Annotated in this window: 58 protein-coding genes, 2 tRNA genes and 1 other annotated feature (1 of these 61 running past the window's edge); of the genes, 23 read left to right on the top strand and 37 right to left on the bottom strand. The window is 32.9% G+C overall.

The window, feature by feature from the left end; all coding sequences use genetic code 11:
• From HT586_RS00310 to HT586_RS12355, 3 genes are all read right to left on the bottom strand, one after another.
• Positions 1-335 (bottom strand): IS3 family transposase gene (locus HT586_RS00310; protein ID WP_203545942.1). Its coding sequence is split into 2 segments (ribosomal slippage): positions 1-134 and positions 134-335, totalling 1,086 coding nucleotides (it extends 750 nt beyond the left edge of the window); the frame shifts between segments, so codons are not numbered across the junction.
• A 57-nt stretch (positions 336-392) separates the two neighbouring features.
• Positions 393-617 (bottom strand): hypothetical protein, encoded by a 225-nt coding sequence (locus tag HT586_RS12360; protein WP_238999261.1) that lies wholly within the window; start codon positions 615-617, stop codon positions 393-395.
• A 337-nt stretch (positions 618-954) separates the two neighbouring features.
• Positions 955-1,692: an SEFIR domain-containing protein gene (locus tag HT586_RS12355; RefSeq protein ID WP_238999259.1), complete on the bottom strand. Its 738-nt coding sequence runs from the start codon at positions 1,690-1,692 to the stop codon at positions 955-957.
• A gap of 709 nt (positions 1,693-2,401) precedes the next feature.
• Between HT586_RS12355 and HT586_RS00285 the strand changes: the two genes are divergently transcribed.
• From HT586_RS00285 to HT586_RS00250, 8 genes are all read left to right on the top strand, one after another.
• On the top strand, positions 2,402-3,919 hold the full coding sequence (locus tag HT586_RS00285; RefSeq protein WP_203545941.1) for a hypothetical protein: 1,518 nt from the start codon (positions 2,402-2,404) through the stop codon (positions 3,917-3,919).
• Between the two features lie 261 nt (positions 3,920-4,180).
• Positions 4,181-4,426, top strand: a complete 246-nt coding sequence (ssb, locus tag HT586_RS00280) for a cassette chromosome ssDNA-binding protein (RefSeq protein ID WP_203545940.1) — start codon at positions 4,181-4,183, stop codon at positions 4,424-4,426.
• Between the two features lie 512 nt (positions 4,427-4,938).
• Entirely contained in the window at positions 4,939-5,301 is a 363-nt protein-coding gene (locus HT586_RS00275) for a hypothetical protein (RefSeq protein ID WP_203545939.1), read from the top strand.
• Positions 5,302-5,328: 27 nt separating this feature from the next.
• Entirely contained in the window at positions 5,329-6,576 is a 1,248-nt protein-coding gene (locus HT586_RS00270) for a DNA polymerase (RefSeq protein ID WP_203545938.1), read from the top strand.
• The gene (locus tag HT586_RS00265) at positions 6,563-7,186 is read left to right on the top strand and encodes a hypothetical protein (RefSeq protein WP_203545937.1); all 624 of its coding nucleotides are present in this window, start codon (positions 6,563-6,565) and stop codon (positions 7,184-7,186) included. The genes HT586_RS00270 and HT586_RS00265 overlap by 14 nt, the downstream gene beginning before the upstream one ends.
• A gap of 12 nt (positions 7,187-7,198) precedes the next feature.
• Positions 7,199-8,746 carry a DNA primase family protein gene (locus tag HT586_RS00260; protein WP_203545936.1) on the top strand — a complete coding sequence of 516 codons (1,548 nt, stop codon included), beginning with the start codon at positions 7,199-7,201 and terminating at the stop codon, positions 8,744-8,746.
• Positions 8,747-8,959: 213 nt separating this feature from the next.
• The gene (locus HT586_RS00255) at positions 8,960-10,327 is read left to right on the top strand and encodes a recombinase family protein (RefSeq protein WP_203545935.1); all 1,368 of its coding nucleotides are present in this window, start codon (positions 8,960-8,962) and stop codon (positions 10,325-10,327) included.
• 2 nt (positions 10,328-10,329) lie between these two features.
• Entirely contained in the window at positions 10,330-11,955 is a 1,626-nt protein-coding gene (locus tag HT586_RS00250; protein WP_203545934.1) for a recombinase family protein, read from the top strand.
• 116 nt (positions 11,956-12,071) lie between these two features.
• On the opposite strand, the gene HT586_RS00245 is transcribed toward HT586_RS00250, so the two are convergent.
• The gene (locus HT586_RS00245; protein ID WP_203545933.1) at positions 12,072-12,266 is read right to left on the bottom strand and encodes a hypothetical protein; all 195 of its coding nucleotides are present in this window, start codon (positions 12,264-12,266) and stop codon (positions 12,072-12,074) included.
• Between the two features lie 475 nt (positions 12,267-12,741).
• On the opposite strand from HT586_RS00245, the gene HT586_RS00240 reads away from it, so the two are divergent.
• The 12 genes from HT586_RS00240 to HT586_RS00185 all read left to right on the top strand — a co-directional run bounded on the left by HT586_RS00240 (position 12,742) and on the right by HT586_RS00185 (position 17,907).
• A complete protein-coding gene (locus HT586_RS00240) occupies positions 12,742-13,101 on the top strand; it encodes an SAUGI family uracil-DNA glycosylase inhibitor (protein ID WP_203545932.1) in 360 nt (119 codons plus the stop codon).
• 62 nt (positions 13,102-13,163) lie between these two features.
• The gene (locus HT586_RS00235; RefSeq protein WP_203545931.1) at positions 13,164-13,490 is read left to right on the top strand and encodes a DUF960 family protein; all 327 of its coding nucleotides are present in this window, start codon (positions 13,164-13,166) and stop codon (positions 13,488-13,490) included.
• 18 nt (positions 13,491-13,508) lie between these two features.
• Entirely contained in the window at positions 13,509-14,012 is a 504-nt protein-coding gene (locus HT586_RS00230; protein ID WP_203545930.1) for a DUF1643 domain-containing protein, read from the top strand.
• A gap of 21 nt (positions 14,013-14,033) precedes the next feature.
• Positions 14,034-14,477, top strand: a complete 444-nt coding sequence (locus HT586_RS00225; RefSeq protein WP_203545929.1) for a JAB domain-containing protein — start codon at positions 14,034-14,036, stop codon at positions 14,475-14,477.
• Positions 14,478-14,643: 166 nt separating this feature from the next.
• Positions 14,644-15,540 (top strand): HTH domain-containing protein, encoded by an 897-nt coding sequence (locus tag HT586_RS00220; RefSeq protein WP_203545928.1) that lies wholly within the window; start codon positions 14,644-14,646, stop codon positions 15,538-15,540.
• A 5-nt stretch (positions 15,541-15,545) separates the two neighbouring features.
• On the top strand, positions 15,546-16,028 hold the full coding sequence (locus tag HT586_RS00215; RefSeq protein WP_203545927.1) for a hypothetical protein: 483 nt from the start codon (positions 15,546-15,548) through the stop codon (positions 16,026-16,028).
• A complete protein-coding gene (locus tag HT586_RS00210) occupies positions 16,003-16,251 on the top strand; it encodes a hypothetical protein (protein WP_203545926.1) in 249 nt (82 codons plus the stop codon). The genes HT586_RS00215 and HT586_RS00210 overlap by 26 nt, the downstream gene beginning before the upstream one ends.
• Before the next feature lie 7 nt (positions 16,252-16,258).
• Positions 16,259-16,441 (top strand): hypothetical protein, encoded by a 183-nt coding sequence (locus tag HT586_RS00205; RefSeq protein WP_203545925.1) that lies wholly within the window; start codon positions 16,259-16,261, stop codon positions 16,439-16,441.
• Positions 16,413-16,916, top strand: coding sequence for a hypothetical protein (locus HT586_RS00200; RefSeq protein ID WP_203545924.1), 504 nt, complete (start codon positions 16,413-16,415; stop codon positions 16,914-16,916). Before HT586_RS00205 ends, HT586_RS00200 begins: the two co-directional genes overlap by 29 nt.
• A gap of 11 nt (positions 16,917-16,927) precedes the next feature.
• Complete coding sequence (locus HT586_RS00195; RefSeq protein ID WP_203545923.1) at positions 16,928-17,269, top strand: hypothetical protein; 342 nt, start codon at positions 16,928-16,930, stop codon at positions 17,267-17,269.
• 3 nt (positions 17,270-17,272) lie between these two features.
• A complete protein-coding gene (locus tag HT586_RS00190; protein ID WP_203545922.1) occupies positions 17,273-17,452 on the top strand; it encodes a hypothetical protein in 180 nt (59 codons plus the stop codon).
• 140 nt (positions 17,453-17,592) lie between these two features.
• On the top strand, positions 17,593-17,907 hold the full coding sequence (locus HT586_RS00185) for a DUF960 domain-containing protein (RefSeq protein WP_133353677.1): 315 nt from the start codon (positions 17,593-17,595) through the stop codon (positions 17,905-17,907).
• A 2-nt stretch (positions 17,908-17,909) separates the two neighbouring features.
• Here the strand turns inward: HT586_RS00185 and HT586_RS00180 are convergent, their stop codons facing one another.
• The 3 genes from HT586_RS00180 to HT586_RS00170 are packed head-to-tail and all read right to left on the bottom strand — an operon-like array spanning position 17,910 to position 20,411.
• The gene (locus tag HT586_RS00180) at positions 17,910-18,668 is read right to left on the bottom strand and encodes a hypothetical protein (protein WP_203545921.1); all 759 of its coding nucleotides are present in this window, start codon (positions 18,666-18,668) and stop codon (positions 17,910-17,912) included.
• Positions 18,655-19,332, bottom strand: coding sequence for a hypothetical protein (locus HT586_RS00175; RefSeq protein ID WP_203545920.1), 678 nt, complete (start codon positions 19,330-19,332; stop codon positions 18,655-18,657). The genes HT586_RS00180 and HT586_RS00175 overlap by 14 nt, the downstream gene beginning before the upstream one ends.
• Positions 19,317-20,411: a nucleotidyltransferase domain-containing protein gene (locus HT586_RS00170; RefSeq protein ID WP_203545919.1), complete on the bottom strand. Its 1,095-nt coding sequence runs from the start codon at positions 20,409-20,411 to the stop codon at positions 19,317-19,319. Before HT586_RS00170 ends, HT586_RS00175 begins: the two co-directional genes overlap by 16 nt.
• A 188-nt stretch (positions 20,412-20,599) precedes the next feature.
• On the opposite strand from HT586_RS00170, the gene HT586_RS00165 reads away from it, so the two are divergent.
• Positions 20,600-21,838: a DNA cytosine methyltransferase gene (locus tag HT586_RS00165; RefSeq protein WP_203545918.1), complete on the top strand. Its 1,239-nt coding sequence runs from the start codon at positions 20,600-20,602 to the stop codon at positions 21,836-21,838.
• A gap of 9 nt (positions 21,839-21,847) precedes the next feature.
• On the opposite strand, the gene HT586_RS00160 is transcribed toward HT586_RS00165, so the two are convergent.
• The 11 genes from HT586_RS00160 to HT586_RS00110 form a co-directional block, all read right to left on the bottom strand.
• Positions 21,848-22,891 (bottom strand): HNH endonuclease, encoded by a 1,044-nt coding sequence (locus tag HT586_RS00160; RefSeq protein ID WP_203545917.1) that lies wholly within the window; start codon positions 22,889-22,891, stop codon positions 21,848-21,850.
• Between the two features lie 23 nt (positions 22,892-22,914).
• The gene (locus HT586_RS00155; RefSeq protein ID WP_203545916.1) at positions 22,915-23,751 is read right to left on the bottom strand and encodes an HNH endonuclease; all 837 of its coding nucleotides are present in this window, start codon (positions 23,749-23,751) and stop codon (positions 22,915-22,917) included.
• Positions 23,748-25,202 (bottom strand): AAA family ATPase, encoded by a 1,455-nt coding sequence (locus HT586_RS00150; RefSeq protein WP_203545915.1) that lies wholly within the window; start codon positions 25,200-25,202, stop codon positions 23,748-23,750. The genes HT586_RS00155 and HT586_RS00150 overlap by 4 nt, the downstream gene beginning before the upstream one ends.
• A gap of 61 nt (positions 25,203-25,263) precedes the next feature.
• Positions 25,264-25,743, bottom strand: coding sequence for a 23S rRNA (pseudouridine(1915)-N(3))-methyltransferase RlmH (gene rlmH / locus HT586_RS00145; protein WP_203545914.1), 480 nt, complete (start codon positions 25,741-25,743; stop codon positions 25,264-25,266).
• Between the two features lie 299 nt (positions 25,744-26,042).
• Positions 26,043-26,834: an MBL fold metallo-hydrolase gene (locus HT586_RS00140; protein ID WP_203545913.1), complete on the bottom strand. Its 792-nt coding sequence runs from the start codon at positions 26,832-26,834 to the stop codon at positions 26,043-26,045.
• A 17-nt stretch (positions 26,835-26,851) separates the two neighbouring features.
• On the bottom strand, positions 26,852-27,643 hold the full coding sequence (locus HT586_RS00135) for a two-component system regulatory protein YycI (RefSeq protein WP_203545912.1): 792 nt from the start codon (positions 27,641-27,643) through the stop codon (positions 26,852-26,854).
• Positions 27,643-28,956, bottom strand: coding sequence for a YycH family regulatory protein (locus HT586_RS00130; protein ID WP_203545911.1), 1,314 nt, complete (start codon positions 28,954-28,956; stop codon positions 27,643-27,645). Before HT586_RS00130 ends, HT586_RS00135 begins: the two co-directional genes overlap by 1 nt.
• Positions 28,949-30,787 carry a cell wall metabolism sensor histidine kinase WalK gene (gene walK, locus HT586_RS00125; RefSeq protein ID WP_203545910.1) on the bottom strand — a complete coding sequence of 613 codons (1,839 nt, stop codon included), beginning with the start codon at positions 30,785-30,787 and terminating at the stop codon, positions 28,949-28,951. Before walK ends, HT586_RS00130 begins: the two co-directional genes overlap by 8 nt.
• A gap of 6 nt (positions 30,788-30,793) precedes the next feature.
• Positions 30,794-31,495, bottom strand: coding sequence for a response regulator YycF (yycF, locus tag HT586_RS00120; RefSeq protein ID WP_203545909.1), 702 nt, complete (start codon positions 31,493-31,495; stop codon positions 30,794-30,796).
• Between the two features lie 169 nt (positions 31,496-31,664).
• A tRNA-Asp gene (locus tag HT586_RS00115) sits at positions 31,665-31,737 on the bottom strand.
• A gap of 17 nt (positions 31,738-31,754) precedes the next feature.
• Positions 31,755-31,829 (bottom strand) — tRNA-Glu (locus tag HT586_RS00110).
• A gap of 132 nt (positions 31,830-31,961) precedes the next feature.
• On the opposite strand from HT586_RS00110, the gene HT586_RS00105 reads away from it, so the two are divergent.
• Positions 31,962-32,849 carry a YitT family protein gene (locus HT586_RS00105; RefSeq protein WP_203545908.1) on the top strand — a complete coding sequence of 296 codons (888 nt, stop codon included), beginning with the start codon at positions 31,962-31,964 and terminating at the stop codon, positions 32,847-32,849.
• A gap of 82 nt (positions 32,850-32,931) precedes the next feature.
• Here the strand turns inward: HT586_RS00105 and HT586_RS00100 are convergent, their stop codons facing one another.
• The 7 genes from HT586_RS00100 to serS form a co-directional block, all read right to left on the bottom strand.
• Positions 32,932-34,227: an adenylosuccinate synthase gene (locus tag HT586_RS00100; RefSeq protein WP_133353669.1), complete on the bottom strand. Its 1,296-nt coding sequence runs from the start codon at positions 34,225-34,227 to the stop codon at positions 32,932-32,934.
• A 319-nt stretch (positions 34,228-34,546) separates the two neighbouring features.
• Complete coding sequence (gene dnaB / locus HT586_RS00095) at positions 34,547-35,944, bottom strand: replicative DNA helicase (RefSeq protein ID WP_099581677.1); 1,398 nt, start codon at positions 35,942-35,944, stop codon at positions 34,547-34,549.
• Between the two features lie 18 nt (positions 35,945-35,962).
• On the bottom strand, positions 35,963-36,409 hold the full coding sequence (gene rplI / locus HT586_RS00090) for a 50S ribosomal protein L9 (RefSeq protein ID WP_111716932.1): 447 nt from the start codon (positions 36,407-36,409) through the stop codon (positions 35,963-35,965).
• A 2-nt stretch (positions 36,410-36,411) separates the two neighbouring features.
• A complete protein-coding gene (locus HT586_RS00085) occupies positions 36,412-38,379 on the bottom strand; it encodes a DHH family phosphoesterase (protein WP_203545907.1) in 1,968 nt (655 codons plus the stop codon).
• A gap of 24 nt (positions 38,380-38,403) precedes the next feature.
• Positions 38,404-39,324, bottom strand: coding sequence for a DUF2232 domain-containing protein (locus HT586_RS00080; RefSeq protein ID WP_111746537.1), 921 nt, complete (start codon positions 39,322-39,324; stop codon positions 38,404-38,406).
• Positions 39,325-39,464: 140 nt separating this feature from the next.
• The gene (locus tag HT586_RS00075; RefSeq protein WP_203546509.1) at positions 39,465-39,980 is read right to left on the bottom strand and encodes a YceI family protein; all 516 of its coding nucleotides are present in this window, start codon (positions 39,978-39,980) and stop codon (positions 39,465-39,467) included.
• Between the two features lie 262 nt (positions 39,981-40,242).
• Positions 40,243-41,514, bottom strand: a complete 1,272-nt coding sequence (serS, locus tag HT586_RS00070) for a serine--tRNA ligase (protein ID WP_096077744.1) — start codon at positions 41,512-41,514, stop codon at positions 40,243-40,245.
• Positions 41,515-41,565: 51 nt separating this feature from the next.
• Positions 41,566-41,772, bottom strand: a binding site (T-box leader).
• A 99-nt stretch (positions 41,773-41,871) separates the two neighbouring features.
• Between serS and HT586_RS00065 the strand changes: the two genes are divergently transcribed.
• Positions 41,872-42,681, top strand: a complete 810-nt coding sequence (locus HT586_RS00065) for an NAD(P)H-hydrate dehydratase (RefSeq protein ID WP_096077745.1) — start codon at positions 41,872-41,874, stop codon at positions 42,679-42,681.
• A gap of 38 nt (positions 42,682-42,719) precedes the next feature.
• Here the strand turns inward: HT586_RS00065 and budA are convergent, their stop codons facing one another.
• The 12 genes from budA to dnaA form a co-directional block, all read right to left on the bottom strand.
• Positions 42,720-43,421, bottom strand: coding sequence for an acetolactate decarboxylase (gene budA / locus HT586_RS00060; RefSeq protein WP_096077746.1), 702 nt, complete (start codon positions 43,419-43,421; stop codon positions 42,720-42,722).
• Positions 43,422-43,431: 10 nt separating this feature from the next.
• Positions 43,432-45,099 (bottom strand): acetolactate synthase AlsS, encoded by a 1,668-nt coding sequence (gene alsS, locus HT586_RS00055; RefSeq protein ID WP_096077747.1) that lies wholly within the window; start codon positions 45,097-45,099, stop codon positions 43,432-43,434.
• 194 nt (positions 45,100-45,293) lie between these two features.
• Positions 45,294-47,957 carry a DNA gyrase subunit A gene (gene gyrA / locus HT586_RS00050; protein ID WP_096077748.1) on the bottom strand — a complete coding sequence of 888 codons (2,664 nt, stop codon included), beginning with the start codon at positions 47,955-47,957 and terminating at the stop codon, positions 45,294-45,296.
• 27 nt (positions 47,958-47,984) lie between these two features.
• Entirely contained in the window at positions 47,985-49,907 is a 1,923-nt protein-coding gene (gene gyrB / locus HT586_RS00045; protein ID WP_269152409.1) for a DNA topoisomerase (ATP-hydrolyzing) subunit B, read from the bottom strand.
• A gap of 7 nt (positions 49,908-49,914) precedes the next feature.
• A complete protein-coding gene (gene recF / locus HT586_RS00040) occupies positions 49,915-51,024 on the bottom strand; it encodes a DNA replication/repair protein RecF (protein WP_096077750.1) in 1,110 nt (369 codons plus the stop codon).
• Positions 51,024-51,242, bottom strand: coding sequence for a S4 domain-containing protein YaaA (gene yaaA / locus HT586_RS00035; protein WP_096077751.1), 219 nt, complete (start codon positions 51,240-51,242; stop codon positions 51,024-51,026). Before yaaA ends, recF begins: the two co-directional genes overlap by 1 nt.
• A gap of 147 nt (positions 51,243-51,389) precedes the next feature.
• A complete protein-coding gene (locus tag HT586_RS00030; RefSeq protein WP_203545905.1) occupies positions 51,390-51,809 on the bottom strand; it encodes a disulfide oxidoreductase in 420 nt (139 codons plus the stop codon).
• Entirely contained in the window at positions 51,806-52,504 is a 699-nt protein-coding gene (locus HT586_RS00025) for a DsbA family protein (protein WP_203545904.1), read from the bottom strand. The genes HT586_RS00030 and HT586_RS00025 overlap by 4 nt, the downstream gene beginning before the upstream one ends.
• A gap of 116 nt (positions 52,505-52,620) precedes the next feature.
• Positions 52,621-53,862, bottom strand: a complete 1,242-nt coding sequence (locus HT586_RS00020; protein ID WP_203545903.1) for an ABC transporter permease — start codon at positions 53,860-53,862, stop codon at positions 52,621-52,623.
• A complete protein-coding gene (locus HT586_RS00015) occupies positions 53,855-54,751 on the bottom strand; it encodes an ABC transporter ATP-binding protein (protein ID WP_203545902.1) in 897 nt (298 codons plus the stop codon). The genes HT586_RS00020 and HT586_RS00015 overlap by 8 nt, the downstream gene beginning before the upstream one ends.
• A gap of 170 nt (positions 54,752-54,921) precedes the next feature.
• On the bottom strand, positions 54,922-56,058 hold the full coding sequence (gene dnaN, locus HT586_RS00010) for a DNA polymerase III subunit beta (protein WP_238999363.1): 1,137 nt from the start codon (positions 56,056-56,058) through the stop codon (positions 54,922-54,924).
• 171 nt (positions 56,059-56,229) lie between these two features.
• Positions 56,230-57,567 (bottom strand): chromosomal replication initiator protein DnaA, encoded by a 1,338-nt coding sequence (gene dnaA / locus HT586_RS00005; RefSeq protein ID WP_096077757.1) that lies wholly within the window; start codon positions 57,565-57,567, stop codon positions 56,230-56,232.
• Positions 57,568-57,671 lie beyond the last annotated feature (104 nt).

Genomic DNA, 57,671 nt, shown 5'->3' with positions numbered 1-57,671 from the left:
ATTTCTTTTTATTGATTCATAATAAGTGCTTCTTGGTATTTTCAGGACTTTACACATTGCTGATACTGAATATTGATGCGCATTCTTTTGAATGATTTCTATTTTCGTCCCATGATCAGCGCTGCTTGCTTTAAAATATCATTCTCCATTTTTAAATGTTGAACTTCTTTGCGTAATTTAATCAGCTCTTTTTCATCATCTGATAAGTTATCTTGGTGATTGAATGAACCGGTGTTTTGATGTTGCTTTATCCATTTTCCTAACGCCGAAGGTGTTAAATCATACTCGCGTACAATTTCATTTCTAGGTTTACCATTTTCATATAGTCTAACCATTTGTAATTTAAACTCTGAACTAAAATGTTCTTCTTTCTCTTGCCATAATAAAATCGCCTACTTTCTTAAATTAACAATATCTATTCTCATAGAATTTGTCCAATTAAGTGTAGACGATTCACCTCTTCTGTAATCATATAAATACTTAGAATCAGGTAATGGGATATTATGTACCTCTATGACTTTCTTCAGGTTAGTAAACTCGATATTATGTTCCTTAGCAAACGCAGTTCGTGATTTTGTCCATAGCTCCTTATAAATATCAAAGCGATTCATTTCCATATTCAACACCCCTAACATATTGTAGTATTACAATAAATGTAGCATGTGAATATATAAAAAGTCGAACTGCAACTGAATGCAGTTCGACGAATAGTTATATCTTTTTAAGTTAACAGTTACCTGCCATAGAAATGAACAAGCATTCCCGGTTTCTAAAATTTAATATCATCAATATTTCTTTTTAGGGCTTCTTCAAACTCATTAACTCTTGTTTTTCTTTTCTTTTGTTCTTCTAATTTTTTCTCTATCATTCTCTTATACTCTGCATTGGCATCTTCCACGCACATAATAAGTGTATCACGATGATAATTTTTTACTTCTTCAATTGTTGTTCCGTCTAAAATAATTTTATCACCAACAACTCGTGCTTTCCGAACCTATGCATTGTTGACCAAACCCTTGGATTATCCCATTTATAAATAAAAATTTCGCTCCACTCATGATTAGGAGTTTGATTTAATAAAAATGGTACGCTGTATAAGGCAGAACCTCTAGTACCATCCATTTTAGGAACCGTTACTTCCTCCTGTTTTATTCCTAAAATCTTGATTTCATCATAGTTATTCGTAATAGTTTTAGGTTCTGCTAAACGATCAAAGACACTCTTAGTTTTCTCTTTAGTTTTCTTTTTATGTCCTACTATTGTTGCCAACAAGTCGTTCATTTCATTATTGAATTGCTTAGATTCTTTATCATAGTATAGAGCAGTCCAAACTCTACCTTTAAGAAAATTAGGTATAGAATCTTTGTCAGGTTCATTCAATAATATAGGCAAAAATCTATCTTCACCAACGTTTCTTAAGATTTCATCTGACATTAATCTTGCTTCGTAGCCACTCCCGCCCACTCTTTTATCTGTATTTTCTTTATAACGTTTGCTACAAATTACAAGTACAAAGTCTGATTGCTGAATGCTCTGCTCCATAAAATGTGGTAATTCTTTACCTTTACTTACATCCCATTTATCAAATACTACCTCGAGCTCTTTATACTCCTCCAACATTTCCGCTAAATCAACTACTTTTTTATCCTCATTTTCGTCCCATGCATATGAAATAAATATCTTTTTCTTCATCTTTTTCCCTCTCTTATTATTAATTCAATAAGTTAATATTTGTAATGATTATTTTCAATTCTATTATCTCACAATCACGCTTATTTGATATGATTATAATACTTAACTTGAAGAGGAGCAGTGATTATGTCGCAAATAAAACTGAATGTTTTACTTGGCTTTACAGAAGAAGAAATGAATCATGTGAAAATCAAATTCAACCAATCAAATGGTTTTGTTGATCCTAAGGACGTTTTTATAAAGATTTACATCAAGAGTTAGTCGTTCAACAGATATTACCTTCAATTTATGACGGTGATGAGTTCCCCGGTTATGATAAGGTTAAGCTATCCTATCAACAACTCGCAACAATTATTCATCGTGGCAAACGGGACTGGATTGCTACTCTTGAAAATCAAAAAGCAGTCTATCTCATCACAGATAAAAGCAATGGTAAGTTATACGTTGGTTCAGCAACGAGTATGAGCAAGATGTTACTTACAAGATGGTCTAACTATGTAGCTAATGGTCATGGTGGTAATAAAGAGCTTGTAACGTTAGTTGAAGAAAGGGGCTTTGATTATGTTAAGGTAAATTTTCAATATAAAGTGCTTGAGAACTACAATGGCAAGGTCGATGATAAGTTAGTACTTCAAAGGGAGTCGTACTCGGAGGAAGCTTTGCAAAGTCGACAGTTTGGATATAATTCGAATTAAGGAGGAAACATTTAATGGTAGTAGTAAAATATGAAGGATCATTAGAGACCTTGTCTTTTTTTTCTGATGCAATAAATAATGTATTAAATCAACTTAAAGACAATGATGAAATTCTTCTTACTCATCAGTATACATTTGATGATAATAATAGCATTTTTATTGATTTGACGGATTTCATTATGATTAAAGACACAACAAACTTTAGGACTGCATATAGTTATCTTGTAAACACAATTACCAACACATTGTTCAAATATATAATAGAGAATTATAAACTTAAAAGTTCTATTGATAATGATGAATTCACATATCAACTTTCAGAAGGTCAAGATTTGTATAATTACTTATCAAACAGTATAAAAAAAGAAATATCAATGACCAAGAATTCTGAAAATTCAGAAAAAATTTATAATTTAGCAGTGTCAGATAATTTCATAAATGAGGATGAAAATTCCGAAGAAAACTTTATTAAAGGTAGTATTTATCCTAACAATGACTTTAAAAATTTTAAGAAAAATGAAATATTAGAAAAAACAGAGGAAATCACTTCTCATCTAGAAGTTCCAAATGGAGAAATAAAATCAAATATAAAGATTCTAAGTAGAACTAAATCAGTGAATACACAAGATTTTAAACCATACTTTAAGAGTTTAGGGTATTTACACAATTTGAATGCACAAGATTATTCAAACCATAGATTCAGTGTCACTGATATTGTAGAAAGTTATTCACGTACTATACAAAAGAAAAACTTATTATCAGAAGGCGATTATCGCGTACTAAGATTAGACTCTCATTCAGAAATAACTGACTTCTTGAGAAAAAAGACTAAAAACAAAGGGAAAGGACAAAAGTCATATACTTTAGTAGAGGTCATTTCTATAGTTGCCCATTTTTATTTAGTAAAAGAACATAAAGAAGACTTAAAGAACAATGCATACTATCGACTTGTGTGTTCTAATCATAAATATTCATTAAGTGATGTTCTTGCACATAACTATTTGAAAAGCAATATTAGTCCGTATAGTTTGTTTGATTTCATGTGCAACAACAAAAATAAGAGTACCCTCAACAATGATCGCAGCAAACTAAATCAATTTATTATTGATTTAGTTGCAAATTATATGATTATTAAACATAAAGGAAGTACTATCATAAATTCAAATGATGTTTTCGCATATAAAACCTTAGATTGTTACTTTAATATAAGCTTCACATATTTACTCGAATTCTATAGTAATAAGTTACAGTTACTAACTTTAAAATTGATAGAAGCTCATAATAAAAATGACGATTATAAAAACTATCAGTCCCCTTCACTCGATATTGTATTAAATTTATTAGATAAAATAATAGCCAAAGTTAAACATTTAACAAAAAATAGTTTAAAAACATCAATAGATATCTCCTCTAATTCAGTTATGGAGACACTACAAAGCTTCTATAACTTAAATAATCTTGATAATTTAAATCATTCTTATTTAATGACAAATCACTTCTCTATCTATCCAAATAGAGCTTCTTTAAACTAAATACCTAATTATTCTTAAGTACGATGCTTAAATTAAGTATCGTATTTTTTTTTAGTTTTTTTTTGGAAATTTTTATTAAAGCTGAGCCCTCTGTATCATAGTCATTAGCAAAATTATATGTAACTAAAGGATGACTTGAGAAAGTCTTGAGAAAGCCTTTAGAACACTGTTTTACGACAATATATAAAAAATATATATAAAACATATAAAAAGTATCACTTTACTTTACAATCTAATTACCTAAGAAAGGGGGGCATTCAGATGTTCTTTCACAAATCAAATCAACAAAAAAAGTTGTACAAAGCAGTAGTTGCACAAGCTTTTAGACAACCTAAAGGTAAAGCATTTACTTACAACGATTTAGTTGTAAAAACGGGTTTAACTAGCATATCAACAAATGACCAACGTGAAGTTGGTAGAAGATTTGCTTATTTGGTAAAGCATGCAAACCTTCCATTTGCAATTATTGATTCTCAACAAAAGCCAATACTGTATCTAAGATTATGATATCCATTTCCCAATTCTCTGTTCCTCTTGTCTGTACTTTGAAAATTGAATATGAACTGTTATCTTGCTAAATCATCTGTATATGGTATCTGAAGAAATTAGTCGTAACTATTTACTTTCGTGCAAAATCGATTTGACGAGAGTTAGTCAAATGGTTAAAGCATTGGAAGTCTTAGAATATGACTCCTTCTGGTCTGTTCTTGATGGACTGAACAGCATTATGATTTGCATTGACTTTGATTGGTCGGATTATCAATTACATGTTACAACATCGAAATCAGTCAACTTTGCTTAGACGTAGTATATCAACACTATAAAGTTCAGATTAATAGACTTAATACCCTATATTTGTGATAAACATGAGGTAATAAATTTTGGTTATTCGAAAATTTAAGCGCGTTCAAAGATTTATATTTATTAATCAGGTCAGTTTCAGTGTTTTACAACTTCAATTCTTACTTAAAAGAGTAAGTAGTACGATTCAAACAATTTTCAGAAAAGGATGATTAAATTTGCGAAATTATTTATGGAAAGATGATAAATTCACCGTTGTAACGGGACTTAGTAAGGTTGAGTTCGGTGAAAGTACGGAAATAGTGGAAATTAATTTTACTGCAAAAAGAGAAATGTCAGTAAAAGCTTACGATTTAGTGAAAGACATGATTGATTATGTCGATAAATTACCTAGAGATACACATTTTTTCTTAGATGATGTGCTATGTGCTACATGTGTAGAAGCGTATGCTGAGGCTTATGATGAGTACGTATCTGAGATACTTGATGCTTTTTACTTATATATGATGGCCAATTTAAATTGTGAGTTTGTTAGTAACCCAAGTGAATTGGTTGAGGCGGATCTCTTCTACAAATATTAATTTTCATTACAACAAGGAGTATCTCTTATGATTCAAAATATTTTATTGGTACCTACTAGCATTAGGGATGATGACTTAAAAGGTCATCTCCCGGCGTTATTAAATGCGAATAAAGCGTTTCATTTACTATATGTATTAGAACAGTCGTTTTGTAGCGAAGTGTTATCAACACTTACTGAAAGTTGTGTTTATATCGATTTCAAATGGTTGATAGACCAACATCATGAATATCACCAATTCTTAGACACATTACAAGTTCAAATTCCATCGTTAACACACTGCGATCACGTGGATTTAAAAAGACAAATTTTGAAGTTGTTAGAAGAAGATGGTTTAGAGGTAACTACTGATTTACATTTATTAAAACAGTACAGTACTCAGCATCATCTTTATATGCAGCTTTATCAACTGATTAAGAAGCAAAACTTCTATAAGCAGTGGGTTATGAAACTACAACCGTATAAGACTGAGGATTCAAAAAGGCTTAGATTACACGGTACTTGGCGTTCAAGCACCTCTTATACAGGTAGAATCACAGCTTCCAAAGTAAACTTAACGGCACTGCCAAATGCGATGAAGCCTTATATTGTACCTTCATCTCAAGCATCGACAATATGGTCAGTCGACTTTAACAATGCTGAACTTCGTTGCGTAGCTTATTTGTCGCAGGACAAACAGCTACTTGATGATTTAACGAACGATATTGATGTTCATTCTGTTATAGGTTCAATGATCGGTATGGTTATTAATCAAGCAATACCGAACAATGATTTACGTAAAACAGCAAAAACGTTCATATTTGCAATGTTATATGGTGCAGGTGATACAACGTTGTGCAATATCCTTGTGAAGAACGGCGTTTGTGCAACTGTATATGATGTCAAACGACTGAAACAGTTCATTTACGAAAGGTACAATTTTTTAAAAACGTACTTTGAGCAAACTGTGAAAAGGGAATGGGTGGATACATTTTATGGTCCTATCTACCCTTTAGTCCCTATGTCAGAACCACAAAAGAAAAATTTTGCATTTCAATCAATGATTGCATCAGCTTTAAAGTTACTTGCGATTACTTGCGTTAGACAGAATCTGGAAGTTATCAATTTAATACATGATGAAGTTTGGGTCCAAGTGCCTAATTCGAATGAAGCACTATGGCAAGAACAATTAAAAAAACAATTCACAAAAATAATATTAAAAGAGCATCCTAGTTTCCCTATTAACGGGTTTTTAAAGGTGGACAAATTGGAGGATAAATATAATGCACAACAATAAAAAATTTAACAACAACTTTATCAAAAATCCGGTACCATACGGTACAGTATATTTTAAAATAAATCAGGCTGTTTCAAATACCATCGACACTAGTAATGGTGTGGCCGATGTTTTTAATTTACACATTACACTTACTAATATTCAAACTGGTGAAACTAAAGTTTTAAAAAGCTACAACTTGTTCGTGAGTGACCAGTCGCACTCGGTATTTGCCCAATTCTTATATGAATTTTTAGAAAAGATTAACGACGATGGTTTCTCATCAGCTAGTGAATTGATTGGTATCACAGGGGAAGTGAATTATTTCCAAAATAAGCATGGGTATGATGACTTAAATAATTGGAATTTTAACATTCCCTCAGCAACTGCTCAGAAACAACTGCTGCAACACATTGCCAACAATACAAGTTTACCAATGAAAAAACCGAAGAATCCATATAATCCATTCGAACAGCAATCACAACTTCAAACAAATAGCGTGCAGTATGATGCATCTGATCAAGATGAGTTTCCAAATTACATGGGATCAAACGCCTACAATCCAACGTTTGATACGGATGCAAATATTCCAGAAAATCCATACATTCCGTACGAAGATGACTTGTACTAAGGAGGAATAATAATGATTTTTATTGACAATAAAACTAATTTAAGTTTAATTCGTGATTATGTAAATACTGATAGCGCATATGACATGATACAAACAGAGGTCGACCTGACCTCTGTACTTGCATCATACTCACCATCGGTAGCTAGTGGAGTATTTAAAAATAATTGCTTCCCAATTGAAGTTTTTATCCCTTTCATGCTATCTAAAGGAAAAAATACAAATGCACAACCAATCAGAACGGAGATTAAGTCTATTTTGATTCGTAAACTGACTTATCATTCTAAAAATGATGGATCGCTCAAGGTTAATACGACTGCAACTGCAAATTTCGTACGCAAGCTGTTTAGAATATGCCTCATTCAGCAAACAAACAAACTGCTCATCTATAACACGGCTAGAGGATATTGGCACGAATATTTAACAATTTTAGAACGCTTCATTTATGAGTTAGTATCGACGACTCTAAACCTTAAATGGACTATAGCATTGCAAGATGCTGTATTACGAGAAGTTAATAAAAAAGTTCCAATTGTTAATAATAACGATTTAAATGTTAAAGGATTTCCTTTCAGGAATGTTACTTTGGATTACACAACAAACAAAATAGTGGATCATAATCCAAAACATTATTCAACGATACATTCTGATGTCACGTATGATCCAAATGCTAAATGTCCGGTATTTATGGGAAATATGAATATTTGGTTTGCTGGTGACCCTCAAACACAACTTTTTGTACAAGAATGGTTTGGATACGTATTGTCCGGTAGTTTTAAAGCGAACGCTTTCTTACTTGTCTACAGTGAAGGTGGAGAAGGTAAGTCTACTCTGTTTGGTATTCTTGAAAAGCTTATTGGAGGTGTGAATACCACGTCCACTCCTCTAAGCAATTTAAACACTCAATTTGGTTTAGAGCCGTTAGTAGGAAAAAAGCTTAATTTATCTACTGAAAATAGTAATGGTGCTTTTGATACAGCAAAATTAAAAGCAATTACAGCCGGGGAAAAAATTACAGTTAATCGTAAGAATATACCCGAATGTGAGATGGTTTTACCCATCAAAATGATTTATTTATTAAATGATCTACCAACTATTACTGATAAGAGCGTTGGTTTTGCAAGGAGATTAATCATATTGCCTTTTCTAAACAAGATCCCCGTCTCTAAACAAGACAAAAATCTATCAAAAAAACTTAACTATGAAATGAGCGGCATACTTAACTGGGCACTGAATGGTTTAAATCGATTAGAAAATAATGGATATAATTTCACCATTTCATCTTCAATGCAAAAAATTAGAAATAGATATCTTTCTGAAGAAGATGTAATGACTAAGTTTATCAAATCAAAAATACAAGTATGTCCTGGAAATTCTGAGTACTGCAGCGATGTGATTGATAGTTTCGAAAGTTGGACTATGCTACATGGATATACAGTTGCTTTCACCTCTCAAAAATCGTTCTGGAAAGCTTTCGAACCTATCGCATTAACTTTAGGAATTCCGTATGATAGATACAGAAAAAGCGGGTATTCGGCTTTAAAAGGAATCAAAATAGTTTAGTGATATTAGTGCATATAGGGCATATTTTTAAATTGGATAAGCGAAAGTGAGGACCCCAAAATATGGATGAATTGATTGAATTAATTACGTCACTCGTTCTCGAAGAACTGGAACGTGACTAACACCCTAGCCTAACGACAATTATTCGTTAGGCTTTAATTTAATCGTTTAAATCCATTTCAAGAATATATTATCACTTCGGAGGTGTTTAAAGTGAAGGTACTCGCATACACACGCGTAAGTACAACAAAACAACAATCTTTAGAAGCACAGAAAGATGCAATTATTCAAATGGCAGTACGTGAAGGTATATCTGTTGATGATATAGGCTTCTACTCGGATACAGGTTCAGGCAGCAATGATAAACGAACACAGTATCAAACAATGTTAAGACAACTACAGGATGATTCCGAAGTAAAGACCGTACTGGTTTACCGACTAAACCGCATCGGAAGAAACTTAAAACATACGCTAGAATTCCTAGATGTATGTCAAAATAAGCGTATTAAAGTCATAAGCGTTTCGGATGGTATCTTTGATTTGTCGAAAGCCTTCGATCGATTCAAATTACAGGTTATCTCAGCACTTGCTGAAATGGAATTAGATAACATATCTACATTTGTGAGGAACGGTAACTTACAAAAAGTTCGTGAGGGACAGATGATCAGTACAAATGCCCCCTTCGGCTATATTTATAAAGATGGAAGATACATCATCCATGAAGATGAAGCTAAGACAGTTAAGTTCATTTACGAGCGTTACATTCAAGGTAAAGGATACAAAGCAATCAGCAAAGAATTGCAACAAAACGGTACCTTAATACCAGAATATCAAGTGCGTAATATATTGCTTAACCCGTCCTACACAGGTGTGATGAAGACACCTTACGGAATTGAATTAAACGGGTTATATAGACCAATTATCAGCCAAACCACATTTAAAGAAGCGACTAGCATAAGAAATCGTAAAAGAATAGCAACGCATCAGACAAAAAGTCAGTTAAAGAAGTTCTTAAAGTGTCCATGTTGTGGAAGTACATTGACTACTCATCAGGTTAAACGAAACGATAAGACACATTACTACTATGTATGCAGAAATCATAAGAAAACTTCAATGAATTATTGTCCATTCGTATCTATTAACGGTAGGGATATCGAGGATAATGTACTACAAACCATTCAAAGTTTCCTAGTGAGCGAAAAAACTTATAAGCCCATTAAGCAGGCAATTGAACGCATACGTAAAGAACAAATTAAAATGCAGTCGAGTAGTGAACGGTTAAGAACAAAGCTTGTTGAACAGCTAGCAGAGGGTAAAATCAGTGCAGTTGATTTTGCTCAACAGGTTAATCACAAAACAAAAAATATCAAAACAATTCCTAATATCGATAACACTAAGTTAACGCCTATCTTAAATAAAGTGAGTAAAAGTTTAACACTCGAAGAAATTAAACCATATATTGATCAGATCGTTATAAGCGAACAAAGAGAACTTAAAGCGGTTTATATAAAAGATTATCCTATAAATTTAGTAGCAGTAACGCAGGACAACAGTAATGAAAATTTGAAAATGGAGGTATAATCATGAATAAAAAAGCAGCAATCTACGCAAGGGTATCAACAGTATCTCAAGCTGAAGAGGGTTTTAGTATTGATGGACAGATCGCATTATTAAAAGATATATGTGCTAAAAATAAATACGACGTCTATGATATTTATGTCGATAGAGGTATTAGTGGTAAGAATATGAATCGACCGGCACTTGTACAAATGAATGAAGATGCGAGAAACGGAATGTTCGATGTCATTATGGTTTATAAAGCAAACCGTTTGGCACGTAACACGTCAGATTTATTAAAAATGGTTGAAGAATACCAAAAGTATAATATCGAATTCATTAGTCACACGGAAAAATTCGACACTACAAATGCTGCTGGCAAACTAATGTTACAAATAATGGCGAGTATGGCAGAATATGAACGTAACCAAATCGTAGAGAACGTGATCTTAGGGCAATCAAAGAGAGCAAGAAATGGTTATTATAACGGGAATAATCTGCTAGGTTATAACAAAATACCTAACGATAAGAAGCACTTATCAGTCAATGAATCAGAAGCTGAAATTGTTAGACGGATATTCAATGAATATGCTAATGGTAAAGGTTATCGTGCAATTGCGAATGGTCTGAACAAAGATGGTCTTAGAACAAAGAAAGGTAATCCGTTCGATATTGCTGGTGTGAAGTACATCCTTAATAATGTATTTTATATCGGTCAAATCAAGTTCCAACAGTACATCGGGTGGAATGAGAAGAGACGTAAAGGGTATAACCCTAATCCTATTATCGCTGAAGGTAAGCACGAACCAATCATTGAAAAAGATCTGTGGAATAAGGTTCATCGCCGTATGTCTGAAATGAGCAAGAAGCCTCAAGTTCATGGCAAAGGGACAAATGTATTAACTGGCTTGATCCGATGCCCCGTCTGCGGCCATGCACATGCTGCAGCCAATACCGTCAACACGATAAAGGGTGAGAAGAAAAAGATTCGTTATTACTCATGTAGTCAATTTAAAAATAAAGGTGCGTCTGTCTGTTCAGCAAATTCAGTACGAGCTGATCTTATAGAACCTTACGTCATGAATAGAATCGTCGAAGTAATTAACAATGATAAAATTCTTGAAAAAGTAGTTGAGAAAGCAAATGAAAGACTCCGAGAACAACCCGTCCAGATAGATCGTAACATCAACATCAAAAAAGCTGAACTGGATGAATTACAAACAAAGCTCAATAACTTAACTGTAGCGTTAGCATCTTCGCCTGACTTAGCTCCCGTACTTAAAGATAGTATCAATGAATATCAGGATAACATCACTAAAATCGAAAACGAAATACTACTACTCACTGAAAAGCTTAAAAGTGAGCATATCCCCACTATATCAGTTGATGAAGTTAAGGCAGCACTGAAAGATATTTTCAAAGACGTAGAACGTTTGGAAAAGCATCAACTTAAAGCTCTATATTTATCAGTCATTGAAGAAATTCACTTCCGTAAGCACAAAGAACCTGGAAAGAAATATGAATTCTTTATAACACTCAAGATCACACCGGAAGTCTTAAAAGAAGTATTCAATGATAAACAACCAGAGGAAGCGCCACTCAGCGCTTCCTCTTTATTTTTGTCTAATAACATACTATACCTAGAGATATGAACTGTTCCCGTTATCCCGTAAATATTTTTATATACATTACTAATTACAGCAATACAGTAATACAATTAATTAATAATTCGTTTTATATCTGAAATACTACGGGAACACGGGAAAGCTTACTTACTCAATGATTTTGTAATGTAATACTCAGTCACCAAAGCATCCTTGCACTCCATAAGCTTTGGTAATGCTTCATAGAAATCCTTAGACTCTTTAAGTGCCTTATAACACAGAAACATATTGATCTTAATTTGCTTTTCACTTAAAACATTAGAGTTGAAGATTTCTTCCATTAACGATTCTTGTTGCATTTCCACACGCTCCTCTTAATGTAATATGAATACAATTCGATTATACAATTTCAATTTAACTCATAGTGTAAAATTTCCATTAATTATTTATTAAAATATTAAATTATGTATTTCCCGTAATCCCGTAAATATTTTTGAATATATTATTAATAAGCCCGATTTCATTATAAAATTTAAATGATACTTAACTTTATACTCGGAAAAATACGGGAAAACGGGAACTGAATTATGTAGAAAAAATAGCAGGATAAATGAGACGCACTTGCGTATCACAACGTCCAACTATTAAAAAACCGTATCGTTTTTGAGACGATAAATTCAACTCTATACTCATCAAAATTACCCTCTTTTATTTATGTACTCCCCCACTTCATTCCAATATCACTTTACAGCAACCGTAATTAATTCTCTTTTGAATATATATTATATATCCGATGTACCATACACATCGAATATAGACAGGGAGGAATTAATCATGAGTTTATCAGAACAGCTATGTAAGTTTGTAGAAAGGCGCTTTAAGTATCTAACTGATATCTGGTATTTTGAACATGTAGAAACAACTTTAGGTGAAATATTAGATAGTAAGGATTTATCTGGAGATCTTAGTGCAGATAAGGAAGTTGATACCTTTACCTATTTTTCTATGACATTAGATGATGAACATGTTTATCCATTTATCGTACAAGATGACAAACAGATCATCGCAATGGGTTATATCGAAGAGGAAGAGTTGAAATTAATCTATTTAACAGACGGAAAAAGTATTTTTGTTGATGAATTACATCTTCTCGATACTAACAAGGAGTGTGTTCAAAATGAAACAGTGGGTTAAGTTTGCACAAGTCACTATCGTTGTAATCAATGAAATTATCAGCAAGTTTGGAGATGATCGTAATGAGTAAATATCAGACGTATATCACACGTGGGATTGATGAACATATTCCTAGCAGTATCATTAACATCATATGGTCGCTCGTGCTAAAAAGAGAAGAAGAAGCGGAAAAATATAATGAAACACCAGATTACTTAAGTATCTTTCACATCAGAAAAACAGATAAAGATAATATCATTTGCATTAAGCATCTCCAGGAGCAACCACCATATTCTAATACCTATAAATTCATATCGAATGAAGTTTTCACAAGACAAAAGGTCTACGTTATCCGAGAAGATACCGTAGACCTTAAATATTTTGTAATGTTACTACCGGATGAATACTAATAATAAAGGAGCTTAACTATGTTTACTAAGATAACAAATACTCTTACAACAAATGCTGTATTCAGCGAAGATGGAAATCATAGATATCTACTCACAAAGTCCTGGGATACCAACCAGAAAACATGCACTATTATCACTAAGTTCCCTGCAAATGAGGGAACCTTATATCTTGATCTCACTACATTTCTAACGCTTAATCAGCTTTCAAAGCTTGGGTACGGGACGATTCATATGGTTAACCTATACTCGAATATCAAATCTCCACATAACAAGAAACACTTAGAAGATGGCTACGACAAACACACTGACATACACCTCATGGATGCTGCAAAGGAATCAGATACAATCATTATCGCCTATGGTTCTTATGGTAAGAATCCTAAAGTAATCCCTCGTGCAGATGAAGTGATGAAGATGTTGAAACCACATCAAAAGAAAATCAAACATCTTATCAACCCTACTAATTCAGAAGATATTCACCCACTTAACCCCATCGCAAGACATGAATGGGTCCTAAAATAATATATAAAGGAATGAAATATAATGACAAAAAAGAAAATTAACATTGTGTCTCTTCAAATGATAAAAGAAAAGGTAATGTGGTACTCCGAAAGAAAAATCAAATCACCAGAAGATGCTTATCATATTCTAAAGAAGTTTGCTGGCGATTCAGATCGTGAACAGATGATAATGATTGCTCTCAATACTAAAAATGAACCCACCCACATTCAAACTATATCTATCGGCTCATTAAATGCATCTGTTGTACATCCCAGAGAAGTATTTAAAACAGCGATTCTAAGCAATTCGGCAAATATTATACTTGGACATAATCATCCTTCAGGTAATACAGAACCTAGCTATGAGGATATAAATATAACAAAACAACTTACACAAGCAGGTGATTTATTAGGTATTACTGTCCTGGATCATATTATTTTCACAGATTGTGAATTTATTTCACTTAAAGAAAGTGGACATATTTAAGACGGTTAGACATATATTGTCTATCCGTTTTATTTTTTTGCTTTGTTATATACGAAATTGCATTAAATCAAGCAATTATCATCTGTAAAATATTTATATTTTTTATAAAGGTTTGACGTATCGTGTCTATGTCATTTTCTATAATTAAACCATTGGATGGAGGGTGGTGATTAAGACGTTGAATCGAGCACAAAGACTGTTAATTCTATATAACCGATTGATAAAGAATAGATATATTAACAAAGAAGAAATAGCGTATGAATTTGGTGTAAATCCTAGAACGGTACAAAGAGATATAGATGAAATCAGAACTTATCTAAGTGACTCAAATGAACATTTATACAGGCAGGAAATTATCTATAACCATTCATTGAATGCATATAGTATTTCTAATCATCAATCTCATAGAGACAGTTATCCGTTACGAATGATTTTGACAAAACTATATTCCCTTTCGCCAGTTATGCATGAAAAAATTTACGATACGCTTAAGACTATTATCACCGAAAATTATAACCACGATATGAATGAACTTGTACGTTTATTAAAACAATTTACAGTCATTGATTCAGAATCAGACTATAAGATCATTAGTCAAATTCAAAACGCTATTTTACAGAAGAACACAATCAACATCGTAACTATCCATGATGTTATAACAAACACTACACCTTTAGAAATTTACTATAAACACTCTGACTTTTTTCTTGCTTACATAAATAAAAGAGAAGAAACATCTATTAGAATATCTAGCATACAATCTATTCAGGTTGAAAAAAGACAGGATAAACACGAAGACAATATATCAACGTTTGAAATGACAAAAGAAGTTTGGCATACATTGAAGGATATTTATGACGTAAGTCTCATAGAGTCCATAACAGATACGACAATCATTGTTTCTTTCAATATGACTCGTAAGAATGTATTTGAAGTACTTCTAATGCATAGTCCACATATTAGATTAGTTAACAGTCATTACTCAAATGATTTCTACAGTCACCTTCTACGTCTTAATCAAGTCTACTTCACACAAAAAATACATAAAGATGATACGGAGTGATTGTAATGAAAATAACTAATCAAAAAGATTTAGATAAAGCTAAAAAAGCAGCGATGCGTATTGTTAAACAAAGGGCTACAACGAGTGGCGCTATTGCTGCCGTTCCTGTTCCAGGAGTTGATGTAGCTGCTGACATCGGCTTGATAATGGAAGTTGTTGATAAGATTAATAAAAAATTTGGACTGTCCAATGATCAAATTGATGATCTGGATGCTGCGGAAAAACAAAAGATACTTGTAATCGTTACATCAGTTGGAAATCAGTTCATTGGAAAGAATCTTACAAAAGAATTAGTAATGAAAGTACTTAAAACGATGGGTTTCAAAAAACTTCGTGATAAGCAAATAGCTAAATTTGTGCCGGTTATCGGAGCTGTTGTTTCTGGTGGTATCAGTTATAGTGCTATGTATGCTTTAGGTAAAAGACATGTCGATGAATGCTATATGGTATGTCAGGAGATGATTGAATCTGAAAAAGCAGATACTTAATATCAAAAATATGTTCTTAAAGAAGAAAGAGTTTGGATTATCATCTGACGTAGTTAATATCGACCGAAAGTTAAAACAGTCTACAGACAAACAGTTAATTCAACTGTATAACAAATATTCTGGTTCAGAAAATCATTATACAAAGATGATTACAGTAAGACACCTTTTAGAAGAAAGAAACTATCGTTTAAATGAATACGACAATCAATGGATAAAGGAGTAATAGTATTATGAATGAAAAAATCAAAGGTTTTTCAAAATCGGCTGGAAATGTCGGAAAGAAAGTAGCTAAAACCACAGGTAAAGGTGCTGTTAAGACAGCTAAATTTACTGGAAAAGTTGCTGTAGGAGCAGCAATACTACTTGGAAAAGAGATCTTAGAAGATGCTAAGAAATATCAAAATAATAAATAATGATAAAGGTAATGTAAAGCATTATACAAAGTTAAAAATATTAATAATACTCTTATTATTGTTGTTGGTAACTATAATATTTAATTCATGTGGCAGTAAGAAGATTGATATACATGAAGAGGACACAATTGTTATAGACGACTATAGAGTACAATTTTTAGGTGTCAGCAGATTCCAAGACGTTATCTACGTTACCGTAAATATCTACAGACCAAAAGATCATGAAGTTATCTTTGATCCAGATGAAGACTTTGCATTATTAGACCGTGGTAAACCATTAGAACTTTTCAACATTAACGGGCAAGAAATAGAAGCAGATAAATATGCGGTTCGTGGTGACATGGATCATCACTGGTCATTTGAATATAAGTTTGATGACTTTCCGGAAGAACTCACATTCCAAATCAAAGATAAGAAGTTTTTGAAAGATAAAATATACGAATATAAAATCTCGAATCGAGAACTAAGTTACTAGGAGGAAATAGTATGGCAAATTATAAGAAGAACATACAAGAAAAAATTAAAGAAGCTAAGTTAGACGAAAAAGCAAAAGTATATGTTGCTAAATCAAAGCAATATGCTGAAGATAAGGATCTAAAGAATAATGCGTCAGGATTATTCGGAAAGTTTATTGAAGGACTAAAACGACTAGATACGATTCCAGTGCTCGCACTTACATTGGTGATGATGATATTGATATGGATTCCAATGATGTACGGAAGTATGACAATGAGCCTATTAACAGGACAAGATGGTATGAGTAATAAAGAGCTAAATGCACTTCAGCAACGATTAGATGAACGTTATGAAAGACAATTGGGGGAATAGTCAATGGCAGCTAAAATTATTAAGATATTATTATTGCAGTTTTTATGTGTATTCATCGTTATACAAGTTGGATTAGCTTTAGATGGTATTTCATACCTATCTATCCTATTTTGGTCGTTCTTGTTGTTTACAATTACTTATGTAGGATTTCTTGCACCTCGTTGGAAAAGAAAAAACAAATAACTAACAGAATGGACTTAGCTTTTAGTAGTTAAGTCCATTTCACTTATTTTTTTTTGTTTTTTACATCAATTTAAGAGTATTAATATAATATAATATAATATTGGTACTCTCAAAATAAACTTATATCGAAAGGATTTGCTATGAAAAAATTTACTACTAAAACCATAAATCACTTGGTTCCTAAAAATGTACAAAGTACCCTTTTCTCTTTAGTAGAAAAAAGAGAGATAGAATATTCAAGGTTATTTAATAAGAAGCCCGACTATTTATCAGTTTTCTCTCTTAAAATACTACCAAATGAAATTAAAATTATTTTTACTCAAGAAGACCCAGAGTTTAATCAAATCATGACTATTAAAAATTCAGAATACTTCGCGATAGATAAGATATACATTTTTAGAGACGATAAAAGTGATGACTCTTTTTTAACAATGCTCACACCTGAAGAATATTAAAATTAATTTTTATTTAAATACTTATCTCTAATTTTATACCAATCATTATTCAAAGTATAAACATGCTTCAAAAATAATCTGTTACTCAAACCATATTTATTCTCACTCATCGTACTTTCATAATCTATGATTATACTCATTATATTTCTAATATTTTCATTAATCGATTGTTTTTTATGTATCTCATTTGCAATAATACTGCACTGCTCATAAATTCTTTCTACTGAATTCTTAGTGTTACGAAGTACAATTATCCTTTTTAAAATCATATTAGAAAATACTAATGTCACTACTGCTGCATTAATTGAATTCAATCCATTTAAGAATATGGAATACATTAATACACTAACAGGAATTATTAATAACAGTAACGTTTCTTCAATCATTTTTTTTAATATTTTTTGACTGAAGAATACACTTTCATAGACATTCCAAAATAACCTTTCTAAACCGGGTTCTATTTGTTCATTGTCATAATATCTTACTTGAGATTCTTCAGGGTTATAACTTTGATTAAATGCATCGTCTAACAGTATATCCCTTCTAGTTTTTGTACCATTGTCATAAATTTTATCTTTTCTATATTCTAAACAGAAAATAATGATTATTAAACATATACTAACTATAACCATGTGACGGCTATGAATGAACTCTTGTATGATCGCAAGTAAAGCCATGATGGTATACATTATCGATGCAATCAATTCATAGGTTTTAGAAATATTAAAATCTCTATCTTGAGGGGTTCTATTTCTTCCCATTACTTACCTCCGACTCTAAATTATAGATTATAATCACGTCATATAGAAATTCGCTTAATGAAACATCATTACTCACTATTTCTATTAAGTATCTTCCATGACAATCGCGCATTTTCAAACCGCTTCCACACAAACATTCAATATGACCCCGATATTTTCTATCCCAAATCATACAGGCTATTTTAAAGAAAATATCTTCATTGACATCCCATTTCTCAAGATAATATTCTAAAATACCCTTCCTACCATGCGATCTCTCACCAAATGGATACTGTTTATAACGTTCAAACCATTCTAAGGAATAAAAGAATGAATGGAAAAACTTATTTATAAAATCCAAAACAGTGGGATTTAATCTTAAAAATGACTTAATCTCTGATAAAGTAGCTAAACAAATGCTACCATTTGGATTTACATGTTCCATATCAGATGGAATATCTTCAACGAATAACCTAATATCTGAGTGAGGAAAATCTTTATAGATATGTATCACGATATCTTTGGAATTTGAATACCTAGTGCCATCGTAAGATACATCATAATTATATTGGCCTTTTAAAATAAATTTTTCTTTATCCTCACTTAGTATTAAATTAGGTTGGTGAACCATTAATTCATCAATTTGTTGATGTAAATTTGTAATGATATTTATTCTTCCCTCCATGGTTTAATTTCACTAACATCATTTTCATTAGTATTAATATCTGAACTTACAGGGACATGCAACTCATTACGAATTTCTTGTTCAAACTTTCTAGTTTCAATATTTAATAAATATTTTTCAATATGATTTAACCAATCAGCTATTGATTCATGGTGTTTGCGAGTCCAGTCATAATTTATCACTTCAGAACTATCTATGGGATTTATTATATTAATCCCATGCATAATTGGAATTGTACCTTTCTTATATCTATTAATAAAATTATTAATTATCTCATCCACACTTAAGTTATCTTCATGCTCAACAGCACTAGCAACTAGTGATGTTAATAAAAAGGTAGAAGGTTTATAACGTTGATTGGTTTTACGCTCAAAATAAACATCACGAATTCTTTTTAATAGCTGAACCGCTCTCTGTAAACTAGATCGATAAAGATATTTTGGTATTTCTTCTGCTGAAGTATACAAATCTCTTAATTCGTAAAATAATCTATCTCTTTGTTGAATTATCTGTGATTCATTCATATGATTATTACTTATTTGTCTAAACCAATCACCAAAACCTATAGGATTACTTTGCTTCCATTCATATCTACCTTCTGAAATTCTTTCTGTGATAGAAATAGACTTCTGATTTATTGTTGCTTCATTATATTTATCGTATACAGAATAGTCGTTAACCACTGATGGGACAATGTCTAATGTGAAACCAACATCACTTACATTGGCATACTCTAAAGTCCAACAATGCGTATCTTCTTCTTTTAGTTTATCGCTGTATAATCCACTTTCTTTTAATAACCCACCTACATCATTTTTAGTTTGCTTTGGAGTAGTATCAAACTTTTCTTTGTCAACCATACTAATAACGTCTAAATCATAAATTTTATCCTTACCATCTTTATATGGTCTTACAACTGTACCTAACAAAAATGAACCTTGAGGATAAAAACTACAGTTTAATCCTTGCTCTTCTAGGTATTTCGATATACTTTCATATCTATCATGAGCGTTCTTTTCCATAGTTGGTGAAATATCAATACTTGCTAAAATCTTTTCAATAATTTCGTTTTTAGTCATTATCATCACTCCTTATGTTATAGAGAACGTATGTTCTGTTTAATTCTACTATTTTTAAATAAATTTTAAAAGAATTTAAACTTAATCGTTTAAATATTCAAATAAAAATTTAGAATTTAATTTATGGCCTTAAGAACAAACGTTTGGTATAATATTATGATAATTATTATACTGAAGGAGATTTAATGATGGCTAAATTAAAATTGGCAACTGTTTTTAGTGGTATTGGTGCTATAGAACACGCCTTAGAAAGATTAAATGTTCCTTACGAAATCATATTTGCGAGCGATAACGGTGATAGAGATATTGATATAGACGAACTAAGTGTTAAAGAACAATTAGCAAATTTAAAAGATTTTAATCAAAAAAAAGAGTATATAGATAATATTTATTCACAAACTAGAAAGACAAACTTTGTAGAAAAATCATATTTAGCAAATTATGATATAAACCAAAAAGATTTTCATCAAGATGTAAGATTTATTGATGGAAGTCAATATAGAGGAAAAGTAGATTTATTTGTAGGTGGTAGTCCTTGCCAATCTTTTTCAATGGTAGGTAAACGTGGTGGCTTTGAGGATACGAGAGGTACTTTATTCTATGAATATGCCCGATTAATTAAAGAAATTCAACCTGAAGTTTTTATTTACGAAAATGTAAAAGGTGTCATTAGTCATGATAAAGGGAATACATGGACAATAATGCAAAATGTCTTCGATCAATTAGGATATACTTGGCAATCTACAGTTTTGAATGCTAAGCATTATGGTATTCCACAAAATAGAGAAAGATTGTTTGTTGTTGGATTTTTAAATAAGGCACATGGTCACAACTTTTCATTCCCTACTCCTATTGAATTAACAAGCGTAATGGCTGACTATTTAGAAAATAATGTGGCGGAAAAATATTATCTTGGAAAAAAGGGGATAGATTTTGTTATTAATGAAAAAAATCTTAATAAACAATATACTCAAATTAATGGGGACATAGCTGTATGTCAAAAAGCTAATCAACAATTTAATTGGCATGGAGATTTTAGATTTGAACCTATCGATTCAATTGAAGGTAAAGAAATAGAAGAAAAATATTTTTTATCTGAAAAAGTTGTAAATTACGTTATGGCTTCTGGTACCAAAAACTTTTATTCAAGACCTGAGATAGATTTAGATATAGCTCGTCCTTTATTATCTACTATGCACAAGATGCACAGAGCAGGTGTAGATAATTATGTAACAACCCAAGGAAGAATACGAAAATTAACACCTAGAGAATGTCTTAGATTAATGGGATTCTGCGACTCTTTTGACATTGTAGTTTCAGACACACAAATATATAGACAGTCAGGTAATTCAATCGTTGTAAATGTATTGATGAATATATTAATTTCTATTTTCAAAAGTCAAAATAAAGAGGCCGCTATAAAATAGTCGGCCTCTTTATTCTGTAAATTTTTCTACACCATTATATACATTTATTCTATGATATGATAAGTAATATTCGCGTTTTTCATTAATAAACCTGTTTATATCAGTGTTCATTCCAGTATAAATACCCAACCTTTTTTGATTCATAGGAGTTATGAATTCAGATACTACTAATCGACCATTGTTCTCGAAAGTTATTAATCCCTTATCGAAAAGAGCATCATAAGTTGGACTCAATGAAAAACCATTATTGGGATCTATCTTCTCATTATCCTTGCTCACCGCCCAAGGTTTTATATGAGATGCTATCAATAATCTCTCATCGTTAATCTTTGTGAATGGACAATAAGGCATATCTTCTAAAAGTTTTTCACGATACTTACCTTGACCTACTCTTGCCTTAGTAAGTTGATTTTTCTTACTCTCAGACTGATCTGATAATTCGATTTTTTCAATTTCTTGTTTTTCAATCGAAGTAAGGGGTTGATCTTTAACTATTTCATTTGAATAATTTACTATGGGTTTAAAGTAGTAATAAATTTTTCCATCGCTAATCCGACTCAATTTTAATATTGAAATATATGAAATATTAGGAATACCTATTTCTCTAAGATTTTTATAATAAATAGAATCAGAATTTATATATACTCTAGGAGGTTTTACATTCGACCTATAAAATGTGAATTCTAGTTTTTCAGGATAGGTACTTATTAATGAGTACAAATCGTCCCACTTTTCAGGTAAAGAATTTGTAATGTCTTTAATAAGTTTTACTCCATTTTCAGTTTTTTTACCATAATAAATTGATGATGGTTCTTTAAATTCTTTTTTTGCATTCTCAAGAAAATCTAAAAAATCCCTTTTGAGAAAAAAAGAGTTATACTCTCCCACGAATGTATTAAAAAAGGAAGAAATATTATCCGAGAAATTACCAACATATAATTTTGCTTCACCATTTCCAGTTCCGGTTTTATTAATAAGAAAAGAGTCTGCTAAAGTAATATTATTAAGCGCATCTAGAACTCTATATGTTTCATCCAATATTTTTACTTCCATTCTACACCCCTTAAAAGTTTTAATTAAAATACTTCATCAATATCATATTTCATTAAATGATTGTAAAACCAATCATTTTCTCCGCTAATTTCATTATACAATGAATATTTCCAAGTATTCTTGTTATGAGCATGCTTTATTATCTCTTTAAGATCACTCTTTAAAACACTATATCCATCTACATTCGCAATTCTTTTAAAGCTATGAAAACTATCTAATAATTCATCTATTGCTAATGAATTATACGTAGAAGATATATTATACCTTTCAAATGTATTATTTACTTTTTGAAATAATTCAGTATCTTCAAACTCAGATTTATCCACATAAAATTCTAATTTTAATGGTTTACACCTAAATAGCTTACATTTTAACCAATTTATACTCTGTATATTATCATAGTATAAATGAACTAAGGAACCAACGACCGTCCCTTTATCATCATTACACTTAAAACATATTGGTAGTAAGTTTAATGGATTTATAGCCAAACTAGGATATTTAGACTTGGGCAAATAGTGATCTAGATTATTCGCTTTCGCTGTCTTACAATAGGGGCATATTTCACTTTTGTTATAACTAAGCATTTTGTCATAATAATTTCTTGCTGTCTGTCCTTTTTTTGAAAATTTATTTTCATACATTTTTATTAATAGATTTCCTACTTCTTCATCTATAACATTTTCTTTAAATAATTCTATATTATTTTCCTCAAGTAATGAATCATATAACATGTATATTCTTTCTAATTCATCAGCACTACTTAACAATAGTTGTTTTTCTGTTTGGTTTCTTAAATTATCAGTGCAAGATATAAGAATCTCTTGTTGAGAGAAGGTTGGCTTGTTGATGTAAATCATTCTTTATCACCAAATTTTCTTACTAAAATTCTTAAAAGAGACTTAGCCTCCATTCCTAAAGCAAAATTATAATCTTCTAGAATTTGATCATATTTTTTGCCTTCCTTAGCACTCATTTTCAGATCATTGTAAAAGCCCGTACGTTCTATTTCGTAGTTAAATACTTCTCTTGTTAGTATTCCTATATTTTCACCATACGTATTAATATTTGGCTTTTTTATTATTCTTTCCCCTTTATGTAACTCTATTATGTGGACACATTCTTTATCAATCTCTTGCATAACAACCGGAGAATGCGTAGATACAATACATACACCATTTTGTTGCATTAGAATATGAGATATCGTTCTAATATACGTCGCTAATAATGGGGGATGCAAATATGACTCTGGTTCGTCTAGTAAAATTAAAGTTTTTTCAACTACTAAGTCGATTAACTTGGTAATTGTTAAAATTATAATTTTATGTCCCGAACTGAACTTTTCAAAAATATCCACTAATATATTCTCATCATCAATTTTTTCCTTAATGTTAGCTTCTTCAATTAATAAATCAGTTTCTAATAATTCCATTGCTTTACACCATCTAGTTTTGCTATGTATACCTTTTGCTTTTATATTTTTCATACTATTAATAAAATCTTTTGTAAAATCTTCACTATTCTTATTTTCAACTTTATTACATCTAGTATATTTTTTTACCCCGATATAATCATAATTACTTAATGAATCATCAAATAACTTTTGGCTGTCTAATTTTTGAAAATTATCAAATATGCTAAAAGAGATAAAAATTGCATTTCTAAAAAAGTCTTTATCATCACTTTTTTTTAAATAAGTGAAACTGGAATATCCTAAGAAATCAAATAAAATATCTGTAAGAAATGTTGTTTTACCTAATCCATTGCTTCCTATCAAACCATGTAAGTTACTAGCTGGTTTGGAATAAGGATTGACTCTAAACTCCGTCTGCATTTTATCTTTGTGATAAAAAAAGTGAAACTTCTTAAAGGTGCCACTATTATGTAATATTCTTCTAAATTGTTCCTTTATTGTTTTTTCGTATGTAAATCTAAAAAGTGATTTTTGTGTTATTTCCAAATCTTTTACTTTTTCAAATAACTCTTCATTCATTGCTATGTCATTTAACTCTTTTAGAATAAAATCCTTATTTTTTCCTTCCAACTTATTAAGAGCAAGGTAATATTCTTTTTCTACACCTAGACTAAATATCTCTTCTCTATTGCCATTTATTATATCATTCATAGTTGTTCTATAGTTGCCTGTTAAAGTAGCAATTTTAACAACTCCAATATTAAGAACTTCATTTCCGTCATAATATGATAGTGAAAAAGTAGTAGTATAACCAAAATCATTCCAATTGTCACTCATTAAATAGAATCCTTTACCTTTATTATGTTTATCTCCATAGTTCAACTCATAGATTTTCATTTTTTACCCCTATTATTTTTTATTATTAACTAAGATATCAAATTCTAAGAAAAAAACCGCATCATTTGTGATAACTTTCCCCTCTAATAATCCTAAACCCTCGATACACTTGCTCAAGCAGTATCACCTTCATCATCTGATGCGGGAAGGTCATCTTGCTGAATGATAGGGCGTAGTTTGAGCGGTCCATAACGGATTGGTGCAGGCCATTCGATCCGCCGATGATAAAGGTCAGATGGCTTTTACCGGTATTCATCTTTTGTTCTATATCTTTTGATAATTGAACAGAATCTAGTTGTTTACCTAATATCTCAAGCGTATACACAAAGCTGTCATCTTTCACTTTAGATAGTATTCTATCCGCTTCTTTCTTCTTAGCAATTTCAATATCTTTCTCACTCATATTATCCGAATCTTTCTCATCCGTCACTTCAATCAATTCCATTTTTGCATACGCACCAAGTCGCTTCACATATTCATCCACGGCCATCTTCCAGTACTTTTCTTTCAATTTACCCACAGTTATTATCGTTATTTTCATTTTTATTCATTTCCTTTACAAAGTTATCCTACTTATCCACAGGTTACTCACATATACACATTTCACAATCCTATTATAATCATATTTTCATCATTAATAATAGTAAATGTAACATTTTACTCTGCATAAAAATAAAAAAAGATGCCCATTTTACTGGACATCTTTATACATTGTGTATAAATCGGTACTTATCCACAAAGTTATCCCTAGTTATACACATTTTTTCGTGAATAACATGACTTATCCACTTGTTAATAATTTATTTACTCGATATTTTTATTTATTTTGATATGTTACCACTAAATTTCATAAATTTTCGTCGGTACTGCTTTATCTGTATCATGTATCAGCACTTCATTCACTGTATCAATATCATGTTTGTTCAGCACCTGCTCAACACTCATACGCGCTAAGTCCTTCATATTGTTATCTTGTGATAAATGCGATAGATAGATGCGTTTGGTACTTCCTGTAATCACATCTCTCATCGCATACGCTGCATCTTCATTCGATACGTGCCCCATATCGCTTAATATACGTTGTTTCGTACTCCATGGATAGCGTCCCATGCGTAGCATATCTACGTCATGATTACTTTCAAATACGAAACAGTCTGATCCATGTATCATACCTTTCATACGGTCTGATACGTACCCTGTGTCTGTAATCACCGTTAACTTTTTATAGTTATTATTGAAGATATAGAACTGTGGATCTACCGCATCATGCGAAACATTAAATGATTCAATATCCATTCCTGCTAATGTCTTAATTTCATATGGATTAAAAATGAATTTCTGTTCATCTGATATTTTTCCATCAGCACGATTAATGCGTTCCCACGTCTTTTCATTCGCATATATCGGTAACTTATATTTTCTTGCAAGCACACCTAATCCTTTAATATGATCGATATGTTCATGCGTCACAAGTATCCCATTTAAATCTTCTATTTTACGGTCGATTTGTTCAAACAAACCTTCCATCTTCTTGCCTGTTAATCCTGCATCGACGAGTAGCGATCCTTTCTCACTTTCAACGTACACTGCATTCCCCGTACTACCACTTGCTAGTACTGACATATTAATCATCAAATCACTCACTTAATTTACAATATTGGTTGCTCTGGATTCACAGCATCTACATAATAAGTAGTCGCCGTACCATTTGCTTTTCGTACAGCGATTTGCCATGTTGGCTTCAGTACTTGTCCACGTACTTCTCGTACGATTGAATAGTATCCAAGCCTCACTGATGTCACTGTATCGCCACGTTCTAAAGCTGTTTTATAGTACAATACTTCAATCGCTTCTTTCGCTGGAATCACTTTTTTCTTTTCGTTATTCTTTCCTAATCCTTCTTGTATATCTTTAAGATAGGTTTGTTTATAAGTTGTCACTTCATTATTATCATTATATCGAAATGCGAGCTGTGCTTTATCATTATTTAGAATCGGGTACTTGCCATATACTTGATCAAAGTAAAGAGTATGTTTTTTTCTATCTATTCCACTAAGTGTATATTCTTTTCCTTTATCTATTTCAGTAATGATATACTCTTTTAATCCACTAATTATCGCATTTTCTTCGATTTTAGATAATTTTATTTTTGGTTTTACTTCGCTTGTTACGACTGTTTTTAATTCGTCGCTTTTCTTGTCAAAGTCAGCTGAGTTTTCTGTAAATCCAGCACTCTTTGCAGACATAATATTCATCATCACATGCTTAGCAGAAGGTAGTTCCGGCAACTTTATACCTTCTTCATCAAAATCAATACGCTCGTGTTTAGCATCTTCAACAATATTTGCACGTTGAACTTTCTCATGATAGATAAAGCCGAGCGCAATATTGATAATCAGGAATACAAAGATAAATAACGATGTGGCATGTTTCCAATCCATTATTTCAGCCTCCCATTATCATACTCTTTCCATTCATCATTATATTTAATAAACCATGCAGGTTTAAATGACAATGTTGACTGGATGGTTTCTTCATCTGAGCGTTCCATTTTGTAACCAATCATCATGTTCGATACACGTTCAAAATGATAATGTTTATTTGATGCTAATGAAAAACGTACTTCTTCAGCTGTCGGAAGTTGTTTGACTTTTTCTTTAGCCGGCACTGCAACACTTGTAGTATACAGTCCTCGTTTATATTCATATACGTTATCGTCTCCCCAAATAATATCTATCTCAGATAAGTTACGACGATTGAATACCGGATATCCTTTAAAGAACATTTGATACTTAATTGCACTATCCGCATCTCTTACTCCAAAATAACGATAATCATCCGTAAATCCGCGATGTTCACTAATAAAATTAAATGAATTAATTAAGTTATTCATCGGATTTGGTTTACCATGATCGACTTCTGATAAATTATTAAATTTATAGTTTTCATTATTCGTCATCTTTACAATACCTGTGTTTGAATTGTAAGTTTTAGAACGATTATTGTCAGAACGTTCAATGATACTATTTTTATCACCGAGTACCGCTTTATTAATGTCATCAACATTAATGTTATCCGCCAGATAGCTATATGCTTGCGTTTGTTTCGGTTTCTCCGGTACATACAAACTTGTCAATTCATCAGTCGTTCTTTCATTAGTAATAACGCCTATATAACTCTCCATCGATTTACGAGACGATCTTACCAATGTATTAAATGCCTTACTAGAACCATTTGTTTCAATCTCTAACATACGATTATCATTCGTCATCATATAAAGAATAAGATTTTGTTTTTTATGGCTATCAATAATGATGCGTTTAAATTGAGCATTACTATCCTCTTTTACAGTATCCTCTAAAATATCAGTCAAATATATAGCAACTGGTAAATTACCAGCATAGTCTAACATAACAAATTTATCTTTTAATGATTTCGACATATATGAGATACCTTGATTTTTATCGCTAATGTCTGAAACTTTTAAACTTGAAATACGTTTAACAAATTCAATTAACATATCCTTATCTGTTGTACCAAGTACATTATTATCTGAATATACAACGACTTGATAGGGTAGAAAAATACTATTGATATCATCTACATTTTTTGGACTAAGTGCTGTATTTGTTTTAGTAATAGACGTTTCGATATTGGCAAGGTTCGGTCTAAAGTTCCAGATTTTATATGTTAGTACGATACTTGATATGACAAGCGTTAACAAAATAATCCCTTTTAAGATACTTTTAAACATCCCAATCACCATCATCTAATACTTCGCATGGAAGTGTAATATATACTGATGTCCCGAAACCTTCCTTACTATTTGCCCAAATACGTCCATTATGTGCCTCAACAATCTCTTTACTAATGGCAAGTCCTAATCCGGTTCCACCCATCTTTCGTGTTCGTGCTTTATCTACTCGGAAGAAGCGGTCAAAGATTTTATCTACTTTATTTAAAGGAATTCCAATACCATTATCTTTAATTTGAATGGTCATGCGATTAAATAAAGTATTTTGTTTCACGTGGAATTCAACTTTTTTCTTACCTTTAGAGTATTTCAATGCATTGGTAATGACATTATCAAATACTTGTGTCATCTTATCAGGGTCAATTTCGACAAATATACCGTTTTTCGGTATATCACGGATAAATGTAGCATTTTTACCTTCTGACATTTCAAATCGATTGATAATTTTATGTATAAACATATTAAAATCAATCAGTTCTTTATTAAGATGATCATCTGTATTGTCCATCTTAGATAACTGCAGTAAATCATTTACAAGACGAATCATACGATCCGTTTCTTCACGTGTAACGCTTAAGAATTGCGGTGCTAAATCATCATCTTTCCATGCACCTTCTTCTAATGCTTCAATATAACTACGCATCGATGTAAGCGGCGTACGTAATTCATGCGAAACGTTGGCTACGAATTCACGACGTTCATTCTCAACATGGTGTTGTTCAGTAACATCATGTAATACAGCAATGTAACCCGTAATAAATCCAGTATCCTGAATAATTGTAGAGAATGACACACGTACTATTAACTGCTCTTTCTCATTAAGGTCAATAATGATACCACCAGCGATATCCTGTAATTCATCTAATGAATAATGCTCTTCGATATTTAATATATCTAATACGTGACGACCTTCTACTTCATCTTTATTCATATCGAGCATCTTTAAAGCCATTTCATTTACAATACGTACACGTCCACGTCTATCCGTCGCAATAACACCATCAGACATATGTGTAATTACAGAATCAAGACGACGTTTCTCACTTTCGGTATTTGCCTGCGCTTCCTGTACTCGTTTTGATAAATTATTAAATGTTAGAGCAAGTTCACCGATTTCATCGTTTCCATAAACTTTAACACGATTTGTATAATTACCTTTTGACATCTCTAATGCCTGATTACGCATATCTGAGATGGGTTTAGTAATCGTTCGTGCAATAAAGAACCCTAATATAATAGTAATTAATAAAGATAATCCTGTACCGATGATGAAGATACTGTTAATCTTCATAAGTTGCGTGTAAACCGGTTCAATTGATTCCTCAACATGGATAACCCCTAAAATTTTATTATTATCTTTGATTGGAAAGTTTTTAATCCAGACACGCACTTTACCGCCAGGGTCATCACGCAGTTTTACGCGATCATTCGTTTTCCCTAGAGATAATGATGTTTTAATCTGGCTATCATTAATCTTTTGATTAATACTCTCACGATTCGAATCGTTACTTGTCGCTAAAATAACTTCTGAATTATCAACATAGCGAATCGTATCGATTTCTGTACGCAATGCATATTCATCAACAGTCTTTTGAATCTCTCGTTGTATTCTATTCGGTGTTTTTTTATTTTCTTTATATATATTTCGTATATCATAGTTGATTGATTTTATTTGCTGGTTAATATTTGTTTCAAAATTCTTCGTTAACTCTTTTTCCAGGTTATTCGTAAAATATAAACCGATAATCTGCATACCGATGATAATAAGTAATACATAGATTACAACGAGCTTAATGTGTAAAGATTGAAGCTTTTTATATAACGTTTTCATTTTGCACTACTCCTGCGTTTGTAAAAAGTATCCTACACCACGACGTGTTACGATATATTCCGGATGGCTTGCATCATCTTCAATTTTTTCTCGTAATCGACGGATTGTAACGTCCACTGTACGTACATCTCCAAAATAATCATAACCCCATACTGTTTGCAGTAAGTGTTCGCGCGTCATCACCTGACCAATATGTTTCGCTAAGTAATGGAATAACTCGAACTCACGATGTGTAAGCTCGATATCTACGCCACGCTTTTTAATAGAGTAAGCTTCAGGATAAACAATAATATCGTTAATAACGATATCTGTTGACTCTTCTTTTTCTTCTGTTTGAGCTTGTGTATAATGACGACGCAAATTCGCTTTAACACGGGCAATTAATTCACGTGTTGAGAATGGCTTCGTTACATAATCGTCAGCACCTAACTCTAAACCTAATACTTTATCAATTTCAGAGTCTTTAGCTGTCAACATAATAATCGGCATATCATATTTCTTACGTACTTCACGACATACTTCCATACCATCACGACCAGGTAGCATGATATCTAATAATACGATATCTGGTTGCACATCATAGATAAGATCTACAGCATCATCACCGTCATAAGCAACATGTACTTCATAGCCTTCTTTTTTCAAGTTAAATTCTAATATATCTGCAATCGGTTTTTCATCATCTACAACAACGATTTTTCTCGACATTGGCGTCCCTCTTCTCTGGTAAAATTCAATAATACCCTACTCTATAATTTACCACTGTTTTGTACTTTTTTCTATAAGGTCGCATTTTATACGACATCACAAAAAAAGAAGCTAGACAAAAGTCTAACTTCTAAATATGAATGAGTAAGGCAATTGCCTTACTAATTAGCGGTCCCGACGGGAATCGAACCCGCGATCTCCTGCGTGACAGGCAGGCATGTTAACCGCTACACCACGGGACCTTACGTATTAAAATAAATGGTGACCCCTACGGGATTCGAACCCGTGTTACCGCCGTGAAAGGGCGGTGTCTTAACCGCTTGACCAAGGGGCCATTAATTAATAGCACAAGATTGATTATAGCATGTTGAATTTACATTTATCAAGCATTATTTTTAAGAAATATTAAAAAATTTAGTATAATTGATATGTATACACTCTGTATTAATCAAGAAAGGAGCATGTTATGTCAATACCCTTGGAAAAAGTGGTAAAGCAACACAAAAAGCTGCCTTTAAAAGAAAAGATTAAGCGTTTTTCTTTCATCACTTTAGGTGCAATTCTCATGGCAGTGGCACTCGAACTCTTTTTAGTACCTAACAAATTACTCGATGGAGGTATTGTAGGTATTTCAATTATGGCTTCACATTTACTTAAAGTACCTCTTGGATTATTTATCTTTTTATTAAATATCCCATTCTTTTACCTAGGATATAAACAAATCGGTAAAACATTTGCTTTATCCACTTTATATGCCATTACTATTTTATCAATTGGGACAGCCCTATTACATCCTGTTCCTCCTTTCGCAGATGAGAAATTTCTAGTCACTATCTTTGGTGGGGCGATTCTTGGCCTTGGTGTAGGACTCGTCATTCGTTATGGTGGTTCATTAGATGGGACTGAAATTCTTGCCATTCTTATTAGTAATAAATCTCCTTTTTCAGTTGGAGAAATCGTTATGGTTATTAATTTTTTCATCTATGTTGCTGCCGGATTCATCTTTACATGGGAATCAGCAATGTATTCAGTAATTGCCTATTTTATCGCTTTTAAAACAATTGATATCGTACAGCAAGGTTTAAATGAATCAAAATCAGTATGGATTATAAGTGATCAACACGAAGAAATTGGTGATGCTATTAATGACCGATTAGGACGTGGTGTTACATATTTATCTGGAGAAGGTGCTTATACCGGTGAAGATAAGAAAGTCATCTTCTGTGTCATTACACGTTTAGAAGAATTTAAATTAAAAGACATCGTTAATCATTATGATGAAAATGCATTTGTTGCAATCGGCAATGTATCAGAAGTTAAAGGTGGAAGATTTAAAAAGAGAGATATCCATTAAAACAATAAAAAATAGCAATAAAGTAGTCTATTTCAATAGATTCCTTTATTGCTATTTTTTATATTAATCATTTAATTAAAGCTTATTTATCTGTTTGCCATAAATCTTCAAGTAAGTTTGTTTGCGTTCTATCTGGTCCTACTGAGAAGATAGAAATCTTAACATTACATAATTCAGAAATGCGCTCTAAATAACGACGTGCATTATCCGGTAATTCTTCCATCGTCTTAACACCAGTAACATCTTCTGTCCATCCAGGTAACGTTTCAAATACTGGTTTACAACGATTTAATGCATTTAAGTTAGCAGGGTATTCAGTAATAATTTCACCATCTAATTCGTATGCTGTACAGATTTTAACAGTTTCTAAACCTGTTAATACATCAATAGAGTTAATTGATAAATCTGTAATACCACTCGCACGACGTGAATGACGTAATACAACTGAATCAAACCAACCTACACGGCGTGGACGTCCTGTTGTTGTACCGTATTCACGACCTACTTCACGGATATGGTGCCCATCTTCATCGAATAGTTCAGTTGGGAATGGCCCATCTCCTACACGTGATGTATAAGCTTTACATACGCCTACAACTTTATCAACAAAAGTCGGTCCTACACCAGTACCAACTGTTACGTTACCTGCAATCGGGTTACTTGATGTAACAAATGGATAAGTACCATGATCGATATCAAGCATCACACCTTGTGCACCTTCAAACAATACTTTTTCTTCTGCTTCGAAAGCGTCATCTAATACTTTTGCAGTGTCCACTGTATATTGTTTCAATCGTTGTCCTGCGGCAAAGTAAGGTTCAAAGATTTCTTCAAAAGTGAATCCTTCAGCATTGAACATTTTTTCGAATAGTTCATTTTTAGCATTTAAGTTTTCTTCTAACTTTGCTCTAAATGTTTCTTCGTCCAATAAATCAGCCATACGGATCCCGATACGTTGTACTTTATCAACATATGCCGGTCCAATACCTTTTTTCGTTGTACCGATTTTATTGTCGCCACGTTTTTCTTCTTCTAATTCATCTTGTTTTAAATGGTACGGTAAAATAACTTGGGCACGATTTGAGATACGTAAGTTATCTGTACTTATACCACGTTCATTTAATGCATCTAATTCCTTTAATAAAGCAACCGGATCTACAACAACGCCATTACCGATTACTGATAATTTATCTGAATAGAAAATTCCTGATGGTACTAAGTGTAATTTATACGTTTCTCCACCGAATTTAATAGTATGACCTGCATTATTACCACCTGAAAAACGAGCAATCACATTTGCCTGTTCAGCTAAAAAATCTGTGATTTTACCTTTACCTTCGTCTCCCCACTGCGTCCCAACAACTACGATTGATGACATGCGTGCACCTCCAAATTTTCTTGACTAACCTTAGCCATTCTATCAATATATAGATGAAAAATCAACCAAAAACCGAACATTAATAATTATACATAATTTTTCCTTATGAAATAAGGTTTTATGTATTTAGGAATGCATAAATGAATAATCTTCTTTATTTCATTTGATTTATACTGTTTTTTCGTTTTGAAATTTAATATTTTTATTGAAAAATCAATATAATAAGTACAAACATTCCTGAAAGTTATTTGTAAATTATAAACAAAAACACGTACTTTAAATATATTTATCGATTTAAAGTACGTGTTTTATAGTTTTTTTACATCATATCTGCATGTGCGTAATCGATATCAGTAAACTTGTTATATTGCTTTAAGAAGTGCAATTTAACAGTCCCTGTAGGACCATTACGCTGCTTAGCAATAATAATTTCTATCTCACCATTCTCATCTTGCGCACCTGCATCAACTTCTACTTCTTCGCCATCTTCACCTTGTCCACGGTTATAATAATCATCTCGATACAAGAAGGCTACAATATCAGCATCTTGTTCAATCGATCCCGATTCACGAATATCACTCATCATCGGTCGTTTATCTTGTCGTTGTTCCACGCCACGAGAGAGCTGAGATAAGGCAATAACAGGACACTCTAATTCACGCGCTAATGCCTTTAACATACGAGATATTTCAGACACTTCTTGTTGTCTATTTTCACTTGAGCGACTTCCAGAACCTTGTATCAACTGTAGATAGTCAATCAATATCATATCCAGTCCATGTTCCTGATGAAGTCGTCTGCATTTAGAACGAATATCTGTAATACGAATTCCTGGAGTATCATCAATGAAAATATTTGTTCGAGATAATTTACCTACAGCAACTGTGAAACGATTCCAATCTTCTCCGTCCATCTGTCCTGTTCGCAGTCGATTCGAATCAACGTTCCCTGTACTACATATCATACGTGTTGCAAGTTGATCTGCACCCATCTCAAGACTAAATATTGCTACTGTATACGGATGATCATTTGTAGCCACCTGTGTGGCAATATTTAAAGCAAACGCTGTCTTACCTACTGATGGACGTGCTGCGATTATGATTAAATCATTACGGTTAAAACCTGCAGTCATTTGATCCAGGTCACGATAACCGGTAGGTATACCAGGCGTTTGGCCTTTATTATTATCAAGTTCTTCCGCATTATTAAAGACTTGTGTTAACACATCTTTAATTTCTTTAAATCCGTCTGCACCTCGATTGGTCGACACTTCCATAATACGCTTTTCAGCATCTGCAAGTAATGTTTCCAAATCGAGTGACTCATTATATCCATCAGCCATAATACTATCAGCAACATGAATTAAACGACGCTTTACGGCATCACGATAAACAATATCCACATAGAAATCAACGTTTCTAGCAGTAGGTACTTTCTCTGACAATTCAATAAGATAAAGTTCCCCGCCACTCGCTTCAAGCGTTCCATCCTGCGTCATTTGATTCATAACAGTAATGATATCTACAACATCGTTTTGTTCAGATAAAGTAAGCATCGCCTGAAATATATTCTGATGACTTTGTCTGTAAAAATGTAGCGGCAATAATGTTTCAAGCACAGAAGATAATACTTCATTATCAATAAAGATAGCACCTAATACAGATTGCTCAGCTGTTAAATTAAAAGGCAGTTTCTTACCTTCAAGATAATCTGACATATTATCCTCCTAAAAATTTTATTCTGCTGTAACGTGAACTTTTAATGTACCACTTACTTTATTATGTAATTTAACAGGTACATTCGTATAACCTAGACTTCTGATGCCATCATGTAAGTCCATTTTACGTTTATCAAGTTTGATACCGTGTTGCTTATTTAAAGCATCAGCTACTTGTTTAGAACTTACAGATCCAAATAAACGGCCACCTTCACCTGATTTAGCAGTTACTTTTACTTCCAGTGATTCTAATTTCTCTTTTAGTTTTTCCGCTTCTTCTAATTCATGTTGCTTATCTAACTCAACACGTTTCTTTTGTGCTTCTAACTGTTTTAAGTTTCCTGGTGTAGCTTCTACAGCATATTTATTCTTTAATAAGAAGTTATTTGCATAACCTACTGGTACTTCTTTAATTTCGCCTTTTTTACCTTTTCCTTTAACATCCTGAGTAAATATAACTTTCATAACTAATCTTCTCCTTCACTTTGTTCATTTATAGTTTGTTGTAATTGCAAAATTGCTTCATTGATCGTGACATTTTCAAGTTGTGTTGCAGCATTTGATAAATGACCACCGCCACCCATACTTTCCATAACAAGCTGAACATTTATTTCTCCTAACGATCTGGCAGAAATACCGATGACATTCTCTTTTCGCTCTGCCACCACAAAAGATGCTTCAACACCTTCTATACCCAAAAGCTCGTCAGCAGCTTGTGCAACAATAACCGGATGAATGATCTCACCTACTGGGCCATGCGCAATTGCTATGCCATTATCTTCTAACTGCACGGTACGAATAATTTCGGAACGTTTAATATACGTTTCAATATCATCCTTTAAGAAATGCTGACAAAGAATCGTATCAGCACCATGGTTTCTTAAGAAACTTGCTGCATCAAATGTTCTGGAACCTGTACGCAGCGTAAAGTTACGTGTGTCAACAATAATGCCGGCAAGCATTACCGTTGCCTCTAGACGCGTCAACTTATGTTCTGTCGGTTGATATTCCAGTAATTCAGTTACAAGTTCTGCTGTAGAACTCGCATATTGTTCCATATATACAAGCAGTGGACTCTCGATAAACGATTCGCCACGACGATGATGATCGATCACCACTTTACGATACGCTTTATTTAATATACTTTCATCAATCACCATTTCAGGTTTATGTGTATCTACGATAACCAATGTCGTCTTCTTCGCCATTAAATTCCATGCTTCTTCTGAAGACACAAATATTTCATCGAGCTCAGGTTTTTCTGCAATTTCAGCCATAACACGAGATAAAGTATCATCAACATCATAATCATTTAGAATGATATTCGCCTTTAAATTGTTCATCTTAGCAAAGCGTGCAACACCAATTGCAGCACCGATCGCATCCATATCAGGACGTTTATGTCCCATAATAATGACGTTTTCACCTTCGATTAAAATATCGCGGAGTGCATGAGAGATAACACGTGCTCTAACGCGTGTACGTTTCTCCATAGGATCAGTTTTACCACCATAGAATCGAACATTTCCATTCATGTTCTTAATCGCTACCTGGTCACCACCACGACCAAGAGCTAAATCTAAACTTGATTGCGCTAATGTACCAAGATCCAGTAAATTTTCAGAGCCTTCACCAATGCCAACACTCAGTGTGATATGCGTTTTGATTTCTCGACTTTTTTCACGTATATTATCTAATAAATTAAATTTTGTCTCTTCAATCTTATGTAAGATCTTTTGATTAAAGAACATCATATATTGATCTGATTGATAACGTTTAATATATACGTTATTCTCTTCAGCCCATTTATTAATTTCAGTCGACATCATACTATTAATTTCCGTACGTTGCGCATCAGCCATGTTTTGTGTAATTTCATCGAAGTTATCCAGGAACAGTATCCCTATAATAGGCTTAGCTTCATCGTATAATTGTTCTATTTCAACTTTATCGGTAATATCGAAGAAATACAAAGTGTTTAAATCTTCACCATATGTTACTTTAAATTTGTATGATTCAAAGTTGGCAGTGGCTTCATTTACGCCTGTATTTTTAAGTTGATTCAGCAAATTAGGGAACAAATTATGAATAGATTCAGAAATAATAGGAGCATTAATCTTCTCATTAATAAAATGATTATGCCATTCAATATGCTCATTTTCATCTAAAAGAATAACACCGATGGGTAATTCGCTTATTGCATAACGTTTTCCCTTATCAATAGATGTTGATAAATTCGCAATATAAGATTCATTGTGTCTGATACCATATCTTAAATAGAAAAGACTGATGCACGTGATGACAAAAAGTATGCCGAATGAAACCGTCGCTGTCATAGGATGTACCGTATAAAGTATTCCTGTAACAATAAAAGCTGCGAGACACATAACAATAAATGGCATAATTAATGTTTGCTTATTGTACTTCCTATTCATTGTGACACCTCATTAAATTATTTATTACTTAAACTTTTTTGGTATTCTTTTCTTTAAGTTTACCATCAAATCAATTATTCCGAAAAGTTGAGTAATGGGAGCGTATAAAAACGCGATAAAGAATATAAAAACTTTAACAATCAGATGAATTTTTCTCATCTTTATAAAATAGCTATATAAAGATAATCCTTGAATGAATAACATCCACTCTAATACATATCTTAAGTTTATCACGATTCCGAGAGGAACATAATCAGTTTCTGAAATTCCAAAATGCGCTAATAGTACAAATAAATAAATGATTAATAGTACTTTCGGCATCTGCCATGTATATAATGATCTAAAGTTAGGTGTCGCAATCTTAAACTGGCGTAATGCAGGTAAAGTTATCACCAATTGTAATAAAGCTAATAAAAATAGCGATAAAATAACAATTCCAGGTACTTGTTTAATCACTTCATTCATACTTGTATTAAACATCTCTAACTGATAAGCAGGAATTGTACCTTCTTTAACACCTTTAGATAAGTATTCATTATAAATATCAATTGTTGGCTTAAACCAAGTCTGCACTTTAGGTAAATAGTCAGTTAACTGAAGGAAGATAATCGATACAAGTGTATATATACTATAAAAAACTGTAAGGATATAAAGCATGCGCTCTTTAGATGTACGTTCTATCAGTAATTGACCAATGATATATCCAGCAAATATCGATCCCATTATGACCTGCATCGTAAATATCGACATAAAAATAGTTATGAGTATTACGATTAAACTCATGATATAAAAACTATTACGCGACTTACAGAACAAATATACAGTCGGTATAAGCAGAAACGGTGCGATAATGAATGCCATAAACGGCAGGAAATTTATCAGTAACGTTACCATCATCATAATCATCGTAACGACAATCGTCTTACTTAAATCAATCTTCAACATAAATTCTCACTTTCTAAAAATATTTCTATAACTATTCTATTTTACAACTTTACTTAAAATACCTCAATGTATGTACATTTTTATTAAAAATACAAAAAAAAAAAGACTACCTAATAATTAGGCAGTCTAAAAATTATAAATTAACCTTCGATTGCGAATTCTGCACCAACTTCAAATTTAACGTCTTTACCAACCATAACGCCGCCAGTTTCTAACGCTTGGTTCCAAGTTAAACCATATTTTTCACGGTTGATTGATCCTGATACTACTAAACCAGTCACATCTCCACCAGTCATTGGGCTTTTGTGAACTCCATTGAATTCTAAATCAAATGTTTCTTCGTTTGTAACATCTTTAATTGTTAAGTCACCTGTAATTGTGTTGTTTGTTAATGATTTAGATACGAAAGTGATTTCTGGGTATTGTTCTACATCGAAGAAATCTCCAGATTTTAAATGACCATTACGATCAGCATTGTTTGTATCAATTGAATCAACTTTAACTGATGCTTTAACATTTAAAGAAGATAAATCATTAATGTCTCCAGTAACTGTTACATCGAAATCTGTAAATTCTCCTTTAACTTTTGAAACCATCATGTGTTTAATTGAAAAGTCAATTCCTGAGTGTGTTTTGTCTAAAGTAAAATTTGTCATCGTTAAATTACCTCTTTCGTTATTTGTTTTAGTTTTTGTTGCTTTGTCTTTACCAAAAAGCTTTTTAAACATGTGTAATCATTCCTTATTTCTAACTTATATATAAAATATATCAGATATATTTTATATATGCAAGTATAAAAAATATATTATTTTGTTTTTTTGTTTTTTGATTGTCATATTTTTAAAACAAAAAGACAAGGTACCTCTTTTATAGATACCTTGTCTAAATTATTTTAAACAATTTATTTTTTTATTCAGATTATTTAATAATTGTTTGTCCGCCCATGTAAGGAACAAGTACTTCCGGCACAGTAATTGAACCATCTTCATTTTGATAGTTTTCAACAACCGCTGCAAATGTACGACCTACAGCAAGACCTGATCCGTTTAATGTATTCACAAATTCAGCTTTCGCATCTTTATCACGTTTGAAACGGATATTTGCACGTCTTGCCTGGAAATCAGTCATATTCGAACAAGAACTAATTTCTTTATATGCATTATAGCTTGGTAACCAAACTTCAACATCATATGTTTTTGCTGCTCCAAACCCAATATCACCAGAACATAAATTAATCGTACGGTACGGGATTTGTAATTTTTCTAATATTGATTCTGCATGACGCGTCATTTCTTCTAATGCTGCATATGAATTTTCAGGTGTTTCAAAACGAACCATCTCAACTTTGTTGAATTGGTGCATACGAATCAATCCACGTGTATCACGACCCGCTGATCCTGCTTCACTACGGAAACAAGCTGTCATCGCAGTAAATTTAGTCGGTAACATATCAGATGTCATAATTTCATTACGATAAAAGTTTGTTAATGGCACTTCTGAAGTAGGAATTGTATATAATCCTTCTTTCTCAACTTTAAATAAGTCTTCTTCAAACTTCGGTAATTGACCAGTTCCAAACATAGAATCAGCATTTACAAGTTGCGGTGTCACCATCTCCTGATAGCCATTTTCACGATGTGTATCCAGCATAAAGTTCATTAAAGCACGCTCTAGACGCGCACCGTCTTTAGTTAAGAAAGCAAATCGTGCACCAGATACTTTAGCAGCACGTTCAAAGTCAGCCATCTTTAAATCTTCAACGATATCCCAGTGTGCTTTCGCCTCAAAATCAAACGTTCGTGGTGTACCCCATTTACGAACTTCTACATTATCATCTTCATCTTTACCAAAAGGCGTTTCATCACTTACTAAGTTAGGTAAACGTACTAATTTATCACGTAAATCTGTAGATACTGTATTTAATTCTGCATCGATTGTTTTAATTTCATCACCAACTGTGCGCATTGCTTCAATTGCATCATCTGCATTTTCTTTATTACGTTTTTTAAGTGCGATTTCTTCACTTGCTTTATTACGTTTCGCTTTTAATTCCTCAGTCTTTGCAGTCAATTCACGTGTTTTAGAATCTAAATTTAATATTTCATCGACGATTGACGTATCGATACCACGCATTTCTAATTTTTTCTTAACAAACTCAGCATCATTTCTAAATAATTTAATGTCTAACATGTTGATTGCCTCCTAATTTTATTTTTGGGTACAAAAAAATACCACATCCCGAAAAGGGACGTGGTATTTACGCGTTGCCACCCTAATTAATAGTTAATACTTTCGTCTCAACTATTCTCTCCATTACATAACGGCTCATCACCGGTTTGCCAAACTTTAATTATGGGTAGAATTTCATGTATGTAGTATCATAGCTTACACCAACCGCTATGTCTCTAAAATTACTTCAACATTACTTATCCCAAATGACAAATTTATTATCTAATTTGATAATATAGTATCATATGGATATAAGAATGACAACTATTTATGTCATTCTATAGCGAATAAGGATATCACATTATAAGGAGAATGATCATGCAAATTATTGAGTCTATCAGCATACCAAAACGCAAAGTACTTACACACAAAGGGGATTATGGTCGCATATTGCTCATCGGAGGCAACCAGAATATGGGTGGTTCAATTATGATGGCAGCTCGTGCTTGTGTATACAGTGGTGGGGGACTCACAACAGTTGCTACGCACAATACAAATCATACAGCATTACATTCAAGATGTCCTGAAGCAATGGTTTCTGACATTAATGATATAAAACGCCTGACAAAGCTAATAGACAACGCAGATAGTATTTTAATCGGTCCTGGACTTGGTCTGGATTTCCAGGGGAATAATGTTTTAACATTATTATTTCAACATATTCAGGAACATCAAACGTTAATTATAGATGGAGATGCTATTACTATATTAAGCAAATTAAAACATCCGTTACCAAAATGTAATGTTATCTTCACGCCACACCAGATGGAGTGGGAACGATTAAGCGGCATTCCTATTGCAGAACAGACACCTGAACGTAACCGTGCTAAAGCTGATGAATTAGGTGCACATGTTATATTAAAGAAACATGAAACAGAATTATATTTGAAAAGCGGTGATTATAAAATCACTGTCGGTAATGCAGCAATGGCGTCAGGCGGTATGGGAGATGCATTAGCAGGTATTATCGCAAGTTTCCTAGGTCAATTCGATACAGGAGAAGCAATTAAACAAGCTGTTTTCATTCATAGCTTAATCGGAGATCAATTAGCTCAGGAAATGTATGTTGTACCAGCAAGCCGTATTATCGATGAATTACCTTATATGATGAAAAAGCTAGAGGAATAGAAAAACAATCCTGAATCAAATGATTCAGGATTGTTTTTCTATTCACTTGCTTCAATATCTTTAAGCATTTCCGGATCATTTAAATCATTTTCACGATAATGATTAGTATCCGGCATTTTTAAGATAAAATCTTCCTGCAAAGCAAGTTCAACTTTCACATCTTCAATTTCATAATCAAATACATGACCACCCTGTGTCACGTCGTCACTTAAATAATGCACATGATAACCTCCAACACCGATGCCCATAATGAAATGAGGTGTATAAAAACCAAACAATGTCCCTTCAGTATCATGAATATCAAAATAGCCTTGTTCTTTAACCGCTTCAACAAGTTTTGGATATGGTTGTTGTTGTTTCTTCACTGATCTTGCTTTAATCAATTTAAATTTACCTGTAATCTTTACTGCATGAAAATAGTTCATGCCCTGCATTGCTCTTAATATTTCTTCGTCTAAGTATTCTTTATTTAAACTACCTTTAAAAGTTAATGTCTTTGTCGGGTTAAAGTCCATCATACTTGCAAATGGTGTTGTTTCTTCAGGTGATACAACGCGTACTTTCCCTGTACTTTCAATTAAATAAGGTGTACCATCCAAAACAATCAGTTCACCATTTAATCCATCCATTGTTCCGATACCATAGTTTCCTGTTGAAAGTACATCTGACATTTTAAATGTTCCTTCAAACATGCCTCCTACAAGTGCACCCATTGTTGAATATTGATATAAGTTATTCATCGTTATCCTCCTAGTTTGTAGCGTCTGGTAATAAATCTTCCATTAATTTAGCATTGTTACTATAATCTACAGGAATATCTACAATAACCGGTCCTTCTTCTGCCATTGCTTTCTTCAGAATATCTTCTAACTCACTAGAGTGATTCACTTTATATCCTTTTGCACCCATAGATTCAGCATATTTAACATAATCAACAGGTCCTAAGTCAACTGCTGCACCTTTACCATATTTACTTACCTGCTGGAACTTAACCATATCATAATGGCCATCATTCCAAATAAGTTGTACAATTGGCGCTTTAAGTCTAACTGCAGTTTCAAGTTCCTGACCTGAGAATAAGAAACCTCCATCTCCTGCCATAGAAACGATCTTTTTACCTGGTCGAACGATTGATGCTGCAATCGCCCATGGTAGCGCTACACCTAATGTCTGCATTCCGTTTGAGAACAATAGATGACGTGGTGCATAACTTCTAAAATAACGTGCCATATAAATATATAAAGACCCTACATCTACAGTAACTGTTGTTTCATCATCAATTAATTCACGTACTGCTTTAACAATATGTTTAGGATTTACTTTCTCAGCATTCATGTAATCTTCAGGCAATTCATATTTCTTTTGAATCATTTGTGCCACATTTAATAATATTTTTTGAGCATTTTCATCAAGCTGAATATCACCTGGATCTAATTTCTCATCTAATCGTTGAATTGTGAGCGCAGTATTACCAATTAATTCAGTTACCGGTGCATAATGATTATCGATATCACTTTGCACTTCATCTATATGAATAATTGTCTTTTCATTTTCTTTATTCCATATAACTGGATCGTACTCAATTGGGTCATAACCTACTGATATTACTAAATCGGCATGTTTTAATAATTCATCACCAGGCTGATTTCTAAATAAGCCAATTCTTCCGAAGAAATGCTCTTCTAATTCTCTTGAAATAATACCAGAACCCTGGAAGGTTTCTACAACTGGTATCGCATTATTTGCCATAAATTTTCTTATCGCTAAAGTATTTTCTTCTGAAGAGGCACGCATCCCAAGTAAAAATACTGGTAACTTTGCTTGTTTAATTCTTTCAGCCAATGTATCAATTTCAAAATTGGGTGCCGGTCCTAAAACAGGTGGTTCTTTCACTTCAATAGCATCCACCTCCACGTTTTCTGCTGATATAACATCTTGTGGGATACTTACAAATGCTGCACCTTTACGTCCTTCAACACTGGCGCGGAATGCATTCGTAACTGCTTCAGAAATACTGTTCGCATCCTGAACTTCAACTGAATACTTAGAAACGTGACTCATTAGACCAGCGTTATCTAATGATTGATGTGTACGTTTTAAACTGTCTTCTCGTTTAACATTACCCCCAATCGCAACGACCGGATCACTTTCAGAGTTTGCCGTCACTAATCCTGTCGCTAAATTGGTTACCCCTGGTCCACTCGTTACAAGTACAACGCCAGGTTTACCTGTGATACGACCGATACCTTGTGCAATAAGTGCCGCATTTTGTTCATGACGTGTCACAATGACTTCGGGACCTCTATCTTCTAAAACATCAAATGCTTTATCTATTTTCGCTCCAGGTACTCCGAATACATGTGTCACACCATGATTAATTAATGTATCAACGAATAAATCTCCACCAGATTTTTTCATAATATTAACGCTCCTAATTAAAGTTATATTTTTTTACAATTTAAATGCTAGTACGAATACATGCTTACTTCAAATAATACGCCTTCAAAAAACATATAAAACGTTTCCAGCAATATTGAAGTGATTTCAATATTACTCAGGAAATAAAAAAACTAAAGCACAACTTAAAAAATTGGCTTTAGTTCTTTACAATTTTATTCAGTTTCTTCTTCGTCTTTAAAAATATCATCAAAAGATGAACTTTCTAAAATATCTTTTTGAGCGTCATCTTCTTCATCTTCGAGCGTGCCAACTACATGACCATCTTCAGCTTCTATATCTTCATTATTATCTTCTAATGCTTCTTCAGTTAATGTTGTTTCTTGTTTGGCAATTACTTCACCTGGCAACTTATCTTCATCGATTACATCGACAGCTTCTTCTTTCTCCACTTTCGCAACAGTCGCAACAAGTTGACTTTCACCTAACTTAATTAAGCGTACACCTTGCGCTGAACGACCATTTTGAGAGAATTCAGCAACATCTAAACGAATGATTACACCTTGATTCGTCACCAACATAATATCTTCGTCACCGTTAACTGTTGTGATACATACCAGATTACCGTTCTTCTCGGTAATACTTGCTGTTTTAATTCCTTTACCACCACGGTTAGAAATACGGTATTCTGCTTCACCCGTACGTTTACCATATCCATTTTCAGTAACAATCAATACTTCATGTTCACCATTAGATTCAATAACGTCAAGTCCTATTACTTCATCGCCTTCGCGTAATGAAATACCTTTTACACCTGCAGCTGTTCTTCCGAGTGGACGCAGTTTATCTTCTTCGAAACGGATGAGTGATGCATTTTTTGTACCGATAATTAGCTGTTTATTACCATCTGTTAAACGTACAGCAATCAGTTCATCGTCTTCTCTAAAGTTAATTGCAATCTTACCGTTTTTATTAATACGCGCAAAATGAGAAAGATTCGTACGTTTAATAATACCTTGTTTCGTCGCAAATATAATAAAGGCATCTTCACGTTCTAAGTCTTTCACCGCAATCATCGTGCTAATCTTTTCATCTTTTTCCAGTTCTAATACGTTAACGATTGGTATTCCTTTTGATTGACGAGATAGTTCAGGAATTTCATATCCCTTAACTTTGTAAACACGACCCATATTCGTAAAGAATAATACGTTATCATGAGTTGAGGTCGTTACCATTTGACTAACAAAGTCTTCGTCTAAAGTATTCATTCCTTGAACACCACGTCCACCACGGTGTTGTGTACGATAAGTCGATGCTGGTAAACGTTTAATATAGTTATTATGACTTAACGTAATAACGATATTTTCTTCATCGATTAAATCTTCATCCTCTAAATGATCAAATCCGCCTGCTGTGATTTCTGTACGACGTTCATCACCATACTTTTCACGGATTTCAATTAATTCTTCACGAATAATTTCCAGTAATCTTTCTTCATCTGCTAAGATGGCTCTTAATTCATCAATATATTTCAGTAATTCCTGGTATTCTTCTTCAATTTTGTCACGTTCAAGTCCTGTTAATCGACGTAGACGCATATCTAATATTGCTTGTGCCTGACGCTCAGAAAGCTTAAATTGTTCCATTAATCCTTCCATCGCTTCAGCATCATTTTTTGAACCACGAATTAAAGCAATAATTTCGTCGATATGATCTAATGCAATACGTAATCCTTCTAAAATATGTGCACGATCTTCAGCTTTCTTCAAGTTATATTGCGTTCTACGACGAACTACTACTTTTTGGTGCTCTAAATAATGATAGATTGCTTGTTTAATATTTAAAACTTTCGGTTGTCCATCAACAAGCGCTAACATATTCACACCAAAAGAAGTTTGTAACGGTGTTAATTTATATAAATTATTTAAGATAACATTTGCGTTCGCATCACGGCGTACATCAATTACGATACGTACACCTTCTTTTAAACTTGTCTCATCACGTAAATCTGTAATACCATCAACCTTTTTATCACGTGCAAGCTCAGCGATCTTCTCTACTAAACGTGCTTTATTCACCTGATAAGGGATTTCTGTTACGATAATCGTTTCTTTACCGTTTGGACGGGTTTCAATTAACGTCTTCGCTCGCATAATAACAGATCCACGACCTGTCTCATATGCACGACGGATACCACTACGACCTAATATTAAGCCTGCAGTAGGAAAATCAGGACCTTGAATAAACTCCATTAATTCAGGAATCGAAATGTCAGGATTTTTACTTAATTCTAAAACACCGTTAATAACTTCCGTTAAGTTGTGCGGAGGAATATTTGTTGCCATACCAACCGCAATTCCTGATGCACCATTGACAAGTAGATTAGGAAATCTAGAAGGTAGCACGACTGGTTCACGTTCATTACCATCGTAGTTATCTGTAAAATCAATCGTATCTTTGTTGATATCACGCATTAATTCCATAGCAATCTTAGACATACGTGCCTCTGTATAACGCATCGCAGCTGCACCATCGCCGTCCATAGAACCAAAGTTTCCTTGTCCATCAACGAGCATATAGCGATAACTGAAGTCCTGTGCCATACGAACCATTGCTTCATAAATTGAAGAGTCACCGTGTGGGTGATATTTACCCATAACATCTCCTACGATACGTGCAGACTTCTTATAGGGTTTATCTGGTGTCATACCTTGATTATTCATTCCGTATAATATACGACGATGTACGGGTTTCATACCATCACGTACATCTGGTAACGCACGAGAAACGATTACACTCATCGCATAGTCAAGAAACGAATCCTTCATCTCTTTGACAATATTCTGGTCTTTTAGTTTTGAATCGTGCTCTAAAGCCATAAATGGCGCCTCCTTAAAATACTATCTTTATACATCAACGTTTGCATAAACCGCGTTTTCTTCGATAAATGTACGGCGATGTTCAACAACATCTCCCATTAACATTTCAAAAACTTCATCTGCTTCTATCGCATCACCTAAAGTTACTTGTAACATCGAACGGTTCTCAGGGTTCATTGTTGTCTCCCATAACTGGTCAGCGTTCATCTCACCTAAACCTTTATATCGTGCTAATTGCCACTTCGGTGTTGCTGGTAATTCTTCTCTTAATTTATTAAGTTCACGTTCATTATAGACGTAATATTTTTTCTTTCCTTGCTCCACTTTAAATAATGGTGGTTGTGCAATATAAATATATCCCGCTTCAAGTAACGGTCTCATAAAACGATAGAAGAAAGTAAGTAATAGTGTTCTAATATGCGCACCATCAACATCCGCATCCGTCATAATAACAACTTTGTGATAACGTGCTTTAGAAATATCAAATTCGCCGCCGATACCAGTACCCATCGCTGTAATCATAGAACGGATTTCATTATTTCCTAAAATACGATCTAATCGTGCTTTTTCAACGTTTAATATCTTACCGCGTAACGGTAAAATAGCCTGAGTCTTAGAGTCACGACCTGATTTCGCTGAACCACCGGCAGAGTCTCCCTCAACGATATATAATTCGCTGATTGATGGATCTTTACTAGAACAGTCGGCAAGTTTACCTGGAAGACTAGAAACTTCAAGTCCCGATTTGCGTCGTGTTACTTCACGCGCTTTCTTCGCAGCAAGACGTGCACGTGATGCCATAATACCTTTTTCAACGATAATACGTGCAACAGGCGGATTCTCCATTAAGAATCTTTCAAAGTTTTCCGCAAATAGATTATCTGTAATTTGACGTACTTCTGTATTGCCTAGTTTCGTCTTCGTTTGTCCCTCAAACTGAGGATTACCATGTTTAATAGACACTACCGCAGTAATTCCTTCACGTACATCTTCCCCGGATAGTTTCTCATCATTTTCTTTAATCAGTTTATTTTTAACACCATAGTTATTAATGACACGTGTTAATGCACGTTTGAAGCCATCCTCATGCGTTCCACCTTCATATGTATGGATATTATTTGCATAACTTAAAAGGTTTGTTGAGTAACCATTGTTATATTGTATTGAAATTTCTACTTCAATATCGTCACGTGTATCATGAATATAAATCGGTTCAGGGAATAATACTTCTTTAGATTTATTTAATAATTCAACGTATGATTTAATACCGCCTTCATAGTGATACTCATCTTCAATCACTTCTTCTTCGCGTTCATCACGAGCTATAATCTTAATACCTTTATTTAAGAATGCAAGTTCACGAATACGCTTTTGTAAAATCTCATATTCATACTCTGTTGTTTCCGTAAATATTTCCGGATCTGCTTTAAAGCGGATTTCAGTTCCTGTTTTATCTGTCTCACCAATAACTTTCAAATCAAAAGCAGGAACCCCTTGATGATACGCCTGATGATGAATTTGTCCATCTTTATGTACATATACTTCTAAAGTTGATGATAGTGCGTTAACGACAGAAGAACCTACTCCGTGTAAACCACCAGAAACTTTATATCCGCCACCGCCGAATTTACCTCCGGCATGCAATACTGTTAAGATAACTTCTACCGCAGGACGACCCATTTTCTTATGCATTTCAACTGGAATACCACGCCCATTATCTGTAACTTTAATCCAGTCATCTTTTTCTATCACTACTTCAATTTCATCCGCATATCCTGCTAATGCCTCATCGATACTATTATCAACGATTTCCCATACTAAGTGGTGTAATCCACGTGATGCAGTAGAGCCGATATACATACCTGGTCTTTTTCTAACTGCTTCTAATCCTTCTAATACTTGTATCTGGTCAGCACCATATTGATCTAAATTTTGTTCCAAGATTGTCACCTAGCCTTCAATTAGTCGAAATATGTCCATCAGAAACATTAAATAATTTCGCTCTGTTGATTGTTTCATGTTCAATACCATCCACTGATGTTGTTGTTACAAATGTTTGAACTTTATGTTGAATTGTAGTAAGTAAATGTGTCTGTCTTAAATCATCAAGCTCGCTTAATACATCATCCAGCAATAGAATCGGATATTCTCCCACTTCCAGATTAATCAATTCTATTTCAGCAAGTTTCACTGATAAAGCTGTCGTTCTTTGTTGACCTTGTGATCCGTACGTTTGCACGTCAATATCATTGATGGCAAACGTAATATCATCACGATGTGGGCCAAATAAACTTTGTGCACGTTCTATCTCACGTTTACTTTCTTTATTTAGCAATGAAACACAAGCTTCAATCATGGCTTGTGTGTCATCAATATATTCAAGACTTGATACATACAGTAATTTTAAGTTTTCTTTTTGTTTTGTAATGCCTTGATGAATAGGTAAGGCAAGCTCCTCCAGTTTTTCAATGAATGATTTACGTCGCTGCGTAAGTTTTACCGCATATTCCGCAAATTGTTCATTCAATACTTCAAGCATCGTAGTATCAGTATTGCCTGATAGTTTAAGTTGCTTAAGATGATGATTCTTTTGTTTGAGTATTCTTTGAAAGTTTGATAAATCATTAAGATAAACAGCAGATATCTGGCCGATTTCCATATCGATGAATCGGCGTCTTATTTGCGGACTACCTTTAACTAAATTCAAGTCTTCGGGTGCAAATAAAACGACATTCATATGGCCGATGTATTCAGTCAGTCTCTTTTGTTCTAAATGATTCACTTTCGCTTTTTTACCTTTTGATGAAATTGTGAGTGATAATGGCATGATGCCATGTCGGTATTCTAAGTCACCTTCAATATGACTAAATTGTTCACCCCAGGTAATTAGTTCTTTATCATTTGAAGTTCTGTGACTTTTAGCCATCGCTAAACAATATATCGCTTCTAAAAGATTTGTCTTTCCTTGTGCATTAATACCTATCAAAATATTTACTTCATCGCTAAAGTCTAATTTGACGGAATCATAATTTCGATAATGCGATAAAGATAATGCTTTTAACTTCATTATGCTTCCGTGTAAGTAATCTTGTAAGTTTCGCCTTCAACTTCTAAAAGATCATCCTGGTGAAGCTTTTTACCACGTCTGTTTTCTTCTTCTCCGTTCAACATTACCGGGTTATCCTGCAGATACCATTTCGCTTGTCCGCCCGTTGAGATAATCCCTTCTGCTTTTAGAAATTGACCTAACGTAATCTCACTATTTAGTTCGACTATATTTACCATTCACGGTTCACTCCTATTCCATGTCAGTCATTATATAATTATACCTTTAATCTTTAAAAATTGCATGTTTTTTCACATAAATAAAAACGCTGAATGCTTATCATTCAACGCTTTTATTTATGAATATTACATATTTTTAAAATTCATTTATTTTATATCTGAATTTGACTTTTTAACCAGTAACATCATTACGGTGATTAACAAAAATGCAGTCCCTGCTAAAAATGGAATTGTAATAAAACCAAAATAATTTATATATTGCGTATTACATGGCACTCCACCTACGCATGGTTTAATACCAGCAAATCCGGGCAGTTTTTGTTCAAGGTAATGATATATTGAAAAACACAATCCAATTACTGAAAATATCATTATCATGTATTTCATATAATATGCATTAACAAAGGCTGCAAATCCTGAAATGACAACTAATGGATACATTAGTATACGCTGATACCAACATAGTTCACATGGTATAAAATGTCTGATTTGCGAAAAATATAAACTACCTAAAGTAGCCACAAGAGCGATTACCCAGGAAATATAAAAGTATTTAGTATTTCTCATGATTTAGCGGCCTTTTCAATCGCTTTTTCAACCTCATTAATATCCATAGGATTCTTTACTTCCTTACCATTTACGATAATAGTTGGCGTTGCAGAGATATTATGTTTTTTCACTAAATCGATATCTTTATTGACCCCAGAACTTTCTTTATTTTCTTCAATTGCTTTTTCAAGCTTTTTAATATCTTTAATACCTGCTTGATTTGCCGCTTTTTTAATAGCGTTCATCGTTAACCATGATTGATCAGCATTGGGTTGTAGTTCAAATAATGCTTTATGAAATTCCCAATATTTCTCAGGCTCTTGCTTTAAAACTGTCTCTCCGGCTAAACCACCAAGTAAAGATTCTTCTCCATGGAACGGTGAATGAATAAAGTACATTTCTGCTTTGCCCGTATCAATAAATTTCTTTTGGATGTCCGGTTTAATATCTGTTTCAAAATATCTACATGCAGGACATTTAAAATCTCCAAATTCAATGATCTTTATTTTCGCATTTTCTTTACCAAGCTGTGGTTGATCTTTTGTATCAATATCATTGGTTAATTTCACCCCTATATTTGGATTAGTAACCGGCGCTGTAGACTCACTCTCAGGTGTTTTATCATTTTGTTTCATCATAACCATCGCTGCCAGAGCACCAACTACAAACAATGTAAGTACCATTGTAAAAATTAAGGAACCTTTATTTTTCATTCTTTCTACCTCACTTTATTGTGTAATACAATTTTTTTTAATCATCTTATACATAGTATAAATATTATATTAAATAAAATAACATTGCCACAATAAAATAATTAATCTTTTGTGAACTATTTTGTTTGCAATGCTCTTCTAAAGTTCTTGATTAGTCCTTTATCGTTACTGAATACACTGCCCTTGTATATTTTTGCTGAGATAAAAAACAGTGCAATAATCGTTATGATACAAATAATAATACCGATGATAATCTGAACATCACTCGTTTTCTGAGAAATGGTTCTGAGTAACATTACTTGTGGCGTGAAGAAAGGAATAAAGCTTGTAATCTTTACAAGTAGTGTATCTGGTGTTGTTAAGCTAAACATCGCAATATAGAATGCAGCCATATTTAAAAATGTGACCGGCATTATGGCTTGACCTATATCCTCAATACGATTTGTTAATGAACCGACAATTGCACTTAAACTGATATATAGCAATAAGCCCAAAATTAAGAAAATAAGTGCATACATAAGTACACGAACATTTTCCTGTGTAAATTTAAATCCAAAACTTTCAATCGTTTTATTTAAATTAAACACCTGAACACATATAAAAATTGTAAGCGCATAGATGATAATCTGTACTAACGCTACTGCAATGACCCCAATAATCTTAGCCATTAAATGTGTGATTGGTGAAATACTTGTGACGATCATTTCAATGACACGTGATGATTTCTCCTGTGCAATTTCTGTAGCAATTTGACTTCCATAGTTAATTGTAATAAAGAAAATTAAAAAGATTCCTGCATACACTAACGCTGTATTTACTGCTTTACTTTCCTCAGACACTTTATCGTTAGCATCTAATGGTTTAATAACTTCATTATCAACTTTGGCTTGTGATAGCACTTTTGCTAATTTATCAGGTGCAAGATTTAGTGACTTTGCAATATTATTGCTCTGAAAAGCAGTCAATGTAGATTGTATTTGCATCAATTCATCTGTACCTAAACTATCTAGTGTATAAACTTTACTTTCAATTGTTTTATCTGTATTTTCTTTAATTTCGATCAATACTTTATATTTTTCATTTTTTATCCCTTTTTTCCCCGCTTCAAGATCAACTATCTTTAACTTCTTTTTCTTATCTAATTTTTGATATTCATCTTTAAATACAGTTGATAATGTTTTGTCTTCGGAAGTAATAACAGTAATATCATCTTCGCTCTTATCAAAGAAATCATAAATTTTATCAGCGTTACTTAATGCGATAATCGCAAGTATTACGATCAACGTCGAAATGACAAAAGATTTACTCGATACTTTTTTCCAGAATGTTAACCAAAATGTCGGTATAAATTTATTCATGTCTATTACCTACTTTCTCAATGAATATTTCATTTAGAGATGGTTCATTGACCTGGAATCTTGAAATATAGCCCATTTGTTTAACAGCATCGAATATGATAGGTGCTACCTCTCCATTAGCAATTTGAATACGCACATCATTTTTATTTTGACTAAATTTTGTTACGCCTGGAACATTCGCTAACGTACTAAAATCATGTTGTCCTTCGATAATGATTTCTTTCTTGCCAAAATCATGTTTCACTTGTTTAATTTCTCCTGAAACAACCGTCTTACCTTTATTCAAAATACACACATGTTCACACATCTCTTCTACATGTTCCATGCGATGCGAACTAAATACAATAGTAGCACCATTTTCATTGATTTCTTTAACAGCTGATTTTAACAGTTCTACATTCACTGGATCAAGACCGCTAAAAGGTTCATCAAGAATAAGTAAAGAGGGGCGATGTATAATGGCACCGATCAATTGAATTTTTTGTTGATTACCTTTAGATAAGTCTTCGATTTTCTTATTTTTATTTTCTGGTACATCGAAACGATCGAGCCAATAATCTAGAGCTTTATCAATATCCTTTTTATTCATACCTTTTAACTGGGCTAAATACTGAATTTGTTCACTTACTTTTAATTTTGGATTCAAGCCACGCTCTTCAGGTAAGTAACCAATTTGATCAGTAACAGAATAATCAATCGGTTTACCGTTATATGTAATTATTCCTGCCGTCTTAGATAGAAGACCTAAAATCATGCGAAATGTTGTCGTTTTTCCCGCACCATTTCCGCCTAAGAAACCAAGCATCTCACCAGCAGGTACAGAAATATTGACATTGTCTACTGCTTTGAAATCATTAAATTCTTTACTAACATTCTCCAGAATCAGCATTTTGCTACCTCCATCATAGTTTTTGAGGATTTCCATACTTTAAGAAAATAGTATTATCTCACTTAAAATTGTAATATATAGCATATTTTATGACAAGTATATTTGTCAAAATAAAAACTTTATTTGTCAAAACAAAAAGCTTAAACCAGAATCTGGCTTAAGCTTTTAAATTAATATGTTCTTATCGGTAAAATAAGCTGAACTAAATTTTCATCTGCTTCGGGTTTCAGGATAAATGGTCGCATCGTTCCAAAGAACTCAATTTGAACATCATCATTATCAATGGCACGTAGTGCATCCATCATATATTTTGAGTTAAAGGAAATTTTGATACCTTCTCCTTCAAATTTATTTGTCTTAACATCTTCTTTCACCGTACCGATTTCAGGTGAAGTAGAAGATAATTCTACTGCATTCTCTGAAGCAGATAATTTAATGACGTTATTTCCCCCTTCACGAGCCAGTAGAGAGGCACGATCAATCGCATGGAAGAAGTCTCCGTTATTAATAGATAACGCCGTCTCATAGCTTTCTGGGAATAAACGTGATGTATCTGGATAATTTCCTTCAAGCAGACGTGAAATAAAGTTAATATTTCCGACTTTGAATAATACTTGGTTTGATGCAAAGAAAATATCAATTGTTTCTTCAGTATCATCAATAATTTTATTTAACTCATTTAATGCTTTTCCTGGAATAATGACATTGATTGTTTCAATGTTCGTGTTTTCCAGTTGAAGCTTTCTTAAAGCTAAACGATGTGAATCTGTTGCAGTACAGTTTAATATACCATCGCTTATCAGCCAGTTAACACCTGTTAACACTGGACGTGTTTCTGACGTGGACACTGCGAAATTAGTTTGTTTGATAATATTTTTTAATACTTTAATTGGTAAAGTAATCGCTTCTTGTTCACTTACTTGAGGTAATAATGGATATTGATCTGAATCAATACCAGATACATTAAATTCTGATTGTCCTGATGTAATTTTTGCCTGGAAGTTATCATTTGTTTCAATCGTTACAGTATCTGCAGGTAATTTTTTAATGATATCTACAAAGAAACGACCTGGTAATACGATTGAGCCTTTCGTATCAACAGATAAAATCTCATTGTCTCCTTGCTCAGTTGGAATCGTAATTTCAATAGATACTTCTGAATCTGACCCTGTTAATACTAATTTATTATCAAAAGCATCTAATTTAATACCTGTTAATACTGGTAAAGTTGTTCTTAGAGAAATGGCTTTTAATGTATCATTCAATTGAGTAATAAAGTGATCTCTTTGAATTGTAAATTTCATAATGAATAAGCTCCTTAAAATGATATTTATATATATTTTATCTCTTTTAAAACCGTAATAATAGTAATAGGGGCTGTGAATAGGTGGATAAGTCTATTGAACTGAGTCCGGAGAAGATATCCACATGTGCATAACTTGTTTATATGTATCAAAAAGTTATGCACAATTTTAACATTACCCCTTGATATCTTTTTCGATATTTTTTAAATCACTTTTTAAACTATTATCATGTTCTAATTCTTTTCTGATTTTTTCATGAGCGTGTATAACAGTGGTATGATCTCTTCCACCAAATTCTTCACCAATTTTAGGTAAAGAGAAGTCAGTGAGCTCACGTGCTAAGTACATTGCAATTTGTCTAGGAAATGCAATAGATTTAGTACGCTTTTTTGCACTGAAATCTTCTAGACGGATGTTATAGTATGCACCTACAGCTTCCTGAATATCCTGAATGGTTACTTTCTTTGGTTTACTAGAAGCGATAATATCTTTTAAAGCCTCAGCTACTAAATCAGAGTTTAGTTCACGGTTTACTAATTTAGAATAGGCAACAACTTTTGTTAGAGCGCCCTCAAGTTCACGAATATTTGATTGAATTTGAGTAGCGATATAAAGCATTGCTTCATTTGGAATCTCTATATTTTCTTCCTCTGATTTTTTACGTAATATTGCGATACGTGTTTCAAGATCAGGTGGGGTAACGTCTGTTGTTAGTCCCCATTCAAAACGTGAGCGTAAACGTTCTTCTAAAGTAGGTATTTCTTTGGGAGCACGATCACTTGAAATTACAATTTGTTTATGATTTTGATGAAGTTCGTTAAATGTATGGAAAAATTCTTCTTGTGTCGATTCTTTTCCAGCTAAAAACTGAATATCATCTATGAGTAGTACATCAACGTTACGATATTTCGATCTAAATTCTTCAGTTTTGTTGTCTTTAATAGAATTGATGAATTCATTCGTAAACTTTTCACTTGAAGTATATACGACTTTTGCATTTTCCTTATGTTCCATAACGTAATGACCAATGGCGTGCATTAGATGTGTCTTACCTAAACCTACACCACCATATATAAACAGCGGATTGTATGCTTTTGCTGGTGCTTCAGCAACTGCTAAACTTGCTGCATGACTAAAGCGATTACCGCTTCCGATGACGAAAGTGTCAAATGTATTATCAGTGTTGAGTTGACTTGGCAAAATTTCCTGAGAAGCAGGTCTTTCAGTAGGTTTATTTGCCTGAAAATCAGTTTCGGAATCATCAAATTCATCAGAAATGACTTTAATATTTAAATGTTCTCCAATAGTTTCTTCTATTACTTCCTGAATTAAGTTTAAATAATTTTTTTTCAGCCAGTCTGCATTGAAAGAAGTTGGTGCTAAAATAACGATTTGATTGTTATCCAGAGATTTGATCTTTGTTTCACTAAACCAAGTATCGTAACTTGCGTTCGTTAGTTTTGTCTGTAATTTTGTTAAAACTTTATCCCATATCGTATCGATTCCACTCATAATGTTCCTCTTTCTTATAAAAAAATTTCAAAGTTATACACAGTATTAAAAATGTGAATAAACATAAAACACAGGCTTGAATAGTTTATCCACAAACTATACAC

The sequence above is a fragment of the Macrococcoides bohemicum genome, assembly GCF_016865215.1.
GTDB classification, from domain to species: Bacteria; Bacillota; Bacilli; order Staphylococcales; family Staphylococcaceae; genus Macrococcoides; species Macrococcoides bohemicum.
This window is presented reverse-complemented; position numbering and strand designations above follow the sequence as displayed.

What these genes read in the sequence shown, in the direction of transcription:
- HT586_RS12360 (WP_238999261.1), bottom strand. Translation starts at nt 617, where the DNA reads ATGGAAATGAATCGCTTTGATATTTATAAGGAGCTATGGACAAAATCA.
- HT586_RS12355 (WP_238999259.1), bottom strand. Translation starts at nt 1,692, where the DNA reads ATGAAGAAAAAGATATTTATTTCATATGCATGGGACGAAAATGAGGAT.
- HT586_RS00285 (WP_203545941.1), top strand. Translation starts at nt 2,402, where the DNA reads ATGGTAGTAGTAAAATATGAAGGATCATTAGAGACCTTGTCTTTTTTT.
- ssb (WP_203545940.1), top strand. Translation starts at nt 4,181, where the DNA reads ATGTTCTTTCACAAATCAAATCAACAAAAAAAGTTGTACAAAGCAGTA.
- HT586_RS00270 (WP_203545938.1), top strand. Translation starts at nt 5,329, where the DNA reads ATGATTCAAAATATTTTATTGGTACCTACTAGCATTAGGGATGATGAC.
- HT586_RS00265 (WP_203545937.1), top strand. Translation starts at nt 6,563, where the DNA reads ATGCACAACAATAAAAAATTTAACAACAACTTTATCAAAAATCCGGTA.
- HT586_RS00260 (WP_203545936.1), top strand. Translation starts at nt 7,199, where the DNA reads ATGATTTTTATTGACAATAAAACTAATTTAAGTTTAATTCGTGATTAT.
- HT586_RS00250 (WP_203545934.1), top strand. Translation starts at nt 10,330, where the DNA reads ATGAATAAAAAAGCAGCAATCTACGCAAGGGTATCAACAGTATCTCAA.
- HT586_RS00245 (WP_203545933.1), bottom strand. Translation starts at nt 12,266, where the DNA reads ATGCAACAAGAATCGTTAATGGAAGAAATCTTCAACTCTAATGTTTTA.
- HT586_RS00240 (WP_203545932.1), top strand. Translation starts at nt 12,742, where the DNA reads ATGAGTTTATCAGAACAGCTATGTAAGTTTGTAGAAAGGCGCTTTAAG.
- HT586_RS00235 (WP_203545931.1), top strand. Translation starts at nt 13,164, where the DNA reads ATGAGTAAATATCAGACGTATATCACACGTGGGATTGATGAACATATT.
- HT586_RS00230 (WP_203545930.1), top strand. Translation starts at nt 13,509, where the DNA reads ATGTTTACTAAGATAACAAATACTCTTACAACAAATGCTGTATTCAGC.
- HT586_RS00225 (WP_203545929.1), top strand. Translation starts at nt 14,034, where the DNA reads ATGACAAAAAAGAAAATTAACATTGTGTCTCTTCAAATGATAAAAGAA.
- HT586_RS00215 (WP_203545927.1), top strand. Translation starts at nt 15,546, where the DNA reads ATGAAAATAACTAATCAAAAAGATTTAGATAAAGCTAAAAAAGCAGCG.
- HT586_RS00205 (WP_203545925.1), top strand. Translation starts at nt 16,259, where the DNA reads ATGAATGAAAAAATCAAAGGTTTTTCAAAATCGGCTGGAAATGTCGGA.
- HT586_RS00200 (WP_203545924.1), top strand. Translation starts at nt 16,413, where the DNA reads ATGCTAAGAAATATCAAAATAATAAATAATGATAAAGGTAATGTAAAG.
- HT586_RS00195 (WP_203545923.1), top strand. Translation starts at nt 16,928, where the DNA reads ATGGCAAATTATAAGAAGAACATACAAGAAAAAATTAAAGAAGCTAAG.
- HT586_RS00190 (WP_203545922.1), top strand. Translation starts at nt 17,273, where the DNA reads ATGGCAGCTAAAATTATTAAGATATTATTATTGCAGTTTTTATGTGTA.
- HT586_RS00185 (WP_133353677.1), top strand. Translation starts at nt 17,593, where the DNA reads ATGAAAAAATTTACTACTAAAACCATAAATCACTTGGTTCCTAAAAAT.
- HT586_RS00180 (WP_203545921.1), bottom strand. Translation starts at nt 18,668, where the DNA reads ATGGGAAGAAATAGAACCCCTCAAGATAGAGATTTTAATATTTCTAAA.
- HT586_RS00175 (WP_203545920.1), bottom strand. Translation starts at nt 19,332, where the DNA reads ATGGAGGGAAGAATAAATATCATTACAAATTTACATCAACAAATTGAT.
- HT586_RS00170 (WP_203545919.1), bottom strand. Translation starts at nt 20,411, where the DNA reads ATGACTAAAAACGAAATTATTGAAAAGATTTTAGCAAGTATTGATATT.
- HT586_RS00165 (WP_203545918.1), top strand. Translation starts at nt 20,600, where the DNA reads ATGGCTAAATTAAAATTGGCAACTGTTTTTAGTGGTATTGGTGCTATA.
- HT586_RS00160 (WP_203545917.1), bottom strand. Translation starts at nt 22,891, where the DNA reads ATGGAAGTAAAAATATTGGATGAAACATATAGAGTTCTAGATGCGCTT.
- HT586_RS00155 (WP_203545916.1), bottom strand. Translation starts at nt 23,751, where the DNA reads ATGATTTACATCAACAAGCCAACCTTCTCTCAACAAGAGATTCTTATA.
- HT586_RS00150 (WP_203545915.1), bottom strand. Translation starts at nt 25,202, where the DNA reads ATGAAAATCTATGAGTTGAACTATGGAGATAAACATAATAAAGGTAAA.
- rlmH (WP_203545914.1), bottom strand. Translation starts at nt 25,743, where the DNA reads ATGAAAATAACGATAATAACTGTGGGTAAATTGAAAGAAAAGTACTGG.
- HT586_RS00140 (WP_203545913.1), bottom strand. Translation starts at nt 26,834, where the DNA reads ATGATTAATATGTCAGTACTAGCAAGTGGTAGTACGGGGAATGCAGTG.
- HT586_RS00135 (WP_203545912.1), bottom strand. Translation starts at nt 27,643, where the DNA reads ATGGATTGGAAACATGCCACATCGTTATTTATCTTTGTATTCCTGATT.
- HT586_RS00130 (WP_203545911.1), bottom strand. Translation starts at nt 28,956, where the DNA reads ATGTTTAAAAGTATCTTAAAAGGGATTATTTTGTTAACGCTTGTCATA.
- walK (WP_203545910.1), bottom strand. Translation starts at nt 30,787, where the DNA reads ATGAAAACGTTATATAAAAAGCTTCAATCTTTACACATTAAGCTCGTT.
- yycF (WP_203545909.1), bottom strand. Translation starts at nt 31,495, where the DNA reads ATGTCGAGAAAAATCGTTGTTGTAGATGATGAAAAACCGATTGCAGAT.
- HT586_RS00105 (WP_203545908.1), top strand. Translation starts at nt 31,962, where the DNA reads ATGTCAATACCCTTGGAAAAAGTGGTAAAGCAACACAAAAAGCTGCCT.
- HT586_RS00100 (WP_133353669.1), bottom strand. Translation starts at nt 34,227, where the DNA reads ATGTCATCAATCGTAGTTGTTGGGACGCAGTGGGGAGACGAAGGTAAA.
- dnaB (WP_099581677.1), bottom strand. Translation starts at nt 35,944, where the DNA reads ATGTCAGATTATCTTGAAGGTAAGAAACTGCCTTTTAATTTAACAGCT.
- rplI (WP_111716932.1), bottom strand. Translation starts at nt 36,409, where the DNA reads ATGAAAGTTATATTTACTCAGGATGTTAAAGGAAAAGGTAAAAAAGGC.
- HT586_RS00085 (WP_203545907.1), bottom strand. Translation starts at nt 38,379, where the DNA reads ATGAATAGGAAGTACAATAAGCAAACATTAATTATGCCATTTATTGTT.
- HT586_RS00080 (WP_111746537.1), bottom strand. Translation starts at nt 39,324, where the DNA reads ATGTTGAAGATTGATTTAAGTAAGACGATTGTCGTTACGATGATTATG.
- HT586_RS00075 (WP_203546509.1), bottom strand. Translation starts at nt 39,980, where the DNA reads ATGACAAATTTTACTTTAGACAAAACACACTCAGGAATTGACTTTTCA.
- serS (WP_096077744.1), bottom strand. Translation starts at nt 41,514, where the DNA reads ATGTTAGACATTAAATTATTTAGAAATGATGCTGAGTTTGTTAAGAAA.
- HT586_RS00065 (WP_096077745.1), top strand. Translation starts at nt 41,872, where the DNA reads ATGCAAATTATTGAGTCTATCAGCATACCAAAACGCAAAGTACTTACA.
- budA (WP_096077746.1), bottom strand. Translation starts at nt 43,421, where the DNA reads ATGAATAACTTATATCAATATTCAACAATGGGTGCACTTGTAGGAGGC.
- alsS (WP_096077747.1), bottom strand. Translation starts at nt 45,099, where the DNA reads ATGAAAAAATCTGGTGGAGATTTATTCGTTGATACATTAATTAATCAT.
- gyrA (WP_096077748.1), bottom strand. Translation starts at nt 47,957, where the DNA reads ATGGCTTTAGAGCACGATTCAAAACTAAAAGACCAGAATATTGTCAAA.
- recF (WP_096077750.1), bottom strand. Translation starts at nt 51,024, where the DNA reads ATGAAGTTAAAAGCATTATCTTTATCGCATTATCGAAATTATGATTCC.
- yaaA (WP_096077751.1), bottom strand. Translation starts at nt 51,242, where the DNA reads ATGGTAAATATAGTCGAACTAAATAGTGAGATTACGTTAGGTCAATTT.
- HT586_RS00030 (WP_203545905.1), bottom strand. Translation starts at nt 51,809, where the DNA reads ATGAGAAATACTAAATACTTTTATATTTCCTGGGTAATCGCTCTTGTG.
- HT586_RS00025 (WP_203545904.1), bottom strand. Translation starts at nt 52,504, where the DNA reads ATGAAAAATAAAGGTTCCTTAATTTTTACAATGGTACTTACATTGTTT.
- HT586_RS00020 (WP_203545903.1), bottom strand. Translation starts at nt 53,862, where the DNA reads ATGAATAAATTTATACCGACATTTTGGTTAACATTCTGGAAAAAAGTA.
- HT586_RS00015 (WP_203545902.1), bottom strand. Translation starts at nt 54,751, where the DNA reads ATGCTGATTCTGGAGAATGTTAGTAAAGAATTTAATGATTTCAAAGCA.
- dnaA (WP_096077757.1), bottom strand. Translation starts at nt 57,567, where the DNA reads ATGAGTGGAATCGATACGATATGGGATAAAGTTTTAACAAAATTACAG.